Origin of the sequence: Enterobacter asburiae, assembly GCF_001521715.1 — a bacterium.
Classification (GTDB): Bacteria; Pseudomonadota; Gammaproteobacteria; order Enterobacterales; family Enterobacteriaceae; genus Enterobacter; species Enterobacter asburiae.
In genome coordinates, this window is record NZ_CP011863.1 from 797,108 (window position 1) to 852,476 (window position 55,369).

61 protein-coding genes (2 of these 61 cut by a window edge) are annotated in these 55,369 nt (G+C 55.0%); 40 read left to right on the plus strand and 21 right to left on the minus strand.

Going from position 1 to position 55,369, the window contains the following annotated elements:
- Window positions 1-198 carry the beginning of a biofilm master transcriptional regulator CsgD gene (csgD, locus tag ACJ69_RS03900; RefSeq protein ID WP_021240790.1) on the minus strand. 453 nt of this gene lie to the left of the window's left edge, so the window shows 198 of its 651 coding nt (coding positions 1-198); its start codon is at window positions 196-198; its stop codon lies off the left edge, out of view.
- A gap of 308 nt (window positions 199-506) precedes the next feature.
- Complete coding sequence (locus ACJ69_RS03905) at window positions 507-1,487, minus strand: IS5-like element IS5 family transposase (protein ID WP_000019402.1); 981 nt, start codon at window positions 1,485-1,487, stop codon at window positions 507-509.
- Between the two features lie 295 nt (window positions 1,488-1,782).
- On the opposite strand from ACJ69_RS03905, the gene csgB reads away from it, so the two are divergent.
- The 5 genes from csgB to ymdB all read left to right on the plus strand — a co-directional run bounded on the left by csgB (window position 1,783) and on the right by ymdB (window position 4,260).
- On the plus strand, window positions 1,783-2,238 hold the full coding sequence (csgB, locus tag ACJ69_RS03910; RefSeq protein WP_029739999.1) for a curli minor subunit CsgB: 456 nt from the start codon (window positions 1,783-1,785) through the stop codon (window positions 2,236-2,238).
- Between the two features lie 41 nt (window positions 2,239-2,279).
- The gene (gene csgA, locus ACJ69_RS03915) at window positions 2,280-2,732 is read left to right on the plus strand and encodes a curli major subunit CsgA (RefSeq protein ID WP_029739998.1); all 453 of its coding nucleotides are present in this window, start codon (window positions 2,280-2,282) and stop codon (window positions 2,730-2,732) included.
- A 61-nt stretch (window positions 2,733-2,793) separates the two neighbouring features.
- Entirely contained in the window at window positions 2,794-3,126 is a 333-nt protein-coding gene (csgC, locus tag ACJ69_RS03920) for a curli assembly chaperone CsgC (RefSeq protein ID WP_054830259.1), read from the plus strand.
- A 164-nt stretch (window positions 3,127-3,290) separates the two neighbouring features.
- The gene (locus ACJ69_RS03925; protein ID WP_047648111.1) at window positions 3,291-3,611 is read left to right on the plus strand and encodes a type 1 fimbrial protein; all 321 of its coding nucleotides are present in this window, start codon (window positions 3,291-3,293) and stop codon (window positions 3,609-3,611) included.
- Between the two features lie 106 nt (window positions 3,612-3,717).
- On the plus strand, window positions 3,718-4,260 hold the full coding sequence (gene ymdB, locus ACJ69_RS03930; RefSeq protein ID WP_059346473.1) for an O-acetyl-ADP-ribose deacetylase: 543 nt from the start codon (window positions 3,718-3,720) through the stop codon (window positions 4,258-4,260).
- 33 nt (window positions 4,261-4,293) lie between these two features.
- Here the strand turns inward: ymdB and mdoC are convergent, their stop codons facing one another.
- A complete protein-coding gene (gene mdoC / locus ACJ69_RS03935; RefSeq protein ID WP_059346474.1) occupies window positions 4,294-5,433 on the minus strand; it encodes a glucans biosynthesis protein MdoC in 1,140 nt (379 codons plus the stop codon).
- 254 nt (window positions 5,434-5,687) lie between these two features.
- On the opposite strand from mdoC, the gene mdoG reads away from it, so the two are divergent.
- The 3 genes from mdoG (at window position 5,688) to ACJ69_RS03950 (ending at window position 10,075) form a co-directional block, all read left to right on the plus strand.
- Window positions 5,688-7,241 carry a glucans biosynthesis protein MdoG gene (gene mdoG / locus ACJ69_RS03940; RefSeq protein ID WP_021240787.1) on the plus strand — a complete coding sequence of 518 codons (1,554 nt, stop codon included), beginning with the start codon at window positions 5,688-5,690 and terminating at the stop codon, window positions 7,239-7,241.
- On the plus strand, window positions 7,234-9,762 hold the full coding sequence (gene mdoH / locus ACJ69_RS03945; protein ID WP_059346475.1) for a glucans biosynthesis glucosyltransferase MdoH: 2,529 nt from the start codon (window positions 7,234-7,236) through the stop codon (window positions 9,760-9,762). The genes mdoG and mdoH overlap by 8 nt, the downstream gene beginning before the upstream one ends.
- Window positions 9,763-9,847: 85 nt before the next feature.
- Window positions 9,848-10,075, plus strand: a complete 228-nt coding sequence (locus ACJ69_RS03950) for a YceK/YidQ family lipoprotein (RefSeq protein WP_029740363.1) — start codon at window positions 9,848-9,850, stop codon at window positions 10,073-10,075.
- Between the two features lie 6 nt (window positions 10,076-10,081).
- Here the strand turns inward: ACJ69_RS03950 and ACJ69_RS03955 are convergent, their stop codons facing one another.
- The 3 genes from ACJ69_RS03955 to ACJ69_RS03965 all read right to left on the minus strand — a co-directional run bounded on the left by ACJ69_RS03955 (window position 10,082) and on the right by ACJ69_RS03965 (window position 12,838).
- A complete protein-coding gene (locus ACJ69_RS03955) occupies window positions 10,082-10,456 on the minus strand; it encodes a MysB family protein (protein ID WP_023311118.1) in 375 nt (124 codons plus the stop codon).
- A gap of 97 nt (window positions 10,457-10,553) precedes the next feature.
- Entirely contained in the window at window positions 10,554-11,771 is a 1,218-nt protein-coding gene (gene mdtG, locus ACJ69_RS03960; protein ID WP_032658047.1) for a multidrug efflux MFS transporter MdtG, read from the minus strand.
- A 140-nt stretch (window positions 11,772-11,911) separates the two neighbouring features.
- The gene (locus ACJ69_RS03965) at window positions 11,912-12,838 is read right to left on the minus strand and encodes a Kdo(2)-lipid IV(A) acyltransferase (protein WP_023311120.1); all 927 of its coding nucleotides are present in this window, start codon (window positions 12,836-12,838) and stop codon (window positions 11,912-11,914) included.
- 221 nt (window positions 12,839-13,059) lie between these two features.
- Between ACJ69_RS03965 and trhO the strand changes: the two genes are divergently transcribed.
- Entirely contained in the window at window positions 13,060-14,109 is a 1,050-nt protein-coding gene (trhO, locus tag ACJ69_RS03970; RefSeq protein ID WP_059346476.1) for an oxygen-dependent tRNA uridine(34) hydroxylase TrhO, read from the plus strand.
- Between the two features lie 41 nt (window positions 14,110-14,150).
- Here the strand turns inward: trhO and ACJ69_RS03975 are convergent, their stop codons facing one another.
- The 4 genes from ACJ69_RS03975 to solA form a co-directional block, all read right to left on the minus strand.
- The gene (locus ACJ69_RS03975; RefSeq protein WP_033145193.1) at window positions 14,151-14,729 is read right to left on the minus strand and encodes a YceI family protein; all 579 of its coding nucleotides are present in this window, start codon (window positions 14,727-14,729) and stop codon (window positions 14,151-14,153) included.
- A 1-nt stretch (window position 14,730) separates the two neighbouring features.
- A complete protein-coding gene (locus tag ACJ69_RS03980) occupies window positions 14,731-15,297 on the minus strand; it encodes a cytochrome b (protein ID WP_059347805.1) in 567 nt (188 codons plus the stop codon).
- A 207-nt stretch (window positions 15,298-15,504) separates the two neighbouring features.
- Window positions 15,505-15,618, minus strand: coding sequence for a YceO family protein (locus ACJ69_RS03990; RefSeq protein WP_032638658.1), 114 nt, complete (start codon window positions 15,616-15,618; stop codon window positions 15,505-15,507).
- Between the two features lie 59 nt (window positions 15,619-15,677).
- The gene (gene solA / locus ACJ69_RS03995) at window positions 15,678-16,796 is read right to left on the minus strand and encodes an N-methyl-L-tryptophan oxidase (protein WP_059347806.1); all 1,119 of its coding nucleotides are present in this window, start codon (window positions 16,794-16,796) and stop codon (window positions 15,678-15,680) included.
- A 97-nt stretch (window positions 16,797-16,893) separates the two neighbouring features.
- Here solA and ACJ69_RS04000 point away from each other — a divergent pair, with 97 nt between their 5' ends.
- Entirely contained in the window at window positions 16,894-17,874 is a 981-nt protein-coding gene (locus ACJ69_RS04000) for an IS5-like element IS5 family transposase (RefSeq protein WP_000019402.1), read from the plus strand.
- Window positions 17,875-18,111: 237 nt separating this feature from the next.
- Here the strand turns inward: ACJ69_RS04000 and bssS are convergent, their stop codons facing one another.
- From bssS to mdtH, 5 genes are all read right to left on the minus strand, one after another.
- Window positions 18,112-18,366 (minus strand): biofilm formation regulator BssS, encoded by a 255-nt coding sequence (gene bssS / locus ACJ69_RS04005; RefSeq protein WP_008500827.1) that lies wholly within the window; start codon window positions 18,364-18,366, stop codon window positions 18,112-18,114.
- A gap of 274 nt (window positions 18,367-18,640) precedes the next feature.
- Window positions 18,641-18,886 (minus strand): DNA damage-inducible protein I, encoded by a 246-nt coding sequence (gene dinI, locus ACJ69_RS04010; protein ID WP_008500826.1) that lies wholly within the window; start codon window positions 18,884-18,886, stop codon window positions 18,641-18,643.
- Between the two features lie 74 nt (window positions 18,887-18,960).
- Window positions 18,961-20,007 (minus strand): dihydroorotase, encoded by a 1,047-nt coding sequence (gene pyrC / locus ACJ69_RS04015; RefSeq protein WP_054829817.1) that lies wholly within the window; start codon window positions 20,005-20,007, stop codon window positions 18,961-18,963.
- Window positions 20,008-20,134: 127 nt separating this feature from the next.
- Complete coding sequence (locus ACJ69_RS04020; protein ID WP_029740355.1) at window positions 20,135-20,695, minus strand: lipoprotein; 561 nt, start codon at window positions 20,693-20,695, stop codon at window positions 20,135-20,137.
- Window positions 20,696-20,818: 123 nt separating this feature from the next.
- Complete coding sequence (mdtH, locus tag ACJ69_RS04025) at window positions 20,819-22,027, minus strand: multidrug efflux MFS transporter MdtH (RefSeq protein WP_059346477.1); 1,209 nt, start codon at window positions 22,025-22,027, stop codon at window positions 20,819-20,821.
- A gap of 236 nt (window positions 22,028-22,263) precedes the next feature.
- Here mdtH and rimJ point away from each other — a divergent pair, with 236 nt between their 5' ends.
- The 4 genes from rimJ to murJ all read left to right on the plus strand — a co-directional run bounded on the left by rimJ (window position 22,264) and on the right by murJ (window position 26,105).
- Entirely contained in the window at window positions 22,264-22,848 is a 585-nt protein-coding gene (gene rimJ, locus ACJ69_RS04030; protein ID WP_008500822.1) for a ribosomal protein S5-alanine N-acetyltransferase, read from the plus strand.
- Between the two features lie 9 nt (window positions 22,849-22,857).
- A complete protein-coding gene (locus ACJ69_RS04035) occupies window positions 22,858-23,514 on the plus strand; it encodes a YceH family protein (RefSeq protein ID WP_059346478.1) in 657 nt (218 codons plus the stop codon).
- A 2-nt stretch (window positions 23,515-23,516) separates the two neighbouring features.
- On the plus strand, window positions 23,517-24,440 hold the full coding sequence (locus tag ACJ69_RS04040) for a Gfo/Idh/MocA family protein (RefSeq protein ID WP_059346479.1): 924 nt from the start codon (window positions 23,517-23,519) through the stop codon (window positions 24,438-24,440).
- Between the two features lie 129 nt (window positions 24,441-24,569).
- Window positions 24,570-26,105, plus strand: a complete 1,536-nt coding sequence (gene murJ / locus ACJ69_RS04045; RefSeq protein ID WP_059346480.1) for a murein biosynthesis integral membrane protein MurJ — start codon at window positions 24,570-24,572, stop codon at window positions 26,103-26,105.
- A 58-nt stretch (window positions 26,106-26,163) separates the two neighbouring features.
- Here the strand turns inward: murJ and flgN are convergent, their stop codons facing one another.
- The 3 genes from flgN to flgA form a co-directional block, all read right to left on the minus strand.
- On the minus strand, window positions 26,164-26,589 hold the full coding sequence (gene flgN / locus ACJ69_RS04050; protein ID WP_025755834.1) for a flagella biosynthesis chaperone FlgN: 426 nt from the start codon (window positions 26,587-26,589) through the stop codon (window positions 26,164-26,166).
- A gap of 4 nt (window positions 26,590-26,593) precedes the next feature.
- On the minus strand, window positions 26,594-26,887 hold the full coding sequence (flgM, locus tag ACJ69_RS04055; RefSeq protein ID WP_023311133.1) for a flagellar biosynthesis anti-sigma factor FlgM: 294 nt from the start codon (window positions 26,885-26,887) through the stop codon (window positions 26,594-26,596).
- A 93-nt stretch (window positions 26,888-26,980) separates the two neighbouring features.
- The gene (gene flgA / locus ACJ69_RS04060) at window positions 26,981-27,640 is read right to left on the minus strand and encodes a flagellar basal body P-ring formation chaperone FlgA (RefSeq protein ID WP_029740350.1); all 660 of its coding nucleotides are present in this window, start codon (window positions 27,638-27,640) and stop codon (window positions 26,981-26,983) included.
- Window positions 27,641-27,797: 157 nt separating this feature from the next.
- On the opposite strand from flgA, the gene flgB reads away from it, so the two are divergent.
- The 11 genes from flgB (at window position 27,798) to flgL (ending at window position 37,694) form a co-directional block, all read left to right on the plus strand.
- Window positions 27,798-28,214: a flagellar basal body rod protein FlgB gene (gene flgB, locus ACJ69_RS04065; RefSeq protein WP_023311135.1), complete on the plus strand. Its 417-nt coding sequence runs from the start codon at window positions 27,798-27,800 to the stop codon at window positions 28,212-28,214.
- A 3-nt stretch (window positions 28,215-28,217) separates the two neighbouring features.
- Window positions 28,218-28,622 (plus strand): flagellar basal body rod protein FlgC, encoded by a 405-nt coding sequence (flgC, locus tag ACJ69_RS04070; RefSeq protein WP_008500814.1) that lies wholly within the window; start codon window positions 28,218-28,220, stop codon window positions 28,620-28,622.
- An 11-nt stretch (window positions 28,623-28,633) separates the two neighbouring features.
- Entirely contained in the window at window positions 28,634-29,344 is a 711-nt protein-coding gene (gene flgD, locus ACJ69_RS04075) for a flagellar hook assembly protein FlgD (RefSeq protein ID WP_029740349.1), read from the plus strand.
- A gap of 26 nt (window positions 29,345-29,370) precedes the next feature.
- A complete protein-coding gene (gene flgE, locus ACJ69_RS04080) occupies window positions 29,371-30,621 on the plus strand; it encodes a flagellar hook protein FlgE (RefSeq protein WP_029740348.1) in 1,251 nt (416 codons plus the stop codon).
- A 20-nt stretch (window positions 30,622-30,641) separates the two neighbouring features.
- On the plus strand, window positions 30,642-31,397 hold the full coding sequence (locus ACJ69_RS04085; RefSeq protein WP_029740347.1) for a flagellar basal body rod protein FlgF: 756 nt from the start codon (window positions 30,642-30,644) through the stop codon (window positions 31,395-31,397).
- Between the two features lie 11 nt (window positions 31,398-31,408).
- A complete protein-coding gene (gene flgG, locus ACJ69_RS04090) occupies window positions 31,409-32,191 on the plus strand; it encodes a flagellar basal-body rod protein FlgG (RefSeq protein WP_008500810.1) in 783 nt (260 codons plus the stop codon).
- A 57-nt stretch (window positions 32,192-32,248) separates the two neighbouring features.
- Window positions 32,249-32,947 (plus strand): flagellar basal body L-ring protein FlgH, encoded by a 699-nt coding sequence (gene flgH / locus ACJ69_RS04095; protein ID WP_024909015.1) that lies wholly within the window; start codon window positions 32,249-32,251, stop codon window positions 32,945-32,947.
- 12 nt (window positions 32,948-32,959) lie between these two features.
- Window positions 32,960-34,057, plus strand: coding sequence for a flagellar basal body P-ring protein FlgI (locus tag ACJ69_RS04100; RefSeq protein WP_029740346.1), 1,098 nt, complete (start codon window positions 32,960-32,962; stop codon window positions 34,055-34,057).
- Window positions 34,057-35,010: a flagellar assembly peptidoglycan hydrolase FlgJ gene (gene flgJ, locus ACJ69_RS04105; protein ID WP_029740345.1), complete on the plus strand. Its 954-nt coding sequence runs from the start codon at window positions 34,057-34,059 to the stop codon at window positions 35,008-35,010. The genes ACJ69_RS04100 and flgJ overlap by 1 nt, the downstream gene beginning before the upstream one ends.
- 75 nt (window positions 35,011-35,085) lie before the next feature.
- Window positions 35,086-36,726 carry a flagellar hook-associated protein FlgK gene (flgK, locus tag ACJ69_RS04110; protein ID WP_029740344.1) on the plus strand — a complete coding sequence of 547 codons (1,641 nt, stop codon included), beginning with the start codon at window positions 35,086-35,088 and terminating at the stop codon, window positions 36,724-36,726.
- Window positions 36,727-36,740: 14 nt separating this feature from the next.
- Window positions 36,741-37,694, plus strand: coding sequence for a flagellar hook-associated protein FlgL (flgL, locus tag ACJ69_RS04115; protein ID WP_054829818.1), 954 nt, complete (start codon window positions 36,741-36,743; stop codon window positions 37,692-37,694).
- 75 nt (window positions 37,695-37,769) lie between these two features.
- Here the strand turns inward: flgL and ACJ69_RS04120 are convergent, their stop codons facing one another.
- A complete protein-coding gene (locus ACJ69_RS04120) occupies window positions 37,770-38,984 on the minus strand; it encodes an MFS transporter (RefSeq protein ID WP_059346482.1) in 1,215 nt (404 codons plus the stop codon).
- Window positions 38,985-39,129: 145 nt separating this feature from the next.
- Between ACJ69_RS04120 and ACJ69_RS04125 the strand changes: the two genes are divergently transcribed.
- Window positions 39,130-40,032 carry a LysR family transcriptional regulator gene (locus tag ACJ69_RS04125; RefSeq protein WP_407027162.1) on the plus strand — a complete coding sequence of 301 codons (903 nt, stop codon included), beginning with the start codon at window positions 39,130-39,132 and terminating at the stop codon, window positions 40,030-40,032.
- Window positions 40,033-40,073: 41 nt separating this feature from the next.
- Here the strand turns inward: ACJ69_RS04125 and rne are convergent, their stop codons facing one another.
- Window positions 40,074-43,220, minus strand: a complete 3,147-nt coding sequence (gene rne, locus ACJ69_RS04130; RefSeq protein WP_059346483.1) for a ribonuclease E — start codon at window positions 43,218-43,220, stop codon at window positions 40,074-40,076.
- A 572-nt stretch (window positions 43,221-43,792) separates the two neighbouring features.
- Here rne and rluC point away from each other — a divergent pair.
- On the plus strand, window positions 43,793-44,740 hold the full coding sequence (gene rluC, locus ACJ69_RS04135) for a 23S rRNA pseudouridine(955/2504/2580) synthase RluC (protein ID WP_024909023.1): 948 nt from the start codon (window positions 43,793-43,795) through the stop codon (window positions 44,738-44,740).
- 66 nt (window positions 44,741-44,806) lie between these two features.
- On the opposite strand, the gene ACJ69_RS04140 is transcribed toward rluC, so the two are convergent.
- Window positions 44,807-45,391, minus strand: a complete 585-nt coding sequence (locus tag ACJ69_RS04140; RefSeq protein ID WP_047648098.1) for a Maf family protein — start codon at window positions 45,389-45,391, stop codon at window positions 44,807-44,809.
- A 140-nt stretch (window positions 45,392-45,531) separates the two neighbouring features.
- On the opposite strand from ACJ69_RS04140, the gene yceD reads away from it, so the two are divergent.
- The 13 genes from yceD to ACJ69_RS04205 form a co-directional block, all read left to right on the plus strand.
- On the plus strand, window positions 45,532-46,053 hold the full coding sequence (gene yceD, locus ACJ69_RS04145) for a 23S rRNA accumulation protein YceD (RefSeq protein ID WP_014883375.1): 522 nt from the start codon (window positions 45,532-45,534) through the stop codon (window positions 46,051-46,053).
- Between the two features lie 16 nt (window positions 46,054-46,069).
- Window positions 46,070-46,243, plus strand: a complete 174-nt coding sequence (gene rpmF, locus ACJ69_RS04150) for a 50S ribosomal protein L32 (RefSeq protein ID WP_003857964.1) — start codon at window positions 46,070-46,072, stop codon at window positions 46,241-46,243.
- Window positions 46,244-46,323: 80 nt separating this feature from the next.
- Window positions 46,324-47,358 (plus strand): phosphate acyltransferase PlsX, encoded by a 1,035-nt coding sequence (plsX, locus tag ACJ69_RS04155; RefSeq protein ID WP_059290957.1) that lies wholly within the window; start codon window positions 46,324-46,326, stop codon window positions 47,356-47,358.
- A gap of 6 nt (window positions 47,359-47,364) precedes the next feature.
- Window positions 47,365-48,318 carry a beta-ketoacyl-ACP synthase III gene (locus ACJ69_RS04160; protein ID WP_008500797.1) on the plus strand — a complete coding sequence of 318 codons (954 nt, stop codon included), beginning with the start codon at window positions 47,365-47,367 and terminating at the stop codon, window positions 48,316-48,318.
- Window positions 48,319-48,333: 15 nt separating this feature from the next.
- A complete protein-coding gene (gene fabD / locus ACJ69_RS04165; protein WP_059346484.1) occupies window positions 48,334-49,263 on the plus strand; it encodes an ACP S-malonyltransferase in 930 nt (309 codons plus the stop codon).
- Between the two features lie 12 nt (window positions 49,264-49,275).
- Window positions 49,276-50,010, plus strand: a complete 735-nt coding sequence (gene fabG, locus ACJ69_RS04170; protein ID WP_008500795.1) for a 3-oxoacyl-ACP reductase FabG — start codon at window positions 49,276-49,278, stop codon at window positions 50,008-50,010.
- A gap of 154 nt (window positions 50,011-50,164) precedes the next feature.
- Entirely contained in the window at window positions 50,165-50,401 is a 237-nt protein-coding gene (acpP, locus tag ACJ69_RS04175) for an acyl carrier protein (RefSeq protein ID WP_003857954.1), read from the plus strand.
- A 91-nt stretch (window positions 50,402-50,492) separates the two neighbouring features.
- The gene (fabF, locus tag ACJ69_RS04180) at window positions 50,493-51,734 is read left to right on the plus strand and encodes a beta-ketoacyl-ACP synthase II (protein WP_059346485.1); all 1,242 of its coding nucleotides are present in this window, start codon (window positions 50,493-50,495) and stop codon (window positions 51,732-51,734) included.
- A 120-nt stretch (window positions 51,735-51,854) separates the two neighbouring features.
- Entirely contained in the window at window positions 51,855-52,664 is an 810-nt protein-coding gene (gene pabC, locus ACJ69_RS04185) for an aminodeoxychorismate lyase (protein WP_059346486.1), read from the plus strand.
- A 2-nt stretch (window positions 52,665-52,666) separates the two neighbouring features.
- Window positions 52,667-53,689 carry a cell division protein YceG gene (yceG, locus tag ACJ69_RS04190; RefSeq protein WP_047648096.1) on the plus strand — a complete coding sequence of 341 codons (1,023 nt, stop codon included), beginning with the start codon at window positions 52,667-52,669 and terminating at the stop codon, window positions 53,687-53,689.
- On the plus strand, window positions 53,679-54,320 hold the full coding sequence (gene tmk, locus ACJ69_RS04195) for a dTMP kinase (protein WP_029739872.1): 642 nt from the start codon (window positions 53,679-53,681) through the stop codon (window positions 54,318-54,320). Before yceG ends, tmk begins: the two co-directional genes overlap by 11 nt.
- Entirely contained in the window at window positions 54,317-55,321 is a 1,005-nt protein-coding gene (gene holB, locus ACJ69_RS04200; RefSeq protein WP_059346487.1) for a DNA polymerase III subunit delta', read from the plus strand. The genes tmk and holB overlap by 4 nt, the downstream gene beginning before the upstream one ends.
- A gap of 10 nt (window positions 55,322-55,331) precedes the next feature.
- Window positions 55,332-55,369 carry the 5' portion of a metal-dependent hydrolase gene (locus ACJ69_RS04205; protein ID WP_029739870.1) on the plus strand. Its footprint extends 757 nt past the window's final position, so only the first 38 of its 795 coding nucleotides appear in the window; its start codon is at window positions 55,332-55,334; its stop codon lies off the right edge, out of view.

The window sequence follows — 55,369 nt, forward strand, 5'->3', positions numbered from 1 at the left end:
CTTTTTATCAGCTTCCATCATATCGAAAAGAATGATGCTGCCAGGTGCAATATCATCAAAAGAACGTTGAATGTTATGCAATTTCCCGTTCAATGATAAAGATTGCTTTAAATGTTGTAATAAAGCTGTCGCTTGCAAAGAAGGTTTTGTGATCAACAGTAATGTATGACCATGTAAACTATGGACTTCATTATACATGATGAAACCCCACTTTTTTTTGGCACCTGGCAGCTGTCCTCCTGTTTAAAAGAGGACACCAGAAGTACTGACAGATGTTGCACTGCTGTGTGTAGAATCAGACCATAACCTCCACAGGGAGGTAAATATAAAACCAATTTCGTACATCTAATTTCAATCTAGGGAAGGTGCGAATAAGCGGGGAAATTCTTCTCGGCTGACTCAGTCATTTCATTTCTTCATGTTTGAGCCGATTTTTTCTCCCGTAAATGCCTTGAATCAGCCTATTTAGACCGTTTCTTCGCCATTTAAGGTGTTATCCCCAGTTTTTAGTGAGATCTCTCCCACTGACGTATCATTTGGTCCGCCCGAAACAGGTTGGCCAGCGTGAATAACATCGCCAGTTGGTTATCGTTTTTCAGCAACCCCTTGTATCTGGCTTTCACGAAGCCGAACTGTCGCTTGATGATGCGAAATGGGTGCTCCACCTTGGCCCGGATGCTGGCTTTCATGTATTCGATGTTGATGGCCGTTTTGTTCTTGCGTGGATGCTGTTTCAAGGTTCTTACCTTGCCGGGGCGCTCGGCGATCAGCCAGTCCACATCCACCTCGGCCAGCTCCTCGCGCTGTGGCGCCCCTTGGTAGCCGGCATCGGCTGAGACAAATTGCTCCTCTCCATGCAGCAGATTACCCAGCTGATTGAGGTCATGCTCGTTGGCCGCGGTGGTGACTAGGCTGTGGGTCAGGCCACTCTTGGCATCGACACCAATGTGGGCCTTCATGCCAAAGTGCCACTGATTGCCTTTCTTGGTCTGATGCATCTCCGGATCGCGTTGCTGCTCTTTGTTCTTGGTCGAGCTGGGTGCCTCAATGATGGTGGCATCGACCAAGGTGCCTTGAGTCATCATGACGCCTGCTTCGGCCAGCCAGCGATTGATGGTCTTGAACAATTGGCGGGCCAGTTGATGCTGCTCCAGCAGGTGGCGGAAATTCATGATGGTGGTGCGGTCCGGCAAGGCGCTATCCAGGGATAACCGGGCAAACAGACGCATGGAGGCGATTTCGTACAGAGCATCTTCCATCGCGCCATCGCTCAGGTTGTACCAATGCTGCATGCAGTGAATGCGTAGCATGGTTTCCAGCGGATAAGGTCGCCGGCCATTACCAGCCTTGGGGTAAAACGGCTCGATGACTTCCACCATGTTTTGCCATGGCAGAATCTGCTCCATGCGGGACAAGAAAATCTCTTTTCTGGTCTGACGGCGCTTACTGCTGAATTCACTGTCGGCGAAGGTAAGTTGATGACTCATGATGAACCCTGTTCCATGGCTCCAGATGACAAACATGATCTCATATCAGGGACTTGTTCGCACCTTCCCTTTAATAAAAAATATAAGCTGGCCTGATTAAAGTGATTTTTGATGTAAATTACGACTTTGTGGTGAGCCGATAAATAAAAATAAGCCGCGCGGGTGAGATATTTAAAATGTTTCAGCGGACATACTCTTCACCGTAACGACGCGTTAACACAATACGAGTCGTTTTAACAAATAACATTGTTAAAGGGTTATGGCACGATTAAATAGCCAGGTCCAGGGTGACAACATGAAAAACGCATCGTTAATTATGATGTTTACATTACTGGGTGCGCCTGGATTTGTAACCGCAGCGAATTCAGATTTGGCAAATTCTGAATATAACTTTGCGGTTAACGAATTAAGTCTTTCATCACTAAATCAGGCAGCCATTATTGGTCAACGGGGCGTTTTCAATAACGCTGAGGTTAGCCAGGACGGTTCAAGACTCTTATCCATAGTATCCCAGGATGGGGTAGGTAACAGAGCGAGAGTTGATCAATCAGGGGGTTACAATATTGCCTGGATCGATCAGAGCGGTAACGCGAATGATGCAGGTATTACGCAAGATGGATACGGTAATAGCGCGAAAATTATCCAGAAAGGGTCGGGTAATAGAGCAAATATTACGCAGTACGGTACGCAGAAAACCGCAGTTGTAGTGCAGAAACAGTCGCAAATGGCGATTAACGTTATTCAACATTAGCGCGTTGGCGACGACTTTAATCAATCCGATGGGGGTTTACCATGAAATTTCTCAAAGTGGCAGCGCTTGCAGCAATCGTAGTTTCTGGTAGTGCTATGGCGGGTTCTATTAATCAGGGCGGCTGGGGTCATGGACATGGTCATGGCGGATACAGTGGCCCAAATTCCACCCTGAATATTTATCAGGACGGTGGCGGTAACTCAGCGGTAGCTCTGCAGACAGACGCCAGAAATTCTGTCCTGAATATTAGCCAGAAAGGTGGCGGTAACGGCGCTGACGTTGGTCAGGGTTCTGATGATAGTAAAATCAACCTGTCCCAGAAAGGTTTTGGCAACAGTGCGACACTTGATCAGTGGAACAGTAAAAAATCCGTTATGAATGTTAGCCAGACCGGCGGCTTTAACGGTGCACTCGTAGATCAGACTGCTTCCAACTCGACTGTTAACGTGACCCAGATCGGCTTTGGTAACCACGCGACAGCTCATCAGTACTGATACTGAAATCTGTGCTACAAAAAAACAGGGCTGATGCCCTGTTTTTTTTCGGGAGTTCATCATGAATACCTTAATTCTCCTTGCCGCGCTTTCCAGCCAGATCACCTTCAAAACGTCACAGCAGGAAAATATGACCACCATTATTCCTCAGGTCACTCTGGCGCAGTCGTGCGATTGTCAGGTTCAGATTATTTCTTTACGAGAAGGGCAGGGGGGGCAAAGTTCTTCCCGGCAGCAAAACACACTTTTTATACCCGCTAATCAGACGATTGATTTAATGCGTCTGAGTTTAAATATTAATGCGGGAGACACGGTAAAAATCGTTGTCACCGTTTCAGACGGTAAATCGCTACATTTATCACAACAGTGGTTGCCAGCGGAACGTTCTCTATGAAAACCAATTAAATCAATAGGTTGTGAATGTGGCGGGTCTGAGCCGTTGAGCTATGCTGATATCAGGGACCAGGTCGTTATGTTCCGTAACGTGAAACTTCGTTTGCCCTAATAAATGAAGCGCGTTTACCCCTCATGGACGATTTTCATTGAGGAGTACCTATAATGAACAACTATTTTGCTCGACTCGTGGCAGGTCTGGGTCTGGTCGTTTCTGCTTTGAGTATCCCGGCTTATTCGGCCACGGTTGTTGACGGCGGTGTCATTCATTTTCGCGGTGCCATTGTCGCCGACCCCTGTGAAGTCACTCCCCAGAAGCAACAGTTTGCCATGTCATGTCCAGATAATAACCGTATGCAAACGCGTATGGTCAGCTATGAAGAGGCGCTTAACGGGAAAGTGAGCGACTCAAACGTGGCAACGCTCAATATGAAATACCTTAATCCTGAAAAAACGCTCGCGGTTGTCGAAATCCAGTATCGCTAATGCGCGCTCTCCCGCCTTGGGGTGAAAGAGGATTTTTTCTGATAGTTTTTTCTCCCGGTCTCCTCTGCGATACACTTAAGAAAATGGCGGGTTGCAGAGGGGCTTTATGAAACCGCAAATTGAAATTATTCATGGCGATATTACGACAGTACACGTCGACGTCATCGTCAATGCGGCCAATCCATCCCTGATGGGAGGGGGCGGCGTGGACGGGGCTATCCACCGGGCTGCCGGACCGCAGCTGCTGGAAGCCTGTAAAACCGTGCGCCAACAGCAGGGCGAATGTCCTCCCGGTCACGCGGTGATTACGCTGGCGGGCAATCTGCCTGCGAGAGCGGTAATTCATGCCGTAGGGCCGGTCTGGCATGGCGGGGATCACCACGAAGCGAGTATTCTGGAAGAGGCGTACCGGAACTGTCTGCGGCTGGCCGCCGACAACGGTTATAAAACGATGGCGTTTCCGGCCATCAGCACCGGCGTGTATGGTTATCCTAAGGCCGCTGCCGCAACGATCGCCGTAGAAACGGTTTACCGCTATTTGTCGTTAAAACCGCTGCCAGAGAAGGTGATTTTTGTCTGTTTCGACGACGACACCACGCATCTTTATAAGCGGCTTCTGACTCAGCGCAGACAAGAGCTGGAGAGCTGAAGCAAACGCGGCGCATCGGGTGCGCCGCGTGGTTTATGAGGCTTTTGCCTGCGGTTTTCCTGAAAAGAGGAAGCGCAGGAGCGGGATCCGCAGATGGATTTCGTAGAGTACGATCGCCACCCCTACAACAAACACCAGCCCGGTAAAGAAGCCCAGCGTGTTGGAGGCGATGTGCGGTGTGATGTAAGCCCCGAAGAAAAGCGTTAACGGGTGATGCACCAGATAGATAAACAGTGACGCATTAACGAAGTAGGTCACGCGACTGGACTTAAAGTTCAGCAAGCGATGGCCCAGCGCGAATACCACGTTCACCATCCACAGCCCCAGCAGCATAGTGATCACGCTTTCCGTTTCATACATCCAGGCATCGCCGCTGCCGTAGCGCTGATTCAGCAGATAGGCCGCGAATGCGAGGGTGGCTCCCAGCGCGCACCACGGTGACGGGGTGACAAACAGCGATTTAAGCTTCGGATGAATAAAAGCCAGCGCGCCGATTAAAAAGAACGGAATGTAGAACAGGGACTGCATCACCACAAAATTAAATAACCCGTCGCTCAGAATCGGCGGGTAGACGATAAGCAGCGTCCGTCGCACGGCGGCATAGGCAATACCCAACAGTAAGAAGAGCACTGACAGTTTGCCCATCGTAACGTTGGCGAAGAAAGTGTCGGCTTTTGTACTCAGATGGCGGCGCAGGCGGCTGAAAATCAACAGGTTCACCGTTGTGAGCACCACCAGGACCAGCAGGAACCACAGGTGAGACACCAGCTCCCAGACCAGCGTATTGTACTTTTCATACAGCGACAGATTCGGCCAGTTCTCCGCTTTGCCTTTGACGTATTGCAACATAATGAACTGAGGCAGCGTCAGCAGTGGAATTGCGGTCAGCATGGGGATCCCCACGCGTTCTACACGCACTTTCCACCAGCGCTTGAGCGGGTATCGCAGAAACAGCATGTAAGAAAAATAGCCGGATATGACGAAGAACACCTGCATACGGAAGGCGTGAATAAAGTCATTAAACAGCGTCAGCCACCAGGAGGGCATCTGGCTATTCACATGCCAGGTGTGGCTGGAGTAAATCAGTGAAATGTGAAAGGGGATCCCCAATAGCATCAGCCAGGCCCTGATCGAGTCGAGGAAATATTCACGTTCTGTTGGTGTTGTGCTCATATAACGTTGTGCATTCTCAGACTTTTCGTCTTATCCCTAAGACTCATAATGGTTACATTCGAAGCCAACCCTACACCAAGACCGACACACTGTCTCCAGGATAAGCACGCAAAGTGAATAGCGGGTTCTTTCATTTGCTTAATCCATGAGCCAGCAGCTGAACAAAGCAGTGATAATGTTGTCGGATTGCCTGAGTTTCCATTAAAATGGATCGGATCGATATAAGCACACAAAGGGGGAAGTGCTTACTTATTATGAAACATAAACCACAGATGATGAAAATGCGTTGGTTGGGTGCTGCAGTGGTGTTATCACTGTATACCTCATCGGCACTGGCCTTTAACATCGACGATGTCGCAAAACAGGCAAAATCGATGGCAGGCAAGAGCTACGAAGCGCCGAAAAGTAACTTGCCCTCCGTTTTCCGCGACATGAAGTATGCGGACTATCAGCAGATCCAGTTCAATCACGACAAAGCGTACTGGAGCAATATTAAAACCCCGTTCAAGCTTGAATTTTATCATCAGGGTATGTACTTCGACACGCCTGTTGCCATCAATGAAGTGACGGCAACCGCGGTACGTAAGATCAAGTACAGCCCGGATTACTTCAATTTTGGCAATGTGCAACACGACAAAGATACGGTGAAAGACCTGGGCTTCGCAGGCTTTAAGGTGCTTTACCCGATCAACAGCAAAGATAAAAACGACGAAATCGTCAGCATGCTTGGAGCCAGCTATTTCCGCGTCATTGGCGCGGGGCAGGTGTACGGGCTTTCTGCGCGTGGTCTGGCTATTGATACCGCGCTGCCATCAGGTGAAGAGTTCCCACGTTTCCGTGAGTTCTGGATTGAACGTCCAAAACCAACGGATAAGCGTCTGACCATTTATGCGCTGCTGGATTCCCCGCGTGCAACCGGTGCCTATCGCTTTGTGATTATGCCGGGTCGTGACACGGTAGTTGACGTGCAGTCCAAGGTTTACCTGCGTGATAAAGTGGGCAAACTGGGCGTTGCGCCGTTGACCAGTATGTTCCTGTTTGGGCCGAACCAGCCGTCACCGGCTACCAACTTCCGCCCGGAACTGCACGACTCCAACGGTCTGTCTATTCATGCCGGCAACGGTGAGTGGATCTGGCGTCCGCTGAATAACCCGAAACATCTGGCGGTTAGCAGCTTCGCAATGGAAAACCCGCAAGGTTTTGGCCTGCTGCAGCGTGGTCGTCAGTTCTCCCGCTTTGAAGATTTGGACGATCGCTATGACCAGCGTCCAAGCGCCTGGGTCACGCCAAACGGTGACTGGGGTAAAGGCAAGGTCGAGCTGGTAGAAATTCCAACCAACGACGAAACCAACGATAACATCGTCGCTTACTGGACGCCGGATCAGCTGCCGGAAGCCGGTAAAGAGATGAACTTCAAGTACACCATTACCTTCAGCCGCGACGAAGATAAGCTGCATGCGCCAGATAACGCGTATGTAATGCAGACTCGCCGCTCAACGGGTGATGTGAAGCAGTCTAATCTTATCCGTCAGCCTGACGGTACCGTGGCGTTTGTCGTGGACTTCACAGGCCAGGATATGAAGAAACTGTCACCGGACACCGCCGTTGCCGCTCAGGCCAGCATCGGTGATAACGGTGAAATCGTTGAGAATACCGTGCGTTACAACCCGGTAACCAAAGGCTGGCGTCTGACCCTGCGCGTGAAAGTGAAAGATCCGAAACAGACCACTGAAATGCGTGCTGCGCTGGTCAGTAACGATCAGCCGCTGAGTGAAACCTGGAGCTATCAGCTACCTGCCAATGAATAATACATCTGAATATATTGATGCCATGCCGCTGACGGATATCGAAAAAGCGGCACTGCCAAAGAGCGACATCCGCGCGGTTCACACCGCGCTGGATGGTGAACATCATACGTTTTCCCGTGATGATGATACGCCGCTCGGGTCAGTCAAGGCGCGTCTGGAGCAGGCCTGGCCGGACTCGCTGGCGGAAGGGCAGTTGATTAAAGACGATGAAGGACGCGATCAGCTTAAGGCGATGCCGAAGGCTACGCGTTCCTCAATGTTCCCCGATCCATGGCGCACCAACCCGGTGGGTCGCTTCTGGGATCGCCTGCGCGGGCGTGATGTGACGCCGCGCTATCTGTCGCGCCTGACGAAAGAAGAGCAGGCGTCCGAACAGAAATGGCGTACCGTCGGGACAATCCGTCGCTATATCCTGCTGCTTCTGACGCTGGCGCAGACCGTCGTCGCGACCTGGTATATGAAAACCATCCTGCCTTACCAGGGCTGGGCGTTTATCAATCCGACGGACATGATGGGCCAGGATCTCTGGGTCTCCTTCATGCAGCTGCTGCCGTATATCCTGCAGAGCGGCATTCTCCTGCTGTTCGCGGTTCTCTTCTGCTGGGTCTCGGCCGGTTTCTGGACCGCGCTGATGGGCTTCCTGCAGCTGCTCATGGGGCGTGACAAATACAGCATTTCAGCGTCAACGGTCGGGGATGAACCCCTCAATCCCGAGCACCGTACCGCGCTGATTATGCCTATCTGTAACGAAGACGTTGACCGCGTATTTGCGGGCCTGCGTGCGACCTGGGAGTCCGTGAAGGCGACCGGCAACGCGGAGCATTTTGACGTTTACATCCTGAGCGACAGCTACAACCCGGATATCTGCGTTGCGGAACAAAAAGCGTGGATGGAGCTGATTGCAGAAGTGCAGGGCGAAGGCCAGATCTTCTACCGCCGCCGCCGTCGTCGCGTGAAGCGTAAAAGCGGTAACATCGATGACTTCTGCCGTCGCTGGGGTAACCAGTACAGCTACATGGTGGTGCTGGATGCTGACTCCGTCATGAGCGGAGACTGCCTGAGCGGTCTGGTGCGCCTGATGGAAGCCAACCCGAACGCGGGTATCATTCAGTCTTCGCCAAAAGCGTCCGGTATGGACACGCTGTATGCGCGCTGCCAGCAGTTCGCCACCCGTGTTTACGGGCCGCTGTTTACGGCCGGTTTGCACTTTTGGCAGCTGGGTGAATCGCACTACTGGGGCCACAACGCCATTATCCGCGTGAAGCCGTTCATTGAGCACTGTGCGCTGGCGCCGCTGCCGGGCGAGGGTTCGTTTGCCGGTTCTATTCTGTCGCACGACTTCGTAGAAGCGGCGCTGATGCGTCGTGCTGGCTGGGGCGTCTGGATTGCCTACGACCTGCCGGGATCGTACGAAGAGCTGCCTCCAAACCTGCTGGACGAGCTCAAACGTGACCGCCGCTGGTGTCACGGTAACCTGATGAACTTCCGCCTGTTCCTGGTAAAAGGGATGCACCCGGTTCACCGTGCGGTATTCCTGACCGGCGTGATGTCCTATCTCTCTGCACCGCTGTGGTTTATGTTCCTGGCGCTGTCGACTGCCTTACAGGTGGTTCATGCCCTGACGGAGCCGCAATACTTCCTGCAACCGCGGCAGCTGTTCCCGGTGTGGCCGCAGTGGCGTCCGGAGCTGGCGATTGCGCTGTTTGCCTCCACCATGGTGCTGCTGTTCCTGCCTAAACTGCTCAGCATCATCCTGATCTGGTGCAAAGGCTCGAAAGAGTACGGCGGTTTCTTCCGCGTGACCCTTTCACTGCTGCTGGAAGTGCTGTTCTCCGTCCTGCTGGCGCCGGTACGTATGCTGTTCCACACCGTGTTTGTGGTCAGTGCGTTCCTGGGCTGGGAAGTGGTCTGGAACTCACCGCAGCGTGACGACGACTCCACGCCGTGGGGTGAAGCCTTTATGCGCCACGGTTCTCAGCTGCTGCTGGGTCTGGTGTGGGCGGCCGGGATGGCCTGGCTGGATCTGCGCTTCCTGTTCTGGCTGGCGCCGATTGTCTTCTCGCTGATCCTGTCGCCGTTTGTGTCCGTGATTTCCAGCCGTTCAACGGTGGGGCTGCGAACCAAACGCTGGAAGCTGTTCCTGATCCCGGAAGAGTATTCCCCGCCGCAGGTGCTGGTGGATACCGATCGTTACCTGGAACAGAACCGCAGTCGCTCGCTGGATGACGGCTTCATGCACGCCGTGTTTAACCCGTCATTCAACGCCCTGGCAACGGCAATGGCGACGGCGCGTCACCGCGCCAGCCAGGTGCTGGAGATTGCCCGCGATCGTCACGTTGAGCAGGCGCTTAACGAGACCCCGGAAAAACTCAACCGCGACCGTCGTCTGGTGCTGTTGAGCGACCCGGTGACAATGGCGCGTCTTCACTACCGCGTGTGGTCTGCTCCGGAGAAATACTCTTCGTGGGTGAACTACTATAAGGACGTGAAGCTGAACCCGCTCGCCCTGAAGGCGAAGTAAGTTGTTAAGAAGAGGCGGGTAAGCGAATCGCCACCCGCCAGATAAAATACCGGCTTAATCGCCGGTATTTTTTTAGAGGTTAAAGATGAGAATAATCATCGTCGTTATGATGGCATGCCTGCTCAGCGGCTGCGGCAGTATCATCAGTCGCACCATTCCAGGGCAAGGCCACGGAAATCAGTATTACCCGGGCGTGAAATGGGATCTTCGTGATTCCACATGGCGCTACCTGACCGTGCTCGATCTGCCGTTCTCGCTGATTTTCGACACGCTGTTGCTGCCGATCGATGCCAGCCACGGCCCTTACGAATAGCGTAAATTAACGCTCGTCCCACTCATCGGCAGCGGTTTGACCTTCTTCCGTATCCAGCGGCGGCTCGAGCTGAAACTCACCCTCATCCCACTCGTGCAGGGTGTTCTCTTCCAGCCATTCCTGCCGAAGTTCGATTTCGTCATAGTCGCCATCAAAGACGGCCTGCGCACCTTCACCGCTTAATATCGGTAAACATTCCCCTTCTTCACCTTCATCGGCAAAGAATTCGGCCTGCCACATAATATCCCCATCCTGCAGAACGTATTTTTGGATATTAAGCTGTTGCACGTCAGCATCTTCTTCTTCAACGCCGGGATTGTCGGCGAGGAACTCTTCACGAGCGGCATCAATAGCTTCTTCCAGCGTGGCGTACATGGTCATTGGTGTCTCCCTGTTTTCCAGAAGGTTTCAGGGAAAGAATAGCTGAATATAAGATTCTGCAAGTATGAATGCGAAAATAAGCTATCAGGCGTTCGTCTTATTCCGTCACGGGCCGCAGCGCGCGGGATAAACTGAACCATGAATAAATGGCATTGAACAATACGACGCCCGCCGTCACGATAAAGACGGCGCGAAAACCAAAGCTGGCGGAGATCCCGGCTCCGAGCAGCGGTCCGGTGACGTTACCGATATCGCGGAATGACTGGTTGTAGCTGAAAATACGCCCGGCGATCTGGTTCGTGGAGTTGTAGACCAGCAGGGTCTGTACGGCGGGCAGCAGCGCGCCGTCGGCGGCTCCCAGCAAAAAGCGCAGGACGCCCAGCTGCCATGGCGTTTGCACCATCGACATCGGGATAAGCAGCAGGACGGAAATCACCAGGGCGCAGATCAGGATTTTCTCGGGACCCACCCGGTCCCCCAGTTTTCCCAGTCTCGGGGCGCTCAGCAGCGCCGCCACGCCGGGTACGGAGGCAATCAGCCCGCTGATGAACGCAATATTGCTGACGTTACCCGCCAGGTCGCGAACGTACAGCGTCAGAATAGGGGCAATCGACCCGGTAGCTACCTGGATAATCATTGTCGTCACGAACAGGCTCAGCACCAGTCTGGGATTTTTAAGTGAGGTCAGCACTTCCCTGGCGTGGAGCATCTCTTTTTTGGCGACAGGCGTGAAGTTTTCACGAATACAGAGCAGGGTGACGATAAAGCAAAGGAACAACACGCTGGCGGTGATAAAGAAAACTGGCCGCAGGCCATAGTTATCGGCCAGGAGTCCACCGGCCAGCGGTCCCAGCAGGGCACCGCTCACGCCGCCGGTTGAGAGCGTGCCTAGCGCCCAGCCGCTTTTATGGCGGGGAATTTGCGTGGCAATCAGGGCATTCGCGTTGGGAATAAATCCCCCCAGCAGGCCCAGCAGCGCGCGCAGGATCAGAAACTGCCAGACGTTCTGCGCCACGCCCATCAGCGCCATGATAATGGCCATCCCCAGCGCCGAACGCAGCAGCATGATTTTACGCCCCTTGCGGTCCGCAAGGCCTCCCCAGAACGGTGAGGCCATCGCGGAAAAGAGAAACGTGATGCTGAATACCAGACCGGACCACATATTGAGCGCGCTGTGGCCCGTCACGCCAAGCTGTTCGACGTAGAGCGGCAGGAAGGGCATAACCAGGCTAAAGGCCGCGCCGGTAAGAAAACAGCCAAGCCACGCAACCGTGAGGTTGCGCTTCCAGTTTATGGGGGCGTCTGAGGGTGACATAACTATCCGCATAATGAGGTGCAGAGCACCTGAAGCATAAAGTAATAAGCCTGCTAATTATGCGCCTGGGTTATGAATGCCGCAATGATGAGGAGCTTTTAAAGCTAAAACGGCATGCGGCCCTGAGGACCGCATGAGGATTAATAGCGGGACGGCGTGCCTTGTGGACGCGTTTTAAAACGGCGGTGCAGCCACATATACTGCTCGGGCGCCAGCATGATGCACTTCTCCACAACGCTGTTCATCCAGCGCGCGGTGGTTTCCGCATCGTCGAGCGGCGGCGCGAGTTCCGGCTCCAGCATCATCAGTTCATAGCCTGAACCATCCGGCTTACGGCGGGGAACAAAAGGCACGATGGCGGCTTTGGACATGCGCGCCAGCATCCAGGTACCGGTCGTTGTTGCGGCCTCTTCAACGGCGAAGAAGGGAACAAATACGCTGGCCTGTGGGCCATAGTCGTGGTCGGGGGCATACCAGACCACTTCGCCGGATTTCAGCGCGCGGATCATCCCCTTGAGATCCTTACGGTCGATCATGCTTTTGTTGGAGCGCATGCGGCCGTTGGTCTGGATTAAATCGATGACCGGATTATCGTTAGGACGATAAACGCCAATGCCAGGCGCCTGCATGCCGAACATGCGCGCCCCGATTTCCAGCGTCAGGAAATGGACGCCGATCAGCAAAACGCCCGTCTGGTTGGCCTGAAGCGTATGCACCGGCTCCATGCCGGTTCCCGTCACCTCGCTCCAGCGGGCCATGCGTTTGTCCGGCCAGAACCACGCCATGCCGGTCTCCATAAGCCCCATCCCGACGGATTCGAAATTCTTCGCGACCATATCGTGACGCTCTGGCTCGCTCATTTGCGGAAAACACAGCTCAAGATTGCGGTACGCGATTCTGGCGCGACGCTTCATAAACAGTTGCGCGAAACGGCCCAGAAATTTACCCAACCGAAAAATAACAGGGTAGGGAAGCTGTACCAGAAGCCATAAAAAGCCGATGCCAAGCCAGGTCAACCAATAACGGGGATGCAAAAGGGCGGCAGTAAATTTTGGTAACTGGGTCATGTCTTTCCTGTTTTCAAACGTCCTGTTTTGCTAGTGTCTCATTTTTTGAGACATAGCCAAAATATCTGCTTTCGAAGCGTGCACGAATACAGCAATTGTTAAGCCTGATTAATCAGGGTGTGTGAAATGTAGCGTAAATTGTGGGGATGTAAATTGGTTTTGTTTGCTATATGATGCCGACCGATTTTTAATTCTCTCTAACGATTCCAGGACTGTACACCATGCCAGTGTTACACAACCGCGTGTCGAATGAGATGTTGAAAGCGCGCATGTTGGCTGAAACCGAACCGCGCACAACTATCTCTTTCTATAAATACTTCACGATCGACGATCCGCAGGCGACCCGCGATGCGCTTTATCAGGCGTTCACGGCCCTGAACGTCTTCGGCCGCGTCTACCTTGCCCGTGAAGGCATCAACGCGCAAATTAGCGTACCGGAAAGCAAAGTCAGCGCCTTCCGCGACGCTCTTTATCACTTCGATCCGGCCCTCGACGGCTTACGCCTGAACATTGCCCTGGACGATGACGGGAAATCCTTCTGGGTGCTGCGCATGAAGGTGCGTGAACGCATCGTGGCGGACGGTATCGACGATCCTGCGTTTAACGCGGCGGATGTCGGTGAATATCTCAAGGCTGCGGAAGTGAATGCGATGCTGGACGATCCGGATGCCGTGTTCATTGATATGCGTAACCACTATGAGTACGAAGTGGGGCATTTTGAGAACGCGATGGAAATCCCGGCCGACACCTTCCGCGAGCAGCTGCCCAAAGCGGTTGAGATGATGCAGGAACATAAAGATAAAAAGATCGTTATGTACTGCACCGGCGGTATCCGCTGTGAGAAAGCCAGCGCGTGGATGAAGCACAACGGCTTTAATAAGGTCTGGCATATTGAAGGCGGCATTATCGAGTACGCCCGCCGCGCCCGCGAGCAGGGGTTACCGGTGCGCTTTATCGGGAAAAACTTTGTCTTTGACGAGCGTATGGGTGAGCGTATCTCGGAAGACGTTATTGCCCACTGCCACCAGTGCGGCGCACCGTGCGATACCCACACCAACTGCAAAAACGACGGGTGTCATCTGCTGTTCATTCAGTGCCCGGCCTGTGCCGAGAAGTTTAACGGCTGCTGTAGCGAACTGTGCAGCGAAGAGAGCATCCTGCCGGAAGAAGAACAGCGTCGCCGTCGCGCAGGACGTGAAAACGGCAACAAGATTTTCAATAAATCACGCGGCCGTCTGAATACCAAACTGGGTATCCCTGACCCGGAATGATAATAACGCCCGGCACGGCGAAAGCCTGCCGGGCGAATCTATTATGATTTCTGCTGTACACCTTCAACGGAAATAATCAGCTCAACGTCCTGAGACGCCGGGCCTAAATCCGTTGTGATATTAAAATCTTTCAGGTGAATTTTACCCGCCGCTTCAAAACCTGCGCGTTTACCGCCCCACGGATCGTCACCCTGACCCAGTAATTTAGCATCAAGCGTGACCGGTTTTGTTACGCCGTTAAGCGTCAGGTTGCCGGTAATATTCAGCTTATCACCCTCTTTTTTCACTTCCGTAGAGGTGAAGGTAGCCTGTGGGTATTTCCCGACATTGAGGAATTCTCCGCTGCGCAGATGTTTATCACGTTCAGCATGATTGGTATCCACGCTGTTCGTATTAATGGTCACGTTGACCTTGTCGGCGGCAGGATTTTTCTCGTCAAAGGTGAATGTGCCGTCAAAATCTTTAAAGGTACCGTACAGCCAGCTGTATCCCAGATGCTGAATACGGAAATTGACGAAAGCGTGCTGGCCCTCTTTATCAATTTTATAATCAGCCGCCACGGCGGAACCGGCGGTGAATAACAGAGATCCCAGGGCGATACCCAGCAGGTGTTTTTTCATTTTATGCTCCAGAGTCAACTGACGAGCGGCCAAGCATGCGCTTTAGCGTATCGTCTTTATCAATAAAATGGTGTTTGAGGGCGGCAAGCCCGTGCAGCACGGACAGGATCACGACGCTCCACGCAAGCCAGAGGTGAATGACCCCGGCGGTGTCAGCCTGAGCGCCCGCATCGCTGAGCGTTGCCGGGACGTCAAAAAGGCCAAAGACGCTAATCGGCTTACCGTCCGCCGTTGAGATAAGGTAGCCGCTAATCAGAATGGCGAAGAGCAGGGCATAGAGCGCGATATGCGCGGCAACTGCACCCAGGCGGGTCATTTTGCCGTGGGTCTTCGGCGCGGCGGGCGGCGGGGAAATATGTCGCCAGACCACGCGAAAAACCAGACCCAGCATCAGGAGAACGCCAATGCTTTTATGTAACTCCGGTGCCTGGTGATACCAGCCGTCGTAATAGCTGAGCGTGACCATCCAGAGTCCAAGTCCAAACATACCGTAGACGGCAACAGCAAATATCCAGTGCAAACCTATGGATATTATTCCGTAGCGCCGGGAGGTGTTACGCAGTTGCATCAGAATGTCCATTTTCATATTAACCGAAGGGTAAAAATGAACGGGAAGATGTGACATTGCAACTGAAATAATTGTCTATTGATTTTTATTTTATTTATTTCAGCGCTTTTGAACAGGATCGATAAAGGTAATTCAATGTCTTCGTGCAAGTAAAATAAAGAGTTTCAATAAAGATAAATTAATGTCAATTATTGTCAGTAAGAGTTTTCAATAAAATACAATGTAAACAAAATCAATAATAGCCAGCAGCGCCCACAATAAGATATAGAGCATGAAATGCTCGCGAATATTATTCATCAGAAAGCTAACGATCCTGCGCATAACGCCCCGTAATGCAGTGTGAATGAAACGGGCCCCGGAACCTCCGGAGCCCGTGCGGATTATCCGTTAAAACGCGAGAGCGAGAAGGGCGTCAGATCAAACTGCGGTGTGATGCCCTGGGCAAACTGCGCGGCGATTTCACCCAGCACGGAAGCGAACTTAAAGCCGTGGCCGCTCAGCCCGGTGATAAGCAGAGTGTTGTCATGCCCGGGCAGTGTATCAATGATGAAGTCTTCATCCGGCGTGTTGTCGTAGGTACAGGCCGCGCCATACAGCAACCCACCGACGCCCGGAAGAATAGTGCGCAGGAACGAGAAGGCTTCCGAACCATCCTGTGGATAGGCGCCAAAAGGCTTACGCTCTTCAGGGGAGGCGATAGCCTGGCCACCGTTGTGTTTACCGATTTTCAGCGCGTCTTTCTCGGAAGGGAAACCGTAGAACTGATCGCCATTCGGCAATTCGCCGGTGAAGGCCGGGAATTTATTCTGTGCGCTGTAGCGACCATCCGACTGGAACCAGGAGAAGACCTTGCGCACCGGCTGGATCGGCAGTTCCGGCAGCAGGCGAGTGACCCAGGTTCCTGCGCTGACGAGCAGGCGGGACGCTGAATAGTCGCCGTCAAGAGTCGTTACCGTGACGCCATTCTCGTCATGGGTGATGGCCTCCACCGGACAGTTAAACAGCTGCGCACAGCCGGCTTTCGCGGCAAGATCGATCCAGGTTTTGATCGCCGCTTCACAATGCAGCACGCCGGAGTGGGCTTCAAAGAGGCCGATGTAATCGTCGGGGACGGTAATTTCAGGCCAGCGCGCGGTAATGCCCGTTGCGTCCAGCTTCTCAACATCCAGATTAAAGGCTTTTGCACTGCGCTCGACGCTGGCGAGAAAATCAGAATGGGCAGGGCCAAGGTTGATGACGCCGGTACGCTCGAAAATACGCTCTTCGGTCTGTGTCGCAAGTTCATCCCACAGCGTCTGGGCGCGAAGCACCAGCGGTACATACCGCTCGCCTTCTCCATACGCATGGCGCATGAGGCGGGTATCGCCATGATGGCTGCCCTCCGAATGAGGGGGAAGGTGGGCATCGATCATCAGGACCTTCAGACCTGCCTGTGTTGCGTAATAACCGGCGGCGGAACCCACGGAGCCGCTACCAATAATGATTAAGTCGTATCTCATATGCATCTCGTAAACTGATGTTTTGTTAGGGAAGGTGCGAACAAGTCCCTGATATGAGATCATGTTTGTCATCTGGAGCCATGGAACAGGGTTCATCATGAGTCATCAACTTACCTTCGCCGACAGTGAATTCAGCAGTAAGCGCCGTCAGACCAGAAAAGAGATTTTCTTGTCCCGCATGGAGCAGATTCTGCCATGGCAAAACATGGTGGAAGTCATCGAGCCGTTTTACCCCAAGGCTGGTAATGGCCGGCGACCTTATCCGCTGGAAACCATGCTACGCATTCACTGCATGCAGCATTGGTACAACCTGAGCGATGGCGCGATGGAAGATGCTCTGTACGAAATCGCCTCCATGCGTCTGTTTGCCCGGTTATCCCTGGATAGCGCCTTGCCGGACCGCACCACCATCATGAATTTCCGCCACCTGCTGGAGCAGCATCAACTGGCCCGCCAATTGTTCAAGACCATCAATCGCTGGCTGGCCGAAGCAGGCGTCATGATGACTCAAGGCACCTTGGTCGATGCCACCATCATTGAGGCACCCAGCTCGACCAAGAACAAAGAGCAGCAACGCGATCCGGAGATGCATCAGACCAAGAAAGGCAATCAGTGGCACTTTGGCATGAAGGCCCACATTGGTGTCGATGCCAAGAGTGGCCTGACCCACAGCCTAGTCACCACCGCGGCCAACGAGCATGACCTCAATCAGCTGGGTAATCTGCTGCATGGAGAGGAGCAATTTGTCTCAGCCGATGCCGGCTACCAAGGGGCGCCACAGCGCGAGGAGCTGGCCGAGGTGGATGTGGACTGGCTGATCGCCGAGCGCCCCGGCAAGGTAAGAACCTTGAAACAGCATCCACGCAAGAACAAAACGGCCATCAACATCGAATACATGAAAGCCAGCATCCGGGCCAAGGTGGAGCACCCATTTCGCATCATCAAGCGACAGTTCGGCTTCGTGAAAGCCAGATACAAGGGGTTGCTGAAAAACGATAACCAACTGGCGATGTTATTCACGCTGGCCAACCTGTTTCGGGCGGACCAAATGATACGTCAGTGGGAGAGATCTCACTAAAAACTGGGGATAACACCTTAAATGGCGAAGAAACGGTCTAAATAGGCTGATTCAAGGCATTTACGGGAGAAAAAATCGGCTCAAACATGAAGAAATGAAATGACTGAGTCAGCCGAGAAGAATTTCCCCGCTTATTCGCACCTTCCTTAGCAGAGTAATTAACAACGCGGGGTTAGACAAGGGAGAAATAAATAAGGCACCGCGAGGGTGCCTGTAGAGAGAAAAGTGGGCATAAGCTTAGTGCCGTTTATACTCATTTTCCTGATAGTCGCCAGATTCTATTTTTGCAATACCTGCCTCTAAAATAGAAATAAACTGACGGGCGACGTCTGTTGTTAGCCACAGCGTCTGTCCAACTTCCGCTTCTTCACGGTTGAGTTGATTCGGGGTCTGGTAGTGCAAACGCAGCATCAGCGCATCGTAGCTATCTACGGTACTGATATCCCAGCCAACAAGTGGATGGGTCTGGATCACTTCACTATTCTTTTCCATTATAACCCCCTTAATGCGTGTTAGAAGACAACGGCTCTGAGGTTCAATGCATGTTTTTCTGAAAGCATCTTCAGTATACCAAGTAATAAGGGTTCCAACGGGAAAAATAAACAGGTGGCAACACATTTTTCTGCTTTTTAGGATTGTTCGAACAATAAAACACCATCTCGTTCACGATTTTTAAAGAAGATGCCGAATTAATTTGAACTTGCAGGATTTTTAGACGAAAAAAAGCCGGGGCGACCCGGCAAAAAAACACAATGAGGGAGCAGTGTTAATCTGTGATAAACCAGTCGTCTGCGCTTTCCCACGTTTCCTGCAGGATTTCGCTGATGCGATCTTTATCTTCTTTCGCAGCACCAATGACGGAGAGGTTGTTCGCCGCGGCGTAACGCACCGTTACGGCACCCGCGTTATCGGGAAAGGTGTTGTTAATACGGCGGGATAATTCGCCTGCCAGTGCATCAAGCGCGCCGGCAGGCAGAACGGTTGTTTTGGCTATGGTGACTTCAATACGCATAAATGCCCCCTGTGTAATATACTGTTTATTTATGCAGGTATATTATCGGTTTGACAACAAGGGGCAATGATTTTTTAACGTTTTACCGTCCAGTTAACGGTTTCGCCCGCCAGGAATGGGATCAGCGTGTCATCCGTCAGCGCAATGGACTCCTCAACGTGGCTCGCTTTACGCTCCAGTTCGATGAAGGTGTCGCTGACCGGCAGGCCGTAGAAGCGCGGGCCGTTAAGGGAGCAGAACGCTTCAAAATGTTCGAGCGCGTTCATCTCTTCAAAGACGGTCGCGTAGCTGGCCAGTGCCGTTGGGGCGTTGAAGCAGCCTGCACAGCCGCAGCTCGCCTCTTTGCGGTGGCGGGCGTGAGGTGCGGAATCGGTGCCGAGGAACGCGCGGGAGAACCCGCTGGCAACCAGCTCGCGCAGCGCCTGCTGGTGGATGTTGCGCTTGAGAATAGGCAGACAGTACAGGTGAGGACGCACCCCGCCCACCAGCATGTGGTTACGGTTAAACATCAGGTGCTGTGGCGTAATGGTCGCGGCGATAAGATCGTTGCCGTCACGCACATACTCTGCCGCGTCTTTGGTGGTGATATGCTCAAAGACCACTTTAAGCGCGGGCAGGCGCTGGCGCAGAGGCTCCATCACGGTCTCGATAAAGCGGGCTTCACGGTCGAAGATGTCAATCTCGGCATGCGTGACTTCACCATGGACCAGCAGCGGCATGCCCAGTTGCTGCATGCGTTCCAGAACCGGCATGATGGCATCAATGCTGGTGACGCCGTGGCTGGAGTTGGTGGTGGCATTTGCCGGGTAGAGTTTCGCCGCCGTAAATACGCCTTCGTTAAACCCGCGCTCCACTTCGTTCGGATCCAGCGAGTCGGTCAGATAGCAGGTCATCAGCGGGGTAAAATCGTGTCCCGCAGGGACGGCATCCAGGATGCGCTGGCGATAGGCCATCGCGGCATCGACGGTGGTGACTGGTGGAACCAGGTTAGGCATGACAATCGCGCGGCCATAAATTTCGCTGGTATAAGGCACGACGGTTTTCAGCATATCGCCATCACGCAGATGGATATGCCAGTCGTCAGGGCGGCGGATTTTAAGAACCTGGGGTTGTGCAGTCATGGAAGCTCCGGCTTGTCAGGAATCAGTCATAAGGATGGCTGTTTTTGCCGGACACAAATCATAAGCGGAAACGTTTTCGTTTGCACACTTTTCCGTAAAAAAAAAGGGCGCCGCAGCGCCCTTCAGGTTAATCGGTGAAAGGAATGATAATTTCTCCCGGTTTCACCTCTATACCTTTTGCATATTTTTTCGCCAGAGCTTCACCCTTGCTTTTGTCTTCGCTTAAGACGTACGCGGGCTGCTGGTTAAAGTAATTTCGCAGCGACTGGTTGAGATAGGGCATCAGGGTTTGCAGAACCGGTGCCATCTTGTCCGGCGACACCTGCGCATCGACGACTTCCATCTCCTGCAGGAAAATTGCCCCTTTCTCTTTGTTGAAAACGGGCAGGGCCTTCAGCTTGAGCTTAATGTTGGCCTTCTGATTGCCAAAGAGGGATGACATATCGAGAGCCGCATCACCGGCCAGGGTGACTTTGTTTGGCTCTTCACGTCCAATCTGGCTGGTCAGGTTCGTAAGCACGATATGCGCGTCCGCCAGTCCCGGCACGCCAATGTCTTTAGAGAAATTGTTATGTTTTTCCAGCGCCTGATTAATTTCCTGTTCACTGACGGTATATTGCGTGAGCTGGTTACAGCCAACCAGCAGGCCGCTGACAACTAATGCCGCGGCAAAGACAATTTTCTTCATAGTGTTCCTCAACGAAAAATCGGCGCTTCTGTCCTGTTACGCCAGTATGTCAGTGTGAATTGGCAGAAACCAGCAGAAAAAACTGAGAAGTGGGGCGGGAGTGCCTCCCGCCCGAGGGAAAGGCTACGCGCCAGGCTCGAGCATCCCGCTCGCGCTGCGTTTCTGGCTGAACTGCCACCACAGGGCAAGGAGCGTCATAAAGCCCACCGCGCCGAGCATCATCCACGGGAGTTCGGGCTGGTTAAACGCTTTGCCGGCATCAAACAACCAGCCTCCACCGGCGTAACCTAATGCACCGCCAAGCGCCAGCCCCAGCCGGCTGAAACCCATATAGCTGCCGCGCGCACGCGCATCCGCAAGCGAGGCGCTCAGCGTTTCACGGGCAGGCTCGGCGATGATGGAGCCAATATAGAACGTGCAAATCAGCGTAAACAGCTGCTGGAGAGAGTTCACCAGGCCGATCGGCATCATGCTCAGCGTCATCAGGAACAGCCCGGCCATCAGGCGATGCTCCAGACGAAAACGCCGCTCGCTCCAGCGAGCTATCGGATAGAGCAGCGTCAGGGAAAGTGCGGCTTCAATGGCGTACATCCATTTAACGGCAGCAGGCGTACCCGCAATGTCGTTAACCATGATCGGCAGCATCAGCATGACCTGCACAGCCAGCATGTAGTATCCCGTCAGGGTCAGCACATAGGTGACAAAACGTTTGTCGCCCAGCACGCGGCCAAGCCCTTCCCGGACCGGCGCTTTGACCGTCGACAGTTTCCAGGCGGGCAGGAACAGGCCATTAAACAGCGCGCACAGAATAAAGAGCACAGCACCTGCCGCGCAGACCAGACGGAAGTCATACTGCAGCAGCCAGCTTCCCAGCAGGGCGCCGATAACCGCCCCGGCACTGTCCTGCATCATCAGAATCGAGAAGAAACGGCCGCGATGCTGGGGGCGAATAAGCTTCACCACCAGCGCGGTGCGTGGCGGATCGAACAGCGTGCCCCCGATACCGGAGAGGAAACAGGAGAACCAGAGCAGCCAGGGCTCCTGGGCGACCGCCATCGTGGCAAAGCCTGCCGCGCGCAGCAGCATACCGGTAACGATCATCGGTTTAGCGCCAAAGCGGTCGGCAATGGCCCCACCAAAGACGCCCAGACCCTGCTGGACAAACTGGCGTAATCCCAGGGCAATGCCAACCATTAATGCCGCCCAGCCCATTTGATCGACAAAGCGGATCGATATCAATGGAAAAACGACAAAAAAGCCGAGCACGACCAGCATGTTATCGACGAGCAGGAAATATTTACCCAGGCTCCTGGCCTGTGATACGCGGGACATTTTCCCTCCAGGGAAAATAAGAAGGTGAGCACGCTAACATTCTGCGGTGTCGCCGCGTTTTTTCCCACCCCTGGGCGTGACAATATTTTTTTATCAAAAGGGTGCTTTGATAGAGAGTTCTCATCGAAAATAATGAAAAGAGGGCAAAATGGTATGTCACTGTTTTCACAGACGGCGCAGGCGCAGGTATAGTAAAGCTAATGGGTAAGCAGAAGTGACGGGAAGGAGTGGTATCGATGTTTGGCTATCGCAGTAATGTGCCAAAAGTGCGTCTGACAACGGACAGGCTGGTCGTTCGTCTGGTGCATGAGCGTGATGCCTGGCGTCTGGCGGATTATTACGCCGAGAATCGCCAGTTTTTAAAACCCTGGGAACCCGTTCGGGATGAGAGCCATTGTTACCCTTCCGGCTGGCAGGCGCGCCTCAGCATGATTACGGAATTTCACAAGCAGGGCAGCGCGTTCTATTTCGCGCTGCTGGATCCTGAAGAAAAAGAGATTATCGGGATCGCCAATTTTTCAAACGTGGTGCGCGGGTCGTTTCACGCCTGCTACCTCGGCTACTCCATCGGCCAGAAATGGCAGGGGCAGGGGCTGATGTACGAGGCGTTAACGGTGGCGATCCGCTATATGCAACGCACGCAGCATATCCATCGCATCATGGCGAACTATATGCCGCATAATCAGCGCAGCGGCAATTTGCTGGCGCGTTTAGGGTTCGAGAAAGAGGGTTACGCCAAAGACTATCTGCTGATAGACGGAGAGTGGCGCGACCACGTTCTGACGGCGTTAACCACCCGGGACTGGACCGCAGGTCGTTAAGGAGAAAAGATGAAGTATCAGCTAAACGGTACAGAAGCGCGCGTGATTGGGTGCTTACTCGAAAAACAGGTCACCACGCCGGAGCAGTATCCGCTCTCCGTCAACGCCGTAACCATGGCCTGCAACCAGAAGACCAACCGCGAGCCGGTGATGAACCTCAGCGAGCATGAGGTTCAGGACGTGCTGGATGCGTTGGTTAAACGCCACTATCTGCGCACCGTCAGCGGCTTCGGCAACCGCGTGACCAAATACGAACAGCGCTTCTGTAACTCCGAATTTGGCGACCTGAAGCTGAGCAGTGCGGAAGTGGCGGTCATCACCACGCTGTTGCTGCGCGGGGCGCAGACGCCGGGAGAGCTGCGCACGCGCGCTTCCCGTATGCATGAGTTCAGCGATATGCAGGAAGTTGAGCAGACCCTGGAAGGGCTGGCTTCTCGCGAAGACGGCCCATACGTGGTGCGTCTGGCGCGCGAGCCGGGCAAACGTGAAAGCCGCTATATGCACCTGTTCAGCGGCGACGTCGATGTCGCTACCGCTACCGCGGAGAGCGACGCGGGATCCTCAGCAAGTAATGACACCCTTGCCGCGCGCGTAGAGGCGCTGGAAGAAGAGGTCGCCGGGCTGAAACAGCGTCTGGATGCGTTGCTGGCACATTTGGGAGACTGACGGTGAAAAAATTACGCGTAGGCGTGGTGGGGCTGGGCGGCATCGCGCAAAAAGCCTGGCTGCCTGTTTTAGGTGCGGCGACGGACTGGACCCTGCAAGGGGCATGGTCACCCACCCGAGAAAAAGCAGAACGTATCTGCGAAACCTGGCGCATTCCGTATGCTGCCTCTCTGCAGGATCTGGCCCGCGAGTGTGATGCGGTCTTTGTGCATACCTCAACGGCAACCCACTATCAGGTGGTGAGCGAGCTGCTCAATTTGGGGGTTCACGTCTGCGTGGATAAGCCGCTGGCGGAAAATGTTCAGGATGCCGAACGGCTGATTGAGCTGGCCGCGCGCAAAAAACTGACGCTGATGGTGGGCTTCAATCGCCGCTTCGCGCCGCTTTATCAGCAGCTGAAGGCGCAGTCGGGCACGCTCGCCTCGCTGCGGATGGATAAGCACCGCACCGACAGCATTGGGCCAAACGATCTGCGCTTCACCCTTCTGGATGATTATCTGCACGTTGTGGATACGGCGCTGTGGCTGAGCAACGGTAATGCGCAGCTGAAGAGCGGTACCCTGGTGACAAACGATCAGGGGCAGATGGTCTACGCGGAACACCACTTCGCCGTTGAGCATCTTCAGATTACCACCAGCATGCACCGTCGGGCGGGAAGCCAGCGTGAATCCGTGCAGGCGGTGACCGAGGGCGCGCTGTACGACATTACGGACATGCGCGAGTGGCGGGAAGAGAAGGGCAACGGCGTGGTGACGCTCCCGGCGCCAGGCTGGCAGAGCACCCTCGAGCAGCGCGGTTTCGCAGGATGCGCCCGCCACTTTATCACCTGCGTGCAAAATCAGACGGTTCCTGAAACGTCCGGCGAGCAGGCCATTCTGGCGCAGCGCATTGTGGAAAGGCTCTGGCGCGATGCCATGAGCGAATAACTCGCTGTAACATCTGCGGATAGTAATTCGATGAAATCCGGTTAGACTAAGCGCCGCTTGTTGGCTTTGCCGGGTGGCGCTTACGCTAATCCGGTCTACAAATCCGTATGGTTCTGGAAATTCACGTTAATGAACTTATTAAAATCGCTGGCGGCCGTCAGCTCGATGACCATGTTTTCCCGCGTGCTGGGTTTTGCGCGCGACGCCATTGTGGCAAGGGTATTTGGTGCAGGGATGGCCACGGACGCCTTTTTCGTCGCGTTCAAATTGCCGAACCTGCTGCGTCGTATTTTTGCTGAAGGGGCGTTTTCCCAGGCATTCGTGCCCATTCTGGCGGAATATAAAAGCAAGCAGGGTGAAGACGCAACGCGCGTCTTTGTTTCTTATGTATCCGGGCTGCTGACGCTGGCCTTGGCGGTGGTGACCGTACTCGGGATGCTGGCCGCGCCGTGGGTGATTATGGTGACCGCGCCCGGTTTTGCCGATACGGCTGACAAATTTGCGCTGACCTCGCAGCTGCTGCGCATCACTTTCCCCTATATTCTGCTCATCTCGCTGGCCTCGCTGGTGGGGGCGATCCTGAACACCTGGAACCGCTTCTCTGTCCCGGCGTTTGCGCCGACGTTTCTCAACGTCAGCATGATCGGTTTTGCCCTGTTCGCCGCGCCGCACTTTAACCCGCCGGTGCTGGCGCTGGCCTGGGCGGTTACCGTCGGCGGCGTGCTGCAGCTGGCGTACCAGCTGCCGCATCTGAAAAAAATCGGCATGCTGGTGCTGCCGCGCATCAATCTCAAAGATGCCGGGGCGATGCGCGTGATCAAGCAGATGGGGCCCGCCATTCTCGGCGTCTCCGTCAGCCAGATCTCGCTTATCATCAACACCATCTTTGCCTCTTTCCTTGTGTCCGGCTCGGTTTCCTGGATGTACTACGCCGACCGTCTGATGGAGTTCCCGTCCGGGGTGCTGGGCGTGGCGCTGGGGACCATACTGCTGCCGTCGCTGTCGAAAAGCTTTGCCAGCGGCAACCATGATGAGTATTGCCGCCTGATGGACTGGGGTTTACGTCTCTGCTTCCTGCTGGCCCTGCCGAGCGCGGTGGCGCTGGGTATTCTGGCTAAACCGCTAACGGTGTCGCTCTTCCAGTACGGGAAATTCACCGCCTTTGATGCCGCGATGACCCAGCGCGCGCTGATTGCCTACTCGGTCGGATTGATGGGGCTGATCGTCGTCAAGGTGCTGGCGCCCGGGTTCTACTCGCGTCAGGACATCAAAACGCCGGTGAAAATTGCCATTGTGACGCTGATTATGACTCAGCTGATGAACCTGGCGTTTATTGGTCCGCTGAAGCATGCCGGCCTGTCGCTGTCTATTGGTCTGGCGGCCTGTCTGAATGCCGGGCTGCTGTACTGGCAGCTGCGCAAGCAGGATATCTTTACGCCGCAGCCGGGCTGGGGAAGTTTCCTGGTGCGTCTGATTATTGCGGTACTGGTGATGTCAGCCGCGCTGCTCGGCATGATGTACGTGATGCCGGAGTGGTCCCTGGGCACCATGCCTTATCGTCTGATGCGGCTGATGGCCGTGGTAGGCGTCGGGGTGGTGGCTTACTTTGCCACGCTCGCGGTGCTGGGCTTCAAAGTGAAAGAGTTTGCCCGCCGTACGGCATAAACGCCAAAAGGGGAGTTCACCTTATGGTGCTCCCCGCTGCATGATTTGTCGCCAGGCGTCAAATCGAAATCTTTTTAACTCCCGCAATACGCGCAGTCGCTGTTTGACCATCCGCACCGTACAGTCCGGTTTCTTTATGCGGTTTCAATACCTCAAGCGCCTGCTGATTACGCTCAATCTGACCTTCCAGTAGCCAGCCGTTGTGCTGGTTAAGGTCGCGCAGGTGCTGGGTTTTTTCGGTAATGGTTTGCCAGCGCTCAACAATATCGTCATTGGCGCTGCGCTTAGGATCCTGCTCAGCGCGGCGCTGCTGCTCCAGATAATCCAGCGTCGCCAGTAGCGAACTTTTATCTTCAGTAATACGCTGCAGCGCGCTGCCGTTGATGTGACCGGAAGAGAGATGCTGCTGTTCAGCGTCCATTACCGTTTTCAGGTCGTTAAGAACAACCGTCATTTGATCCAGTATTTCTGACAGTCGACTCATACGGTTAGTTACTCTGTAAGAAACTCTGTGCTTCCTGAATCAGGGCGTCAGCAATCTTGCTGGTGTCCATTTTCAGCTCACCGTTACGAATAGCCGTTTTCAGCGCTTCAACACGTTCCATATTGATATCGTTGCTGCCTGGCTGCATCAGTTTTGCCTGCGCGTCGCTCAGGGTTACGCTGGTGCTGTTGGACGTTGACGGTTTTTCCAGACGCGTTTTCTGCGCAGGAGCATCATTCGTTTCGCGAGGTTGTACAGCGCTTACCGGCTTCAGGGCTGATGTACGATCAATGCTCATAGTGTTGTCCTCATCGAGGGTTCGCGGCGTTTGCGCCTGACATCATCATTAGTGGAATATTTATCGGCACGCGCCGCGAAATCTTTAAAAAGATTATAGGTTAATCAGAATATTCCCATCAGAATCGACGGTTCCGCTCACCACCTGGCCTGAGGACATTCTGACGCGGGCGTTTTGCGCCACCGCGGCATTGTTTAACGCTTTCCCTTCACTGTTGATGCTAAAGCCATCTCCGTTGGCCACCACCATCACCTGTTGACCCGCTTTGACCCGCCATGACTGACGCAGCATTGAGAGCTGTATCGGCTGGCCGGGGGCGACATCGCGCAGGCTGACGGCGTCCTGTGCCTGGTTCATTTCCAGCATGGTGCGTGGAGGCAGCTGATCCAGACGGCCGCGTTTTAACGTCACGCTGTTCGTCTGCAGCACGCTGCCGCGCGCAATGGGCACGGCGGCGACAACATAATTGCCCGTCGCCTGAACTGCAACCTGTAAATAGCGTTTTTCGTTCGCGCAGCGTGCCAGCACGTTCACATTTCCCCACAGCCGGGTGGTTCCCGTCACGCTGAATGACGGTTGGTCACAGGTAGGGTACAGATTCGGTGGGGTGCGCACGGTAACGTTAACCTCATCGCTAAAGCCCGCCAGCTTTTCAGCAAAAAAAGCCGTCAGCTGATCCTGTAAGCCTTCAGCCTGCACCAGTGGGCTAAACAGCAAGAAAGTTGCCGTCAGGGCACGTTTTAACGTTTGCATCGCAAGTTCCACCGTTTCCAGAGTTGAATGAATTCTACCTGCAGTGGTTTTGCATCAACGCAATAAATAGCGACGCATTTTGCGCTTATTCCGTCGATAGGGGAGACCGGGTGAGATTTAAGCTGTGAACTGAAATTTTGCCATCAGCGGAGGAGACATGCTCGATAAACTCGACGCCGCGTTACGTTTTCAGCAGGAAGCGCTCAATTTACGCGCCCAGCGGCAGGAGATTTTAGCCGCCAACATCGCTAACGCCGATACCCCAGGGTTTCAGGCGCGCGATATTGATTTTTCCAGTGAACTCAAAAAGGTGATGGAGCGTGGACGTGCCGAAGGAACGGGTGTTGCACTTGCCATGACATCCTCTCGCCATATTCCTGCTCAGGCGATGACCGCGCCAGCGACCGATTTACTTTACCGCATTCCCGATCAGCCCTCACTCGACGGTAACACCGTGGATATGGACCGGGAGCGTACCCAGTTTGCCGATAACAGCCTGAAATACCAGACGGGCCTGACCGTACTCGGCGGACAAATCAAAGGCATGATGAACGTCCTGCAGGGGGGGAACTGATAGATGGCCTTGTTGAATATTTTTGATATTGCCGGTTCGGCGTTAACCGCGCAGTCCAAACGCCTGAACGTGGCTGCCAGTAACCTGGCGAACGCCGACAGCGTAACCGGACCAGACGGCCAGCCTTATCGTGCCAAACAGGTTGTCTTTCAGGTCGATGCTGCGCCGGGCGCGGCGACGGGCGGCGTGAAGGTGTCTGATGTGGTAGAGAGCCAGGCGCCGGATAGGCTGGTGTATGAGCCGGGTAACCCGCTCGCGGATGCCAGCGGATACGTAAAAATGCCAAACGTGGATGTGGTGGGCGAGATGGTGAACTCCATGTCGGCTTCCCGTAGCTACCAGGCCAACGTCGAAGTGCTCAATACCGTGAAGAGCATGATGCTCAAAACGCTCACTCTCGGCCAGTAAAGGAGACATGCATGTCCATCGCCGTAAATGTGAATGATCCTACGAACTCGGGTGTTAATAACACGAAGAGTACGACGGGTTCTAACTCCCTCACCGGGAGCAATGCCTCCGATCTTCAGGGCAGCTTTCTGACGCTGCTGGTGGCGCAGCTTAAGAACCAGGATCCCACCAACCCAATGCAGAACAACGAACTGACCACGCAGCTTGCGCAGATCAGCACCGTGAGCGGCATTGAGAAACTTAACACCACCCTCGGCTCCGTCTCCGGGCAGATCAACAGTGCCCAGTCTCTGCAGGCGGCAAGCCTGATTGGCCACGGGGTAATGATCCCGGGCACCACGATTCTGGCGGGCACCAGCACCACCGAAGGCAACACCACAACCACCACCACGCCGTTTGGCGTTGAGCTCCAGCAGGCGGCTGAGAAGGTCACTGCAACAATCATGGATGCCAATAACGTGGTGGTTCGCACTATTGATATCGGCGAGCTGAAGGCGGGCGTTCACACCTTTACGTGGGATGGCAGCCTGACCGACGGCACTAAAGCACCAAACGGTTCTTACAAAGTAGCGATCAGCGCCAGCAACGGGACGACCCAGCTGGTGGCGCAGCCGCTGCAGTTCGCGCTGGTCCAGGGCGTGATTAAAGGAAGCGACGGCAACAAACTGGATTTGGGAACCTCTGGTTCCACCACACTCGACGAAGTTCGGCAGATTATCTAAGCCTTAACACTTATCAGGAGTAAGTCATGGCCTTTTCTCAAGCGGTCAGCGGCCTGAATGCTGCGGCCACCAACCTGGACGTCATTGGCAACAACATCGCCAACTCCGCGACCTATGGTTTTAAATCCGGTTCTGCTTCATTTGCGGACATGTTTGCCGGTTCCAAAGTCGGCCTGGGCGTGAAAGTTGCGGGCATCACTCAGGACTTTACCGACGGTACCACCACCAACACCGGTCGTGGTCTGGATGTTGCCATCAGCCAGAACGGTTTCTTCCGTATGGTCGATTCCAACGGTTCTGTGTTCTACAGCCGTAACGGTCAGTTCAAGCTGGACGAAAACCGTACGCTGGTTAACATGCAGGGCATGCAGCTGACGGGCTACCCGGTAGCTGGAACGCCTCCAACCGTTCAGACCGGTGCGAACCCTCAGGCGATTACTATCCCGAATACCCTGATGGCGGCGAAATCAACCACCACCGCGACGCAGCAGATCAACCTGAACTCAACCGACCCTGTTCAAACTGCCCCGTTCGATGCGACCAACCCGGATACCTATAACAAAAAAGGTACCGTGACCGTATTCGACAGCCAGGGTAACGCCCATAACATGTACGTCTACTACGTGAAGACGGCCGACAACAAATGGGATCTTTACACTCAGGACGGCAGCGTTGCCGGTTCTACAGCGGCAAAAGCGGCGCAGATGAACTTTGATGCGAACGGTAACCTGGCGGGTGTTTATAACTACGACGCTGCGGGTGTACTGAGCGCAACGCCAAACGCCACGCCGGCCATTAACATCACCACGGGTTCTGTCAGCGGTGCGACGGCGGCGACCTTCTCCCTGAGTTTCCAGAACTCCATGCAGCAGAACACCGGTGCAAACAGCGTTGTGGCAACCAATCAGAACGGCTACAAGCCTGGCGACCTGGTGAGCTACCAGATCAACGACGATGGCACCGTGGTGGGAAGCTACTCTAACGAACAGTCTCAGGTTCTGGGTCAGATCGTGCTGGCAAACTTCGCCAACAACGAAGGCCTGAAATCGGAAGGTGACAACGTCTGGTCTGCCTCCCAGTCCTCCGGCGTGGCGCTGCTGGGTACCGCAGGCACCGGTAACTTCGGCAAGCTGACCAACGGCGCGCTGGAAGCCTCCAACGTGGATATGAGTAAAGAACTGGTGAACATGATCGTCGCGCAGCGTAACTATCAGTCGAACGCGCAGACCATCAAAACCCAGGACCAGATCCTCAACACGCTGGTTAACCTGCGTTAAGCGGCTAACAGGAAAGCGCAATGGATCACGCAATATATACCGCGATGGGCGCGGCAAGTCAGACGCTCAATCAGCAGGCCGTTACCGCCAGCAACCTGGCAAACGCCTCTACGCCGGGCTTTCGTGCGCAGCTTAATGCGCTGCGCGCGGTGCCGGTTGAAGGGCTCTCCCTGCCGACCCGTACGCTGGTGACGGCATCAACCCCTGGCGCAGATATGACGCCAGGGCAGATGGACTACACCTCGCGCCCGCTGGACGTTGCCCTGCAGCAGGACGGCTGGCTGGCGGTGCAAACTGCCGACGGCAGCGAAGGCTATACCCGTAACGGCAATATCCAGGTGAGCGCGACGGGCCAGCTGACGATTCAGGGTCATCCGGTGATGGGGGAAGCGGGTCCGCTGACCGTGCCGGAAGGCTCTGAGCTGACTATCGCCGCGGACGGCACCATTTCGGCGCTGAACCCGGGCGACCCGGCCAACACCGTTGCACCCGTCGGACGTCTGAAGCTGGTTAAGGCGGAAGGCAAAGACGTGCAGCGTGGCGATGACGGCATGTTCCGTCTGACCCAGGCGGCGCAGGCGACGCGTGGTGCCACGTTACAGGCCGATCCGAGCATCCGCGTGATGTCCGGCGTTCTGGAAGGCAGCAACGTCAAGCCGGTAGCCGCCATGAGCGACATGATTGCCAGCGCCCGTCGTTTTGAAATGCAGATGAAGATTATCAGCAGCGTGGATGAAAATGCGGGCAAAGCTAACCAACTTCTGGCTATGAGTTAACAGGACTCCTTATGATCAGTTCTTTATGGATCGCGAAAACTGGCCTGGACGCCCAGCAAACCAATATGGACGTGATTGCCAACAACCTGGCAAACGTGAGCACCAATGGTTTCAAGCGTCAGCGTGCCGTTTTCGAAGATTTGCTTTATCAAACCATCCGCCAGCCGGGCGCGCAGTCTTCTGAACAGACGACGCTGCCGTCGGGCCTGCAGATTGGTACCGGCGTTCGCCCGGTGGCTACCGAGCGTCTGCACAGCCAGGGCAACCTGTCACAGACCAACAACAGTAAAGACGTGGCAATCAAAGGCCAGGGCTTCTTCCAGGTGCAGCTGCCTGACGGGACCTCTGCCTATACCCGCGACGGTTCGTTCCAGGTCGATCAGAACGGCCAGCTGGTGACGGCGGGCGGTTTCCAGGTTCAGCCTGCGATCACCATCCCGGCGAACGCCCTGAGCATCACCATCGGACGTGACGGTGTGGTCAGCGTAACCCAGCAGGGACAGGCCGCGCCGGTTCAGGTTGGGCAGCTCAACCTGACCACCTTCATGAACGATACCGGTCTGGAAAGCATTGGTGAGAACCTCTACACCGAAACGCAATCCTCCGGTACGCCTAATGAGAGCACCCCGGGCCTGAACGGTGCGGGCCTGCTGTACCAGGGCTATGTTGAAACGTCCAACGTGAACGTGGCGGAAGAGCTGGTGAATATGATCCAGGTCCAGCGCGCGTATGAAATTAACAGTAAAGCAGTGTCGACGACCGACCAGATGCTGCAGAAACTGACGCAACTCTAAGGTGTAGCCCGGTGCGGTAAACGCCGCACCGGCTCCCTGTTTTCGAAGATGAAGGCAATGCAAAAAAACGCGGCGTTTCGTTATCCGATACTGACTGTTCTGGCTGTCACCCTCAGCGGGTGTGCTTTGATCCCGTCTAAACCATTGGTCCAGGGTGCGACGACTGCCCAACCCGTTCCTGGCCCAGCGCCAGTGGTAAACGGCTCCATTTTCCAGACCGCGCAGCCGATTAATTACGGCTATCAGCCGCTGTTTGAAGATCGCCGCCCGCGTAACGTCGGCGATACATTGACCATTGTGCTGCAGGAAAACGTCAGCGCGAGCAAGAGCTCGTCGGCTAACGCCAGCCGCGATGGTAAAACCAATTTTGGCTTCGATACCGTGCCACGCTATCTCGAAGGGCTGTTCGGCAACGCGCGTGCTGATGTGAACGCGTCCGGCGGCAACACCTTTAACGGCAAAGGCGGCGCGAACGCCAGCAACACCTTCAGCGGTACGCTGACGGTCACGGTTGACCAGGTCCTGGTTAACGGCAACTTGCACGTTGTGGGTGAAAAACAGATCGCCATCAACCAGGGCACTGAATTCATTCGCTTCTCGGGCGTGGTTAACCCTCGCACCATCAGCGGCACCAACACCGTTCCGTCCACCCAGGTGGCGGATGCGCGCATTGAGTACGTCGGTAACGGCTATATCAATGAAGCGCAAAATATGGGTTGGCTGCAGCGCTTCTTCCTTAATTTATCGCCGATGTAAGCGAGGTGACCCATGTTTAAATCGATCTTCGCCGTGGCGCTTGCGCTGGTGGCCACGTTTGCCCAGGCTGACCGTATTCGCGACCTCACCAGCGTTCAGGGCGTCCGTGAAAACTCCCTGATTGGCTATGGCCTGGTGGTGGGTCTGGATGGTACCGGTGACCAGACGACCCAGACGCCGTTCACCACCCAAAGCCTGAACAACATGCTTTCCCAGCTCGGCATTACCGTGCCGGCGGGAACCAACATGCAGCTGAAAAACGTGGCCGCGGTAATGGTCACCGCGTCCTACCCGGCGTTTGCGCGTCAGGGGCAGACCATTGATGTGGTGGTCTCCTCAATGGGTAATGCCAAAAGCCTGCGCGGCGGTACGCTGCTGATGACCCCGCTGAAAGGCGTTGATAGCCAGGTCTACGCGCTGGCGCAGGGGAACATTCTGGTTGGCGGTGCGGGTGCATCCGCAGGCGGAAGCAGCGTGCAGGTGAACCAGCTGAACGGTGGACGCATCACCAACGGTGCGATCATTGAGCGTGAACTGCCGACCCAGTTTGGCGCGGGCAACACCATTAACCTGCAGCTTAATAATGAAGACTTCACGATGGCGCAGCAAATTGCCGATACCATCAACCGCAGCCGCGGATACGGTAACGCAACGGCACTCGATGCGCGCACCGTGCAGATCCGCACCTCCACAGGCAGCAGCAACCAGGTGCGCATGCTGGCGGATATCCAGAATATGGAAGTAAACGTTCCGGTTCAGGATGCGAAAGTGATCATCAACTCCCGTACCGGCTCGGTGGTGATGAACCGGGAAGTGTCGCTGGACAGCTGCGCCGTGGCGCAGGGGAATCTCTCCGTGACGGTAAACCGCTCCGCGAACGTGAGCCAGCCGAATACGCCATTTGGTGGCGGTCAGACGGTGGTGACGCCGCAAACGCAGATTGATATGCGTCAGAGCGGCGGGTCGCTGCAGAGCGTTCGCTCCAGCGCTAACCTGAACAGCGTGGTGCGTGCCCTGAACGCCCTGGGCGCAACGCCGATGGATCTGATGTCCATCCTGCAATCCATGCAAAGCGCGGGCTGCCTGCGCGCCAAACTGGAAATCATCTAATGCTGACCGATAGCAAACTGTTGACCAGTGCAGCCTGGGACGCCCAGTCGCTCAACGAACTGAAAACCAAAGCAGGTAAAGACCCGGCGGCGAACATCCGCCCGGTTGCCCGCCAGGTGGAAGGGATGTTTGTACAGATGATGCTGAAAAGCATGCGCGAAACCCTGCCGAAAGACGGGATGTTCAGCAGTGATTCAACGCGTCTCTACACCAGCATGTATGACCAGCAGATTGCGCAGCAGATGACCGCTGGTAAAGGCCTCGGTCTGGCTGACATGATTGTGAAACAGACCGAAGCCGCGCAGGGCGTTCAGCCTCAGGATCAGACGCAGCAGGTGCCGATGAAGTTCGACCTGGAAACGGTGACCAGTTATCAGAACCAGGCTCTGACGCAAATGGTGCGTAAAGCGATGCCAAAAGCCACGGGCAGCGGCGATGAGCCGCTCTCCGGTGACAGCAAAGATTTCCTGGCGCAGCTTTCTCTGCCTGCGCGTCTTGCCAGCGAACAGAGCGGCGTGCCGCATCACCTGATTCTGGCGCAGGCCGCGCTGGAGTCGGGCTGGGGCCAGCGTCAGATCCGCAAGGAAAACGGCGAGCCGAGCTTCAACATCTTCGGCGTGAAGGCCACCTCCAGCTGGAAGGGGCCAACAACGGAGATCACGACCACCGAATACGAGAACGGTGCGGCGGTGAAGGTCAAAGCAAAATTCCGCGTCTACAGCTCCTATCTGGAAGCATTGTCCGACTACGTTGGCCTGCTGAGCCGAAATCCGCGTTATACCGCCGTTACGCAGGCGGCGACGGCGGAGCAGGGCGCACAGGCCTTACAAAACGCGGGCTACGCGACTGACCCGAACTATGCACGCAAGCTCACCAGCATGATCCAGCAGCTGAAATCCATGGGCGAGAAGGTCAGCAAAGCCTATAGCACAGATATTGAAAATCTGTTCTGAAAGTTCTCAAGTCCCGGTGGAGGTTGCCGATAACCTTCATCAGGACTCGTGTCTGAACGTATAAAAGGAACCCCCATGTCCAGTTTGATTAACAGCGCCATGAGTGGCCTCAGTGCTGCGCAGTCGGCACTCAATACCGTCAGTAATAATATTTCAAGCTATAACGTGGCAGGTTACACCCGCCAGACCACTGTGCTGGGCGCATCTAACAGCACGCTGACCGGCGGTGGCTGGGTGGGTAACGGGGTTTATGTCTCCGGTGTCCAGCGTGAGTATGACGCCTTCATCACCAACCAGCTGCGCGCCGCGCAGACGCAGAGCAGCGGTCTGACGACGCGCTATCAGCAGATGTCAAAAATCGATGATGTGCTCTCCGATACCACCAACTCGCTCTCCACCACCCTGCAGGACTTCTTCAAAAGCCTGCAAACCCTGGTGAGCAACGCGGAAGACCCGGCTGCACGTCAGACGGTGCTGGGTAAAGCGAGTGGTCTGGTCAATCAGTTTAAAACCAACGATCAGTATCTCCGTGACCAGGATGCGCAGGTGAATACCGCCATCTCAAGCAGCGTGTCTCAGATCAACAACTACGCGGCGCAGATTGCGAACCTGAACGATCAGATCTCCCGTCTGACCGGCGTTGGCGCAGGCGCGTCACCTAACGATCTTCTTGACCAGCGCGATCAGCTCGTGACTGAACTGAACAAAATCGTGGGTGTAGAAGTATCCGTACAGGATAGCGGCACGTTTAATATCTCTCTCGGTAACGGTTACAGCCTGGTACAGGGCAGCAAGGCCAGCCAGCTGGCGGCCGTAAAGTCCAGCGCCGATCCGGCTCGAACCACTATCGCCTATGTCGATGACGTGGCGGGCAATATTGAGATCCCGGAGAAACTTATCACCACCGGTTCTTTAGGCGGTTTACTGACATTCCGTGCTGAAGATCTGGATAAAGCCCGTAACAGCCTGAACCAGATGGCGCTGGCCTTTGCCGATGCGATGAACACGCAGCATGAAGCCGGTTTTGATGCGAACGGTGATGCGGGCGGTAAGCTGTTCAACTTCGGTTCTCCGGCGGTCCTGTCCAACAGCAAGAACGGCGGCTCTGCCGTTGTTACGGCTTCTGTGACGGACAGCAAACAGGTCCAGGCGACAGACTATAAGCTGCAGTTTAACGGCACTGACTGGACGGTCACCCGCACGTCAGACAAAACCAGCTTTACGATGAGCCCGGATGCCAGCGGTAATCTGTCGTTTGATGGCCTTAACGTCAACGTGAGCGGTACGGCAAATACCAAAGACAGCTTTACCGTGAAGCCTGTTTCCAACGTCATCATGAACATGGATCTCGCGATCAGCGACGAGTCTAAACTGGCGATGGCGTCGGTGCAAAACGGCGGCGAAAGCGACAACCGTAACGGCCAGAAACTGCTGGATCTGCAAAACGGCAAAGTGGTGGGTGGGAACAAAACCTTCAACGATGCGTATGCCTCTCTCGTCAGTACCGTCGGTAGCTCAACGGCGTCACTGAAGGTGAGCAGCCAGACGAAAGCCAATGTGGAAACGCAGTTAATCAAGCAGCAGCAGACCATCTCTGGGGTAAACCTCGACGAAGAGTATGGCAATTTGCAGCGTTATCAGCAGTATTACCTGGCCAACGCCCAGGTTTTACAAACTGCCAGTACGCTCTTCGATGCAATTATCAACATTCGTTAAGGTTGAGGTGAACAATGCGTATTAGCACCCAGATGATGTACGAGCAGAACATGCGTGGGATCACCGATTCCCAGAGCAGATGGCTGAGCTACGGTGAGCAGATGTCCACCGGCAAGCGCGTCAATCGTCCTTCGGACGATCCTATCGCCGCATCGCAGGCCATCGTTCTGTCACAGTCTCAGTCGCAAAATAGCCAGTTCGCGCTCGCGCGTACCTTTGCAACGCAGAAGGTTTCGCTGGAAGATAACGTGTTATCTCAGGTGAATACCGCGATCTCGAGCGTTCGCGAGAAGCTCGTTTATGCGTCGAACGGCACATTAAGCGATGACGACCGTCTTTCTCTGGCGACCGATATTCAGGGGATCCGCGATCAGCTGATGAACCTGGCCAACACGACGGATGGTAATGGTCGATTTATCTTTGCGGGATACAAAACCGAGAGCGCACCGTTTGATGCCGCGACCGGAGATTACAACGGCGGCGCTGAGGCCATCACGCAGCAGGTTGATACGGCGCGAAATATGACCATTAGCCATACCGGACAGCAAATTTTCGAAAGCATTACCAGTAATGCGGAACAGCTGCCGGGCGGTGGATATGGCCAGACCAACATGTTCAAAATCCTGGACTCTGCTATTGCCTCGCTGAAGACACCGATTGAGAACGATCCGGCTGCTGCAACGGCGCAAAGCCAGGTGATTGCCAATGCGCAAATCGGCATCAAAAACTCCCAGAACAATATCCTCACGGTCGTTGCAGATGTGGGAACCAAGATGAACGAGCTGGAAAAATTCGATACGCTGGGCGATGACCGCGCGCTGGGTCAGACCAAGCAGATGAGTGACCTGGTTGATGTTGACTGGAACGAAGCGATTTCCTCTTACACCATGCAGCAGGCGGCCTTGCAGGCGTCTTATAAAGCGTTTAGCGATATGCAGGGCATGTCTCTGTTCCAGCTGAACAAATAACATCTTGACCTCTTGGAACATGTCTTGAAACTGGGCATGTTTTACTGCCCAATCCGTCTGGATTGGGCATTTTTTTTATGCAATTTCCGCCGGTGCGGAGGCGACTCGTGCGCTTTCTATCAGACGGATTGCCAGCGCAATGACGCCACAGACTGTCGCCAGCGCGACCACGCCCGTCCAGCCGGCCAGCGAGTAGATATTGCTGCCTAACGCGGAACCCAGCGCCATCCCGATAAAGACCACCGTAAAGAGCAGGGCGTTGAGACGACCCCGCGCCTGCGGTTCAAGGCTGTAAACCAGGTTCTGGTGAGCGACCAGGCTGGACTGCAGGCCCAGGTCGAACCCGACGGCGGAGATGGCGATCAGAATCAGCTGTCCATGAACGCCCAACGCGGGCATCAGGAACATCAGGGCGAATGAGACGGTCACAAGAACGGCACCAAGCTGCGTGACTTTTCCTGCGCCCAGTTTGTCTGCCAGACCCCCTGCCAGCGGGGCAGCTAACGCACCGGCGGCACCTGCAATACCAAAACCACCCGCTACGGCACTCCCGAGGTGATAGCGTTCCAGCAGCATGACCGCAAGCGTAGACCAGAAGGCGCTAAAGGCAACTGACAGAAAACCCTGAGCCAGCGCCGCACGGCGCAGCGCCGGATAGCGACGCCAGAGATGTTCCATTGAGCGCATCAGCGCGGGGTAGCTCAGCGTGGAGTGAATGGCAAAACGGGGAAGCACAAACCACATCATTACCCCGATGAACGCAATGCTCGCCGCCGCCAGCTGGTACATGACGCGCCAGCCAAACGCTTCGCCCACCACGCCGCTTACTGTTCTTGATAATAAGATACCCATCAGCAGCCCGGTCATTACCGTGCCCACGGTTTTCCCCTGTTTACCTTCCGGCGCAAGGATGGCCGCGGCAGGGACGATATCCTGTGCCATGGTGGCGGCCATGCCGATGAGCAGGCTTGCCAGCAGCAGAGAATGGATCTGCCCGGTCAGGCTACAGCCGAGAAGAAACAGCGCCAGCGCCGCACTCTTTATCAGGATTAACGTCCTGCGGTCGTGGCGATCGCCGAGCGGTAGGAGGAACAGGATCCCCAGGGCATATCCCGCCTGGGTGAGCGTCGGGACCAGGCCCATTCCTTCGATACTCAGGTGAAGGTCTGCGCCCATCAGCGGCAGCAGAGGCTGGGCATAATAGATAGATGCCACGCTGAAACCTGCACCGATCGCCAGCATTAAGATTACCCAGCGGCTCACCGCATGGGCGGCGGTTGTTGTGTTCATAAGATGTTCCTCATTCGTCGTGTGAGGCTATTTTTTATCAGTACGCCTTGCGACGGTAGCGGGCCCGGTGGTAAAACGCTTATACGTTGAACGTATAAATGAAAATGCGATGAAAAGAGCTGAGCGTATAGACAGGGTGGAGTTAATGCGGACGTTTGTTCGTATTGTGGAGGCCGGTTCCCTCTCAGCGGCGGCACGGCAGCTGGCCACTACCCAGGCCACGGTAAGCAGACGGTTACAGTCGCTTGAGACCATGCTGGGCGTGCGCCTGATATTGCGCACCACCCACACGACGCGGCTGACGGATGACGGCGAGCGCTGCTATCAGCACGCCCGTCGGGTGATTGACAGCTGGCTGGCGCTGGAAGATGAGGTGGGGCAGACGGAAGATGAGCCTGTAGGCGTGCTGCGGGTGCGCGCTCCGCACGCGTTTGGTCAGGACCAGCTTCTGAAACCCGTAACCGAGTTTTTGCAACGTTATCCGCAGCTTTCCATTGAGTGGATGCTTAACGATCGGTCGGCGGACTTCCTCGGCGATAACCTTGACTGTGCGATTCGGGTGGGCGTGGAAGTCGATCCTGCGACCGTGTCCGTGCTGCTGGCCGAAGTGCCGCGCTCGGTAGTGGCTTCACCGGCACTGCTGGCCCGTTTTCCGACGGTCAACACGCCGGAGGATTTGCAGCAGTTTCCCTGGATAGCGATTAGCTCATTCTACCAGCGCCACGTGGAGCTTTTTCACGATGCATCACCTGCCACCGCGCGGATTGCTATTACGCCACGGCTGAGCACCGACAGCCTGTATGTCGCACGCAATACGGCGCTCACCGGCCTTGGGGTGGCGGTGGTATCCAGCTGGACGGTACAGGATGATATTCGGGAAGGGCGGCTGGTGCATTTGCTACCAGACTGGCAGCCATCGGCGTTACCGGTGCATCTGGTTTACCCCTGGTCCCGCTATTATCCGGCACGCTTGCGGCGTTTTCTGGAGTTGATGCGGCAGGTCATGCCCGAGGTCACCGGGATGAGAAAGCCCGTGCAGCAGCCATAAAAAAAGCCGACCCTAAGGTCGGCTTTTTACTTTCAGCGTCGTTATTCGACAGACTGCGGACGCGTTGCCGGTGCAGTCGCCTGATGCGTTGCACTGTGGCCGCCTGCAGCGCCTTTACCGTCGAAACTGAACGCCGGGCGTACCCAGTCGCTGTGGCGCGGGGCTTCTGGCACGTAATCCGGCGCCGGGGCGCGCGTCATTGGTGCTGTCGCCACGTGGGCTGCGGCTGGTGCAGAAACAACCGGCTCAGGTTTCACCTCAGGCGCTTTCGCTTCTTCGACAACCGGTTCAACCTGAATCTCAACGTCCTGAACGACTTCTTCAGCGGTGGTTTCAACCAGGGTTTCAGCGGTGTCTTCCACTGCGGCTACAGGTTCAGCCTCTTCAGCGACTTCCTCAGCCACCACGGCATCTTCTTCGGCGATAAGCTGCGGTGCGGCATCAACCGGCGCGGCAATCACTTCTGGATGGGTGGTTTCAACTTCCACTGCGTGAGGCGCTTCAGCTTCAACAACCTGAGGTTCAACCACGGTTGCCGCTTCAGTCGCGACAGCTTCTACCGCGGCTGCGGGTGCAATCACCTCTTCGGTTACAGGCTGTTCTTCAACAACCTGCTCCGGGCGAGCAACCGGGTAGCGGATCCAGACTTTGCCGGAGGCCATTTCTGGTGAAGCACAGGCAATGGTCAGCGGCATTGGCGACTGGGTTGGGTAACGCTCGTCACGATAGCGACGACGGCGCTGGCCGCTGACGCGCAGATGACGTGGAGAACGACGTGAACGACGCGGCATACCGGCGTTATCACGGTTTTCACCGTTATCATCCTGCTCAACGTTGTTTTCAACGACCGCTGGCAGATCAACTTTCGCCAGCTGTGTACCGGTTGCGATCTCGCTGGTTTCAACCGCGATAGCGCCTGACTCTTCGGTTGCTTCAGAGGCGAAGCGAACTTTCTGAGAAAGCTGGCGCTGCTTACGACGCGGCATTACCTGAGTGCGTTCTTCCTGCTCGCCGTCCTGCTGTTCAACAGGCTCTTCGCGGTTCAGGTTTTTGACTTCCTGCTGTGCCTGACGCTTCTCGTCGTTACGGCGACGGCTGCGTTCACGGCGCGGCTGCTGGTCGTCACGCTGTTTGCTCTTCTCAGACTCATCGCCCGCCTGCTGGCGAATTTCACGATCTTCAACGTTCGGCTGTTGTTTCTCGCGACGGTTGCGGCGGTTGTCTTCGCGTTGCTCACGGCCTTCGTTATTCTCAGAGCGGTTGTCACGGTTGTCACGACGCTCGCTGCGGTCATTACGGTCATTACGGTCATTACGGTCATTACGGTCGCTGCGGTCGTTACGATCGCGGCGGTTGTTTTGACGCTTGCGACGGTCCTGTTGACGCTCTGGCTTGGCCGCTTTTGGCTCTTCTTTCGGCTGTTCTGGCTGAACTTCTTCTTCAGCAAACATCTTCTTCAGCGCGCCAAAGAAGCGGCTCAGCAGACCCGGCTGTGCCGGCTGGGCTTTCGCAGCAGCTGCTTCTGGTTTCTGCGCTTCAGGTTTGGCAGCAGGTTTTTCCAGAGCTGCTTCCGGTGGTGCTTCTGGCATGATGAAGGTCGCTAACGCAGGCTGCTCTGGCAGTTTGCGCTCGGCAGGCTCTTCATCGGATGGCAGAGCCATCTCTTCTTCATGCAGCTTCGGCAGCAGGTAGCTGAGAGTGGTCGTCTCTTCGCCCTTACGCACGCGCAGCACGTGATAGTGTGGGGTCTGCATCTGATCGTTTGGCACGATGATGCAGCGAACGCCACCCTGACGCGCTTCAATCGCACTTACCGCTGCACGTTTTTCGTTGAGCAGGTAAGAGGCAACGGGCACCGGCACAATGGCGTGAACCTCTTTGGTGTTCTCTTTCAGCGCTTCTTCTTCAATCAGACGCAGAATGGAGAGGGACAGAGATTCGTTATCACGCACGGTACCGGTGCCGGAGCAGCGCGGACAAACGTGATGGCTGGACTCGCCGAGAGACGGGCTCAGACGCTGACGGGACATCTCCAGCAGGCCAAAGCGTGAGATATGGCTAATCTGGATACGCGCCCTGTCCTGACGCACCGCTTCGCGCAGACGGTTTTCAACCGCACGCTGGTGGCGAACAGGAGTCATGTCGATGAAGTCGATAACAATCAGACCACCCAGGTCGCGCAGGCGGAGCTGGCGGGCGATTTCATCAGCGGCTTCGAGGTTAGTGTTGTAGGCGGTCTCTTCGATATCACCGCCGCGCGTTGCACGTGCGGAGTTGATGTCGATAGCGGTCAGCGCTTCAGTGGTATCGATAACGATAGAACCGCCGGATGGCAGACGCACTTCACGCTGGAAGGCGGACTCAATCTGGGATTCGATCTGATAGTGGCTGAACAGCGGGATTTCACCGGTGTACAGTTTAATTTTGCTGGTGAAATCCGGACGACCCAGCGCGGCGATGTGCTGGCGCGCCAGCTCAAGCACTTTCGGGTTATCGATCAGAATCTCACCGATGTCCTGACGCAGGTAATCACGGAAGGCACGCACGATGACGTTGCTTTCCTGGTGGATCAGGAACGGAGCAGGGCGGCTTTCAGCTGCTTTCTGAATGGCTTCCCAGTGCTTCAGACGGAAGCTCAGGTCCCACTGCAGCGCTTCGGCTGATTTGCCAACGCCTGCGGTACGCACGATAAGCCCCATGCCGTCAGGCAGTTCGAGGCTTGCCAGCGCTTCTTTCAGCTCGGTACGGTCATCACCTTCGATACGGCGAGAGATGCCACCCGCACGAGGGTTGTTAGGCATCAGAACCAGATAGCTCCCTGCCAGGCTGATAAAGGTGGTCAGTGCGGCACCTTTGTTGCCACGCTCTTCTTTATCAATCTGAACGATAACTTCCTGACCTTCACGCAGAACATCTTTGATGTTTGGGCGGCCATGGGCGTTGTAGTTTGCGGGGAAATATTCGCGGGCGATTTCTTTCAGAGGGAGGAAACCATGACGCTCAGCACCGTAATCGACAAATGCAGCTTCAAGGCTTGGTTCAATGCGGGTGATTTTACCTTTGTAAATGTTCGCTTTTTTCTGTTCGTGTCCAGGACTTTCGATATCCAGATCGTACAGGCGCTGCCCATCCACAAGGGCGACACGCAACTCTTCTTGCTGAGTTGCGTTGATTAACATTCTTTTCATCGTAACTTACTCGTTATTCTTACATTGACGACAAAGCTGCGGGCAAGGTGACGCTTTCCGGGGTATGAACCGATGGCCTCGTGTCTGTTCACGTCGCCAACCTCACGGTTGTCGCTCGCTTAAGAGGCGCAGAGTGTCGGTTGCCTGTGTTTCATACGGAAACACAGCGCAATTATCAGGGGAATTGCCTGGGTAGAACTCTCCAGAGAACAATCCTTATACCGGGAAGTACTGCAACCCGCAGCCCGCTAACTGCCTGAAAGATCAATACGTCTTACGCCATTGCTGCGTGGATGATCGGTCAGACAAAATTGGTCATTCCGTCAACATCCTTACTTAACCAGGATTTAACACGGAAAACAGCCTCATTATTCCACTGCTCGCCGGGTTATAGCAAGATGACTTTTACCAATTATCACCCGGTTACTCACAGTTTCTTCACTTCAGAATGGCAATTGGTTTAATAACCACCAAATCGGTTGCGCGAAACCGGGAGCTGGCCGGATAAAAGTAAATATAAGCATAGAAAAATGAGTGGCGCTAATGGCTGACGATATTTAGAATCGCCAACCATGAAAACAGAGACTCCAGCCGTAAAAATGGTTGCCATCGCCGAAGATGACGCGGGGCAACGTATCGATAACTTTTTGCGCACCCAGTTGAAAGGTGTGCCAAAGAGCATGATTTACCGCATCCTGCGTAAGGGCGAGGTGCGGGTTAACAAAAAACGCGTGAAGCCCGAGTACAAACTCGAGGCGGGCGATGAAGTGCGTATTCCGCCGGTGCGCGTTGCGGAACGTGAAGAAGAGACCGTTTCACCGAAGCTACAGAAAGTGGCGGCCCTGAGCGATGTGATCCTTTACGAAGATGACCACATTCTGGTGCTCAATAAACCGTCAGGAACGGCTGTCCATGGCGGTAGCGGTCTGAGCTTCGGCGTGATTGAAGGACTGCGAGCCCTGCGCCCGGAAGCGCGCTTCCTTGAACTGGTGCACCGTCTTGACCGTGATACCTCTGGCGTACTGCTGGTGGCGAAAAAGCGTTCTGCGCTGCGTTCTCTGCATGAACAGCTGCGTGAAAAAGGAATGCAGAAAGACTACCTGGCGCTGGTGCGCGGTCAGTGGCAGTCCCATGTAAAAGTGGTGCAGGCGCCGCTGCTGAAGAACATTCTGCAAAGCGGCGAACGTATTGTCCGCGTGAGCCAGGAAGGAAAACCGTCTGAGACGCGCTTTAAGGTTGAAGAGCGCTATGAGTTTGCCACGCTGGTGCGCTGCAGTCCGGTGACCGGTCGTACCCACCAGATCCGCGTGCATACGCAGTTTGCAGGGCACCCAATTGCCTTTGATGACCGCTATGGCGACCGCGAGTTTGATAAGCAGCTGGCGGGGACGGGACTGTCGCGTCTGTTCCTGCATGCGGCAGCGCTGAAGTTTACCCATCCTAATACAGGTGAAGTCATCCGTATTGAAGCGCCGCTAGATGAGCAGCTGAAACGCTGTCTTAAGGTTCTGCGCGGCTGAGTTTGCTTTCCTCCCTCTCCCTGTGGGAGAGGGCCGGGGTGAGGGAATCAGGCCGCAACGTTTCAGTCACATGGTCAGTGGATTACACTCTTCTCGTCTTAACATCTGACACAAAGCAATTAGCGGTAACCCCACCAGCGTGTTGGGATCGCGTCCGTCCAGCTTGTCGAACAGCGCAATCCCCAATCCTTCACTTTTAAAGCTCCCCGCACAGTTCAGCGGACGTTCCCGGCGCACATAATCCACGATCTCTTGCTCGCTGAGATGGCGGAAGTGTACGTCGAACGGCTCGCACTCCGTTTGCAGATGGCCGGTGGCGGAGTTATAGAGCGCCAGGCCGGTATAAAAGGTCACGATAGTGCCTCGCGCACGCAGAAGCTGCTGACAGGCGTTCTCCTCCGTATGGGGCTTGCCGGTGATTTCGCCGTCCAGCACGCAAACCTGGTCTGAGCCTATAATCAAATGTGCGGGGTAACGTGCGGCCAGCGACTGCGCTTTCTCCTTAGCAAGACGCATCACCAGATGACGCGGTGATTCGCCCGGCTGTGGCGTCTCATCGACCTCTGGCGCGGCGCATTCAAACGGGATCCCGAGCTTTTCCAGCAGCATTCGGCGGTAGGGCGATGTGGAAGCAAGGACGAGATTTGGCATATTTTTATCACCAGATATAGCGTATCGATGCCAGCCATTTTAAACTACAGGCCGCAATGTGTGCGAATAATTGGCAAAAGGCAGCTCTGGTTGCCTTTTTCTTTGACTCTATGACGTTACAAAGTTAATATGCGCGCCCTATGCAAAAGGTAAAATTACCCCTGACTCTTGATCCGGTTCGTACGGCTCAAAAACGCCTCGATTACGAAGGTATCTATACTTCCGATCAGGCTGAGCGTATTGCCGAATCCGTAGTCAGTGTGGACAGTGATGTAGAATGCTCCATGTCGTTCGCTATCGACAACCAGCGTCTCGCCGTTTTAACCGGTGATGCAAAGGTGACGGTAACGCTCGAATGTCAGCGTTGCGGGAAACCGTTTGTACAGCATGTTCACACAACGTATTGTTTCAGTCCGGTTCGTTCTGACGAACAGGCTGAAGCACTCCCGGAAGCGTATGAGCCGATTGAGGTTAACGAATTCGGTGAAATCGATCTTCTGGCTCTGGTTGAAGATGAAATCATCCTCACCTTGCCAGTGGTTCCGGTGCATGATTCTGAACACTGTGAAGTGTCCGAGGCGGACATGGTCTTTGGGGAACTGCCTGATGAAGCGCAAAAACCAAACCCATTTGCCGTATTAGCCAGCTTAAAGCGTAAGTAATTGAGGAGTAAGGTCCATGGCCGTACAACAGAATAAACCAACCCGTTCCAAACGTGGCATGCGTCGTTCCCATGACGCGCTGACTGCAGTTACCAGCCTGTCTGTAGACAAGACTTCTGGTGAGAAACACCTGCGTCACCACATCACCGCTGACGGTTTCTACCGCGGCCGCAAGGTTATCACTAAGTAATCACGCGCAAGCGTGATTAGGCTTAGTGAGGATTTCCCCGTGCAAACGGGGAATTTACCGAACCAGGCTGCGACGATACCTTGACACGTCTAACCCTGGCGTTAGATGTCATGGGGGGAGATTTTGGCCCTTCCGTGACAGTGCCTGCAGCATTGCAGGCACTGAATTCTAATTCGCAACTCACACTTCTTTTAGTCGGCAATCCCGACACAATCACGCCATTACTCGCAAAAGCTGACTTTGAACAACGTTCGCGTCTGCAGATTATTCCTGCGCAGTCAGTTATTGCCAGTGATGCCCGACCCTCGCAGGCCATTCGCAATAGTCGTGGCAGCTCTATGCGGATAGCGCTGGAGCTGGTGAAAGAAGGGCGAGCTCAGGCTTGCGTCAGCGCGGGGAATACCGGCGCGCTGATGGGGCTGTCGAAATTACTGCTCAAGCCTATTGAAGGTATTGAGCGTCCGGCGCTGGTAACGGTGTTACCGCATCAGCAGAAGGGCAAAACGGTGGTGCTCGATTTGGGCGCTAACGTCGACTGTGATAGTACTATGCTGGCTCAGTTTGCCGTGATGGGATCGGTGCTGGCAGAAGAAGTCGTCGGGATCAACACTCCCCGTGTTGCGTTACTGAACATTGGTGAAGAAGAGACCAAAGGCCTGGACAGCATTCGCGAAGCGGCTGAATTGCTCAAACAGGTTCCCTCCATCAACTATATTGGTTATCTCGAAGCCAATGAGTTGTTGACGGGTAAAACGGATGTTCTGGTGTGCGATGGCTTCACCGGAAACGTCACGTTGAAGACCATGGAAGGGGTCGTGCGCATGTTTCTTTCTCTGCTGAAATCTCAGGGAGAAGGCAAAAAAAGCGCCTGGTGGCTAATTTTATTGAAGCGTTGGTTACAAAAGAGCCTGACGCGGCGATTCAGTCACCTCAACCCCGACCAGTATAATGGCGCCTGTCTGTTAGGATTGCGCGGCATCGTGATTAAGAGTCATGGCGCCGCCAATCAGCGAGCATTTGCTGTCGCGATTGAACAGGCAGTGCAGGCGGTGCAGCGACAAGTCCCTCAGCGGATTGCCGCTCGCCTGGAATCTGTATTAGCTAAAAGTGACTGAGCGTACATGTATACGAAGATTTTAGGTACCGGCAGCTACCTGCCAAAACAAGTGCGTACCAACGCCGATCTGGAAAAAATGGTAGATACGTCTGACGAGTGGATTGTCACGCGCACAGGTATCCGTGAACGTCGTATTGCCGCGCCAGACGAAACTGTGTCGACCATGGGTTACGAAGCCGCACAGCGTGCAATCGAAATGGCCGGCATTGATAAAGAACAGATTGGTTTGATCGTGGTCGCCACCACGTCTGCCACGCATGCTTTCCCAAGCGCGGCGTGCCAGGTGCAAAACATGCTCGGCATTAAAGGCTGTCCGGCGTTTGACGTCGCTGCCGCGTGCGCAGGCTTCACCTATGCGCTGAGCGTTGCCGACCAGTACGTGAAATCCGGTGCCGTTAAATATGCGCTGGTGATCGGTGCTGACGTGCTGGCGCGCACCTGCGATCCAACCGATCGCGGAACGATCATTATTTTTGGTGATGGTGCGGGCGCGGTACTGCTGGGGCAGTCCGAAGAGCCGGGTATCATCTCTACGCATCTGCATGCTGATGGCAGCTACGGCGAACTGTTGACCCTGCCTAACGCCGATCGCGTTAATCCGGACAATTCGATTTACCTGACCATGGCAGGGAACGAGGTGTTCAAGGTGGCGGTGACTGAGCTTGCACACATCGTTGATGAAACGCTGGAAGCGAATAACCTTGAGCGTTCCGCCCTCGACTGGCTGGTGCCGCATCAGGCGAACCTGCGTATCATCAGCGCTACCGCGAAAAAGCTGGGCATGTCGATGGATAACGTTGTAGTGACGCTGGATCGTCACGGCAACACCTCTGCGGCGTCGGTACCGTGCGCATTTGATGAAGCGGTACGCGATGGACGAATCAAACGGGGCCAGCTGGTCTTGCTTGAAGCCTTCGGTGGCGGGTTCACCTGGGGTTCCGCGCTGGTTCGTTTCTAGTATAAGGAATAAAAAATGACGCAATTTGCTTTTGTGTTCCCGGGCCAGGGCTCTCAAACCGTTGGGATGTTGTCTGAAATGGCAGCACACTATCCGGTAATTGAAGAGACTTTCCGTGAGGCTTCTGATGCACTGGGTTATGATTTATGGGCGCTGACCCAGCAGGGTCCGGCCGAAGAACTGAACAAAACCTGGCAGACCCAGCCAGCGCTGCTGACCGCGTCCGTTGCGCTGTGGCGCGTCTGGCAGCAGCAGGGCGGTAAAGCGCCAGCGCTGCTCGCAGGTCACAGCCTGGGTGAATACTCTGCGCTGGTGTGTGCCGGCGTGATCGCGTTTGCTGACGCGGTACGTCTGGTTGAACTGCGCGGTAAATTCATGCAGGAAGCGGTGCCGGAAGGCACGGGCGGCATGTCTGCCATCATCGGTCTGGATGATGCTGCAATTGCAAAAGCGTGTGAAGAATCTGCTGAAGGCCAGGTTGTCTCTCCGGTAAACTTCAACTCGCCGGGCCAGGTGGTTATTGCCGGTCATAAAGAAGCGGTTGAACGTGCAGGTGCGGCCTGTAAAGCAGCCGGTGCTAAGCGTGCGCTGCCGCTGCCGGTCAGCGTGCCGTCTCACTGTGCGCTGATGAAGCCTGCTGCCGAGAAACTGGCGGTTGAGCTGGAAAAAATTACGTTTAACGCACCGACGATTTCCGTTGTGAACAACGTCGATGTGAAATGCGAAACCACGCCGGAAGCTATCCGTGACGCACTGGTTCGCCAGCTCTACAGCCCGGTACAGTGGACCAAAACCGTTGAGTTTATGGCCGCTCAGGGCGTTGAGCATCTGTATGAAGTCGGCCCAGGTAAAGTCCTCACCGGTCTGACAAAACGTATTGTTGACACCCTGACAGCCTCGGCGATTAACGAGCCGGAAGCGATGTCAGCGGCACTCTCGCAATAAAAGAGGAATACCATGAGTTTTGAAGGAAAAATCGCCCTGGTCACTGGCGCAAGCCGCGGTATCGGGCGTGCAATTGCTGAAACACTGGTTGCGCGCGGCGCGAAGGTGATTGGTACAGCAACCAGCGAGAATGGCGCTCAGGCCATCAGCGAGTATCTGGGTGCAAACGGTAAAGGTCTGGTACTGAATGTGACCGAACCTGCATCTATCGAATCTGTTCTGGAAAATATTCGCGCAGAGTTTGGTGAAGTGGATATTCTGGTAAACAATGCCGGGATCACTCGCGATAACCTGTTAATGCGAATGAAAGACGACGAGTGGAACGATATCATCGAAACCAACCTGTCATCTGTATTCCGTCTGTCAAAAGCGGTAATGCGCGCTATGATGAAAAAGCGTCACGGTCGTATTATCACTGTCGGTTCTGTGGTTGGTACCATGGGAAATGCTGGTCAGGCTAACTACGCTGCGGCGAAAGCAGGTCTGATTGGTTTCAGTAAGTCGCTGGCGCGTGAAGTTGCGTCCCGCGGTATTACGGTAAACGTTGTTGCTCCGGGCTTTATTGAAACGGACATGACGCGTGCGCTGACTGATGAGCAGCGTGCGGGTACGCTGGCGGCAGTTCCGGCGGGTCGTCTTGGCGACCCTAAAGAAATCGCCAGCGCGGTTGCATTTTTAGCCTCTGACGAAGCGGGTTACATCACTGGTGAGACCCTCCACGTCAACGGCGGGATGTATATGGTTTAACCACGATGAAAAATATTTGCGTTATTAGGGCGAATGGCCTCAAAATAACGTAAAATCGTGGTAAGAACTGCCGGGATTTAGTTGCAAATTTTTCAACATTTTATACACTACGAAAACCATCGCGAAAGCGAGTTTTGATAGGAAATTTAAGAGTATGAGCACTATCGAAGAACGCGTTAAGAAAATTATCGGCGAACAGCTGGGCGTTAAGCAGGAAGAAGTTGTGAACTCCGCTTCCTTCGTTGAAGACCTGGGCGCAGATTCTCTTGACACCGTTGAGCTGGTAATGGCTCTGGAAGAAGAGTTTGATACTGAGATTCCGGACGAAGAAGCTGAGAAGATCACCACCGTTCAGGCTGCCATTGATTACATCAACGGTCACCAGGCGTAAGTGAACATCTCCAGGCGGTCATTCGACCGCCTGAGTTTTATCTTTTTTATTCCCACGAATCTCTTTTTTTATCCCTCCCTGGAGGACAAACGTGTCTAAGCGTCGTGTAGTTGTGACCGGACTTGGCATGTTGTCTCCTGTCGGCAATACCGTAGAGTCCACCTGGAAAGCTCTCCTTGCCGGTCAGAGCGGCATCAGCCTAATCGACCATTTCGATACTAGCGCCTATGCAACGAAATTTGCTGGCTTAGTAAAGGATTTTAACTGTGAAGAGATCATCTCGCGCAAAGAACAGCGCAAGATGGATGCCTTCATTCAATATGGAATTGTCGCTGGCGTTCAGGCCATGCAGGATTCTGGCCTTGAGATTACGGAAGAGAACGCAACCCGTATCGGCGCCGCTATCGGCTCCGGGATTGGCGGTCTTGGCCTGATCGAGGAAAACCATACATCGCTGATGAATGGCGGCCCGCGTAAGATCAGCCCGTTCTTCGTTCCGTCCACGATTGTTAACATGGTGGCGGGTCACCTGACCATCATGTTCGGCCTGCGTGGGCCAAGCATTTCTATCGCGACTGCCTGTACGTCTGGCGTACATAACATCGGCCAGGCCGCGCGCATTATTGCGTACGGCGATGCAGATGCTATGGTTGCGGGCGGTGCTGAAAAAGCCAGTACTCCACTGGGTGTTGGCGGTTTCGGTGCGGCGCGTGCGCTGTCTACCCGTAATGATAACCCGCAGGCGGCGAGCCGTCCGTGGGATAAAGACCGTGACGGCTTTGTGCTGGGCGACGGGGCGGGCATGATCGTACTGGAAGAGTACGAGCACGCGAAAAAACGCGGCGCGAAAATTTATGCTGAAATCGTTGGTTTCGGCATGAGCAGCGATGCTTACCACATGACGTCTCCTCCTGAGAACGGCGCGGGTGCTGCGCTGGCGATGGAAAACGCGATTCGTGATGCGGGTATTACTCCAGCACTAATTGGCTACGTGAACGCGCACGGCACTTCTACGCCTGCAGGCGATAAAGCTGAAGCTCAGGCGGTTAAGTCTATCTTCGGCGAATCTGCCAGCCGCGTAATGGTGAGCTCCACCAAGTCCATGACCGGTCACCTGTTGGGTGCGGCGGGTGCGGTAGAGTCAATCTACTCCATCCTTGCGCTGCGCGATCAGGCTGTTCCGCCAACCATCAACCTGGATAACCCGGATGAAGGTTGCGATCTGGACTTCGTTCCTCACGAAGCGCGTCAGGTTAGCGGTATGGAGTACACCCTGTGTAACTCCTTCGGCTTCGGTGGCACCAATGGTTCTCTGATCTTCAAAAAGATCTGATCCTGACGTCCCGATAGCATTTAAAAAGGTCCGCTTGCCGGGCCTTTTTTATTAAGCCTAATCTTCTTGTCGGTTGCATGACATCCTGCCAGACTAATTGCCCACGCATAAGGAGCCACCATGTTTTTAATCAATGGCCTTGAGCAGGACACGCTGCCTGCCAGCGACAGGGCGATACAGTTCGGTGATGGTTGCTTTACGACGGCGCGCATTCTGGACGGTGATGTCTGCCTGCTGGAGGCGCACATTCGACGCCTGCAGCATGGCTGTGAAAAGCTAATGATCCCCTTTACGCACTGGGACACATTGCGTCAGGAAATGTGCCAGCTGGCAACCGGGAAGGACAGCGGCGTACTCAAAGTCATCATCAGCCGCGGCAGTGGTGGCCGGGGTTACAGCGCTGCATCGTGCCTCAACCCAACGCGTATCCTCTCCGTTTCTGCTTATCCCGCACATTATTCTCGCTGGCGAGAAGACGGCATCACTCTGACGCTGAGCCCAGTACGACTGGGACGAAACCCGATGCTGGCCGGGCTTAAGCATCTCAACCGCCTCGAGCAGGTGCTCATTCGTACTCATCTTGAACAGACGGACGCCGAAGAGGCGCTGGTTCTTGACAGCGAAGGGTTCATTACGGAATGCTGTGCGGCTAATTTACTCTGGCGGCAGGGGGAAGAGGTGTTCACTCCGTCGCTGGAGCACGCTGGCGTAAATGGGTTAATGCGTCAGTTTTGTCTGCAACAGCTGGCACGCTCTGGCTTTCGCGTTGTCGAAGTTAGCGCAGGAGAAGCCGCGCTACAGACTGCCGATGAAGTCATCATCTGCAATGCGCTGATGCCTGTTGTACCCGTCCGTGCGTATGGCCAACAACGCTGGTCTTCGCGCGAACTGTTTCAGTTTTTAGCCCCGATATGTGAGCAAACCAGATAGTCATGAAAAAAATGTTGCGCTTTGTCCTTATCCTCATCGTTGCGCTGGGCGTCGCTGGCGGAGCTGGCGTATGGAAAGTTCGCCAGCTGGCGGACAGCAAGATCCTGGTTAAAGACGAAACGATCTTTACCCTGAAAGCGGGAACCGGCCGTCAGGCGCTGGGGGAACAGCTCTATGGCGACAAGATTATTAATCGTCCAAGGGTATTCCAGTGGCTGTTGCGCGTGGAGCCTGAGCTGTCACATTTCAAAGCCGGCACCTATCGCTTTACGCCGGGAATGACCGTCAGAGAGATGCTGCAGCTGCTGGAAAGCGGCAAAGAAGCCCAGTTCCCCCTGCGGTTTGTGGAAGGGATGCGCCTGAGCGATTATCTCAAACAGCTGCGTGACGCGCCGTATATCAAACATACGTTAAAAGACGATAGCTATCAGACGGTGGCAGAAGCGCTGAAGCTTGAACATCCGGAATGGGTGGAAGGCTGGTTCTGGCCAGACACCTGGATGTACACGGCAGGCACGACCGATGTGGCTATCCTGAAGCGGGCGCACAAAAAAATGGTTGCCGCCGTAGATGCCGCCTGGGAAGGGCGGATGGAAGGATTGCCTTACAGCGATCCGAACCAGTTCGTGACCATGGCCTCGATCGTTGAGAAAGAGACGGCCGTCGCTGCTGAGCGCGATCGGGTGGCGTCAGTATTTATCAACCGTCTGCGAATTGGCATGCGTCTGCAAACCGACCCTACCGTAATCTACGGCATGGGTGAGAGCTATACCGGCAAGATCTCAAGAAAAGATCTGGAGACGCCAACGGCGTATAATACCTACGTGATTAGCGGTTTACCGCCGGGCCCGATCGCCACGCCGAGCGAAGCGTCGCTCAAAGCCGCCGCGCATCCGGCTAAAACACCGTATCTCTATTTTGTGGCTGATGGAAAAGGGGGGCATACCTTTAACACCAACCTTGCCAGCCACAATCGCTCTGTTCAGGACTATCTGAAGGCACTTAAGGAAAAAAATGCGCAGTAAATACATTGTCATTGAGGGACTCGAAGGGGCGGGTAAAACCACCGCCCGCAACGTGGTGGTGGATACGCTCAAAGCGCTTGGCGTGGCGGACATGGTATTTACCCGCGAGCCGGGCGGCACGCAGCTGGCTGAAAAGCTGCGCAGCCTGGTACTGGATATTAAATCCGTGGGCGACGAAGTTATCACTGACAAAGCCGAAGTGCTGATGTTCTACGCGGCGCGCGTTCAGCTGGTTGAGACGATTATCAAACCTGCCCTGGCCGAGGGTAAGTGGGTGATCGGCGACCGTCACGATCTGTCGACTCAGGCGTATCAGGGCGGAGGACGCGGCATCGACCAGACAATGCTCGCAACGCTGCGTAATGCCGTACTGGGGGATTTTCGCCCCGACCTGACGCTCTATCTGGATGTGACCCCGGAAGTGGGGCTCAAACGTGCCCGCGCGCGCGGCGAGCTGGACCGCATTGAACAAGAGTCGTTTGATTTCTTTAACCGCACCCGTGCGCGCTATCTTGAGCTGGCCGCACAGGACAGCTCAATTTGTACCATCGATGCGACGCAGTCCCTGGACGACGTCACGCGCGACATTCAGCACACCATTACGCAGTGGGTGCAGGAGCAGCAGGCATGAAATGGTATCCATGGTTGCGCCCACACTTTGAACAGCTGATCGGCAGCTATCAGGCGGGTCGGGGGCATCATGCGTTACTGATTCAGGCATTGCCAGGAATGGGTGATGATGCGTTGATTTATGCCATCACCCGTTTTCTGATGTGTCAGCAGCCGGAAGGGCACAAGAGCTGTGGTAAATGCCGTGGCTGCCAGCTGATGCAGGCGGGGACGCATCCTGACTACTACACTCTTGAGCCTGAGAAGGGAAAAAGCGCGCTCGGTATTGATGCCGTGCGTGAAGTCAGTGAAAAACTGTATGAACATGCGCGGCTGGGCGGTGCAAAAGTGGTCTGGCTTAAAGACGCCACGCTGCTTACCGAGGCTGCGGCTAACGCCCTGCTTAAAACCCTGGAAGAGCCGCCGGTTAAAACGTGGTTTTTCCTCTCATGCCGTGACCCGGGACGATTGCTGGCGACGTTGCGCAGCCGTTGTCGTCTTCATCACCTTGCAGTACCTCAGGAATCGTGGGCGCTGAGCTGGCTTGAACGAGAGGTGACAACGTCACCTGAGAGCGCGCTGACCGCCTTGCGCCTGAGCAGCGGCGCGCCCGCGGCGGCGCTGGCACTACTGCAGCCTGACGTCTGGTCAGAGCGAGAAACGCTCTGCCGGGCCGTGGATACGTCGCTGAACAGTCACGACTGGCTAAGTTTACTGCCTGCGCTTAACAGCGATCGGGCCGTTGAGCGTTTGCACTGGCTGGCCTCCTTGCTGCTGGATGCGCTCAAAATCCAGCAAGGGGCAACGCTGCTGACCAACCCGGACGCGTGGCCGCTGGTGAATACGCTGGCGAACCGCCTCTCGGGAAAGATTCTTCACGCGATGCTCCATGAAATTTGCCAGAGCCGTGAACAGCTTTTAACCGTGACGGGCCTTAATCGCGAGCTTTTACTGACCGACCAGTTACTGCGCATCGAACATTACCTGCAACCCGGCGTCACACCGCCTGTTTCCCATCTCTGAGAGAGACATTATGTTTTTAGTCGACTCACACTGCCATCTTGATGGCCT

Coding starts and splice junctions, on each gene's coding strand:
- ACJ69_RS03975 (WP_033145193.1), bottom strand. CDS start 14,729: ATGAAAAAACACCTGCTGGGTATCGCCCTGGGATCTCTGTTATTCACC.
- ACJ69_RS04100 (WP_029740346.1), top strand. CDS start 32,960: ATGTTTAAATCGATCTTCGCCGTGGCGCTTGCGCTGGTGGCCACGTTT.
- trhO (WP_059346476.1), top strand. CDS start 13,060: ATGCCAGTGTTACACAACCGCGTGTCGAATGAGATGTTGAAAGCGCGC.
- mdtG (WP_032658047.1), bottom strand. CDS start 11,771: ATGTCACCCTCAGACGCCCCCATAAACTGGAAGCGCAACCTCACGGTT.
- murJ (WP_059346480.1), top strand. CDS start 24,570: ATGAACTTATTAAAATCGCTGGCGGCCGTCAGCTCGATGACCATGTTT.
- rluC (WP_024909023.1), top strand. CDS start 43,793: ATGAAAACAGAGACTCCAGCCGTAAAAATGGTTGCCATCGCCGAAGAT.
- ACJ69_RS03955 (WP_023311118.1), bottom strand. CDS start 10,456: ATGACCATGTACGCCACGCTGGAAGAAGCTATTGATGCCGCTCGTGAA.
- flgB (WP_023311135.1), top strand. CDS start 27,798: ATGCTCGATAAACTCGACGCCGCGTTACGTTTTCAGCAGGAAGCGCTC.
- pabC (WP_059346486.1), top strand. CDS start 51,855: ATGTTTTTAATCAATGGCCTTGAGCAGGACACGCTGCCTGCCAGCGAC.
- yceG (WP_047648096.1), top strand. CDS start 52,667: ATGAAAAAAATGTTGCGCTTTGTCCTTATCCTCATCGTTGCGCTGGGC.
- flgL (WP_054829818.1), top strand. CDS start 36,741: ATGCGTATTAGCACCCAGATGATGTACGAGCAGAACATGCGTGGGATC.
- ymdB (WP_059346473.1), top strand. CDS start 3,718: ATGAAACCGCAAATTGAAATTATTCATGGCGATATTACGACAGTACAC.
- yceD (WP_014883375.1), top strand. CDS start 45,532: ATGCAAAAGGTAAAATTACCCCTGACTCTTGATCCGGTTCGTACGGCT.
- ACJ69_RS04125 (WP_407027162.1), top strand. CDS start 39,130: ATGCGGACGTTTGTTCGTATTGTGGAGGCCGGTTCCCTCTCAGCGGCG.
- flgN (WP_025755834.1), bottom strand. CDS start 26,589: ATGAGTCGACTGTCAGAAATACTGGATCAAATGACGGTTGTTCTTAAC.
- rimJ (WP_008500822.1), top strand. CDS start 22,264: ATGTTTGGCTATCGCAGTAATGTGCCAAAAGTGCGTCTGACAACGGAC.
- rpmF (WP_003857964.1), top strand. CDS start 46,070: ATGGCCGTACAACAGAATAAACCAACCCGTTCCAAACGTGGCATGCGT.
- ACJ69_RS04160 (WP_008500797.1), top strand. CDS start 47,365: ATGTATACGAAGATTTTAGGTACCGGCAGCTACCTGCCAAAACAAGTG.
- ACJ69_RS03905 (WP_000019402.1), bottom strand. CDS start 1,487: ATGAGTCATCAACTTACCTTCGCCGACAGTGAATTCAGCAGTAAGCGC.
- flgJ (WP_029740345.1), top strand. CDS start 34,057: ATGCTGACCGATAGCAAACTGTTGACCAGTGCAGCCTGGGACGCCCAG.
- flgM (WP_023311133.1), bottom strand. CDS start 26,887: ATGAGCATTGATCGTACATCAGCCCTGAAGCCGGTAAGCGCTGTACAA.
- mdoG (WP_021240787.1), top strand. CDS start 5,688: ATGAAACATAAACCACAGATGATGAAAATGCGTTGGTTGGGTGCTGCA.
- flgC (WP_008500814.1), top strand. CDS start 28,218: ATGGCCTTGTTGAATATTTTTGATATTGCCGGTTCGGCGTTAACCGCG.
- ACJ69_RS04120 (WP_059346482.1), bottom strand. CDS start 38,984: ATGAACACAACAACCGCCGCCCATGCGGTGAGCCGCTGGGTAATCTTA.
- ACJ69_RS04085 (WP_029740347.1), top strand. CDS start 30,642: ATGGATCACGCAATATATACCGCGATGGGCGCGGCAAGTCAGACGCTC.
- pyrC (WP_054829817.1), bottom strand. CDS start 20,007: ATGACTGCACAACCCCAGGTTCTTAAAATCCGCCGCCCTGACGACTGG.
- mdoC (WP_059346474.1), bottom strand. CDS start 5,433: ATGAGCACAACACCAACAGAACGTGAATATTTCCTCGACTCGATCAGG.
- ACJ69_RS03925 (WP_047648111.1), top strand. CDS start 3,291: ATGAACAACTATTTTGCTCGACTCGTGGCAGGTCTGGGTCTGGTCGTT.
- flgD (WP_029740349.1), top strand. CDS start 28,634: ATGTCCATCGCCGTAAATGTGAATGATCCTACGAACTCGGGTGTTAAT.
- ACJ69_RS04035 (WP_059346478.1), top strand. CDS start 22,858: ATGAAGTATCAGCTAAACGGTACAGAAGCGCGCGTGATTGGGTGCTTA.
- mdtH (WP_059346477.1), bottom strand. CDS start 22,027: ATGTCCCGCGTATCACAGGCCAGGAGCCTGGGTAAATATTTCCTGCTC.
- dinI (WP_008500826.1), bottom strand. CDS start 18,886: ATGCGTATTGAAGTCACCATAGCCAAAACAACCGTTCTGCCTGCCGGC.
- csgA (WP_029739998.1), top strand. CDS start 2,280: ATGAAATTTCTCAAAGTGGCAGCGCTTGCAGCAATCGTAGTTTCTGGT.
- flgA (WP_029740350.1), bottom strand. CDS start 27,640: ATGCAAACGTTAAAACGTGCCCTGACGGCAACTTTCTTGCTGTTTAGC.
- holB (WP_059346487.1), top strand. CDS start 54,317: ATGAAATGGTATCCATGGTTGCGCCCACACTTTGAACAGCTGATCGGC.
- rne (WP_059346483.1), bottom strand. CDS start 43,220: ATGAAAAGAATGTTAATCAACGCAACTCAGCAAGAAGAGTTGCGTGTC.
- bssS (WP_008500827.1), bottom strand. CDS start 18,366: ATGGAAAAGAATAGTGAAGTGATCCAGACCCATCCACTTGTTGGCTGG.
- csgC (WP_054830259.1), top strand. CDS start 2,794: ATGAATACCTTAATTCTCCTTGCCGCGCTTTCCAGCCAGATCACCTTC.
- mdoH (WP_059346475.1), top strand. CDS start 7,234: ATGAATAATACATCTGAATATATTGATGCCATGCCGCTGACGGATATC.
- flgH (WP_024909015.1), top strand. CDS start 32,249: ATGCAAAAAAACGCGGCGTTTCGTTATCCGATACTGACTGTTCTGGCT.
- tmk (WP_029739872.1), top strand. CDS start 53,679: ATGCGCAGTAAATACATTGTCATTGAGGGACTCGAAGGGGCGGGTAAA.
- ACJ69_RS04020 (WP_029740355.1), bottom strand. CDS start 20,695: ATGAAGAAAATTGTCTTTGCCGCGGCATTAGTTGTCAGCGGCCTGCTG.
- ACJ69_RS03990 (WP_032638658.1), bottom strand. CDS start 15,618: ATGCGCAGGATCGTTAGCTTTCTGATGAATAATATTCGCGAGCATTTC.
- csgB (WP_029739999.1), top strand. CDS start 1,783: ATGAAAAACGCATCGTTAATTATGATGTTTACATTACTGGGTGCGCCT.
- ACJ69_RS04000 (WP_000019402.1), top strand. CDS start 16,894: ATGAGTCATCAACTTACCTTCGCCGACAGTGAATTCAGCAGTAAGCGC.
- flgG (WP_008500810.1), top strand. CDS start 31,409: ATGATCAGTTCTTTATGGATCGCGAAAACTGGCCTGGACGCCCAGCAA.
- ACJ69_RS03980 (WP_059347805.1), bottom strand. CDS start 15,297: ATGCAACTGCGTAACACCTCCCGGCGCTACGGAATAATATCCATAGGT.
- ACJ69_RS03950 (WP_029740363.1), top strand. CDS start 9,848: ATGAGAATAATCATCGTCGTTATGATGGCATGCCTGCTCAGCGGCTGC.
- flgE (WP_029740348.1), top strand. CDS start 29,371: ATGGCCTTTTCTCAAGCGGTCAGCGGCCTGAATGCTGCGGCCACCAAC.
- acpP (WP_003857954.1), top strand. CDS start 50,165: ATGAGCACTATCGAAGAACGCGTTAAGAAAATTATCGGCGAACAGCTG.
- ACJ69_RS03965 (WP_023311120.1), bottom strand. CDS start 12,838: ATGACCCAGTTACCAAAATTTACTGCCGCCCTTTTGCATCCCCGTTAT.
- fabG (WP_008500795.1), top strand. CDS start 49,276: ATGAGTTTTGAAGGAAAAATCGCCCTGGTCACTGGCGCAAGCCGCGGT.
- fabD (WP_059346484.1), top strand. CDS start 48,334: ATGACGCAATTTGCTTTTGTGTTCCCGGGCCAGGGCTCTCAAACCGTT.
- solA (WP_059347806.1), bottom strand. CDS start 16,796: ATGAGATACGACTTAATCATTATTGGTAGCGGCTCCGTGGGTTCCGCC.
- flgK (WP_029740344.1), top strand. CDS start 35,086: ATGTCCAGTTTGATTAACAGCGCCATGAGTGGCCTCAGTGCTGCGCAG.
- ACJ69_RS04140 (WP_047648098.1), bottom strand. CDS start 45,391: ATGCCAAATCTCGTCCTTGCTTCCACATCGCCCTACCGCCGAATGCTG.